Consider the following 50676-nt stretch of genomic DNA (forward strand, 5'->3'; position numbering starts at 1 on the left):
GCCCAACCGCGCCCTGCCCCCGCCGACACCACCTTCATGCGGGAGGTGAAGAGCTATGTGCTGCGCGCGGGCCGCATGGGCCCGGGCCAGGCTCGAGCCTTCGAACAGCACGGCCCCCGCTTCCTGCTGAACTACGCCCCCGGCGCGTTCGACGCGGCTGCAGCCTTCGGGCGCGCCGCGCCGCTCATCATGGAGATCGGCTTCGGCATGGGCGGCGCCACCGCCCACATCGCCGCCGTGCGCCCGCAGGACAACTTCCTCTGCTGCGAAGTGCACGAGCCCGGCGTGGGCGCCCTGCTCAAGCTCGTGGGTGAGCAAAGCCTGGAGAACATCCGCATCTTCCGCCACGACGCGGTGGAGGTGCTGGACCACATGCTGGGCGAAGCCAGCCTCGATGGCGTGCACATCTTCTTCCCCGATCCCTGGCACAAGAGCCGCCACCACAAGCGCCGCCTGATCCAGGGCCCGTTCGTGAACCGCCTCGCGCGCCACCTCAAGCCAGGCGGCTACCTGCACCTCGCCACCGACTGGGAACCCTACGCCCAGCAGATGCTGGAGGTGCTCCAGGCCGAGCCCCTGCTGAGCAACACCGCCGAAGCGGGTGGCGACGGCTTCGTGCCCAAGCCCGACTACCGGCCGCTCACCAAGTTCGAGAACCGCGGGCTCAAGCTCGGCCACGGCGTCTGGGACCTGGTGTTCCGCCGCGTCTGATCCGCAACGGGCCACCATGGGCCGTCCCCCGAAAAACCCGGCGATTCCCTCGCGGCAAGGTGTGTCCGCCAGCTGCATCGCCCTGCCCTACGACAAGGCCGCGCCCTGGCCGCTGCTGCTCGACTTCCTGGCCGAACGCCTGAGCGCCGTCAGCCGCGAGGCCTGGGCCCAACGGCTCGCGCGCGGCGAGGTGCTCGACGACGCGGGCCAGGCCCTGCCACCCGATGCGGCTTTCACGCCGGGGGTGCGGGTCTACTACTACCGCGAACTCGACCACGAACCCGTGGTGCCGTTCGAGGAAACCGTGCTGCACCTGGACGAGCACCTGCTGGTGGCGGACAAACCGCATTTCCTGCCGGTGACACCCGGTGGGCGCTACGTGCAGCAAAGCCTGCTGGTGCGGCTGAAGAACCGGCTGGGCATCGACACGCTGAGCCCCATCCACCGCATCGACCGCGAGACAGCGGGCCTGGTGGTGTTCAGCCTGCGCCCGCAGGACCGCGACGCCTACCAGTCGCTGTTCCGCGACCGCGCGGTGCACAAGGTGTACGAAGCGCTCGCCCCCTCCGGCGATGCGTCCCAGGCCTGGCCCGTGGTGCGGCGCAGCCGCATCGAGGAAGCGCACGACGCCTTCTTCCGCATGAACGAGGCCGAAGGCGAGCCCAACAGCGAGACGCGCATCGAGCGGCTGGAGGTGCGCGGCCCGTGGGCGCGCTACCGCCTGGAGCCCGTCACCGGCAAGCGGCACCAGCTGCGCGTGCACATGAACGCCCTGGGTCTACCGATCGTGGGCGATCAGTTCTACCCGAGCGTGCAGCGCGGGCCACACGAAGCCGAGGATTTCTCGAACCCGCTGCGCCTGCTGGCCCGGGCCATCGCCTTCACCGACCCCGTGACAGGCGAGGCACGGGCCTTTTCCAGCCAGCAATCGCTGAGCTGGCCCGAGCCGCAGGAAACGGTCAGGCCTTGATCTCGCGCGCCGTGATCTGGTACTTGAAGTCGTCCGGCGCGTAGGAATCCAGACGCTGGCCGCCGGTCTCGCCCACGGGGTACATGAAGAAGCCCAGCTGCGGGCCCTGTGCCTGCGGCAGCTTCACGTCGTGCGCCATGTTCCAGGCCATCCAGTTGCCCTCCCAGCCGCCGAACAGCGCGCGGTTCACCGGCGTGACCACCGGGTGCTGCGTGGTCTTGATCCACTCGGGCGTCTCCAGGCGCATGACCTTGGCCACATCGGCCGGGTCCATCGCCACCCAGCCGTGGCCGGCCAGGTGCACCTCGGCGCGGCAGTGCTGCGCGCCCTTGAGGCTGGCGGAATTGCCGCTGAGCTCCTTGTAGCCGAAGGCCGAGGGCGCCAGGCGGATGCCGTACACGTCGCGCGCCGGCAGGCCGGCCGAGCGGCACAGGCCGACGAAGATGGCGTTGAGGTCGGCGCACTTGCCGCCCAGGTTGCCGGTCTCCAGCATGGTCTTGATGTCGCCTTCGCCGCAGCCGCGCACCTTGGGCTCGCGGTAGGTGTTGGCCACCACCCAGTCGTAGATCTGGCGCGCCTTCTGCGCGTCGGTGCGCGCACCGCGCGTGGCCTTGAGCGCGGTCTCGCGCACGATGCCGTCGGTGGGCAGCAGGGCCGTGGGCTGGGTCCAGAAGCGCAGGCTGGCGGCGTCTTCGGTGCTGGCCGTTTTTTGCGAAAGATCGGCCGCGCGGTTGCGCGTCTGCACGCGGCTGGTGAGTTCCACGTAAGGCGTGCCACCACCTTCGGCGAACGTCACGTGCAGCATGCGGGCACCGTAGTGCCGCTCTTCGGTCAGCTGCGCGGTGCCGTTGGTGCGGAAGTCGCTGGTGAAGGACTTCTGCCAGTCGCTCTCGACCGAGGGCAGCGGCAACCAGACCTGGGAAGCGCCCCGGGGCAGCTCGATGTCCACCCGGGTGGTCACATCGAAGGTGCGCCAGGCGCCGGGCTGGGGGTTGAACTCGCGCGGTGGTGCCGGGTTGGCCTGGGCCAGGGCCCCTGTGGCATGGAACAGCGGTGATGCGGCGGCCACGGAGGTGGCGGCGCGCTGCAGGAAGCGGCGGCGATCGGGGGTCATGAAGGGCACTCCGGAAGGGGGGACAGGAATTATGGGACGGGGTCAGAGCACGAGCAAACGATCCACCCAGCCCAGCGCCTCGCGGCCGCTCCAGTCGACCTCGCCCCGCACGCGCTGGCGCGCGCGGCCCTGGCGATCGATCAGCACCGTGGTGGGAAACACCCGCACGCCCCAGGCGCGCGCGTGTTCACCCAGCGGGTCCAGCCACACCGGCAGGCTCAGCTGGGTCTGCTCCACGAAACGCAGGGCGCGTTGCGGCGGCTCCTTGAAGTTGAGCGCGATCACCGCCAGGCGGTCCTCGCCAATCAGCGGGGGCAGGTCCTGCAGCATGGGCATTTCGGTGCGGCAGGGCTCGCACCAGCTGGCCCAGAAGTTGAGCAGCACGGCGCGGCCTTTGAAATCGGCGAGCTTCACGGCCCGGCCTTGCAGGTCCAGGGTCGTCAGCGCCGGCGTGGGCGTGCCGCGCGGCCAGTCGCTCAGTTCGAAAGCCGGCTGTGCGCCGACCGCCACCGGCCCCAGGGCCACGGCCAGCCCGCTGGCCAGGATCTGCCGGCGGCTCAGCGTGCTCACACGCGTTCGGCCACCCAGCCCTGCACCGACTGCAGTGCCTTGGGCAGACCGCTCGCGTCGGTGCCGCCGGCCATGGCCATGTCGGGCTTGCCGCCGCCTTTGCCGCCCACCTGCTGGGCCACGAAGTTCACCAGCTCGCCGGCCTTGACCTTGCCCATGCTGTCGGCGGTCACACCGGCGGCCAGTTGCACCTTGGCGCCGTCCACGGCGGCCAGCACGATGGCGGCGGTCTTGAGCTTGTCCTTGAGCTTGTCCAGCGTGTCGCGCAGGGTCTTGGCGTCGGCGCCGTTGAGCACGGCAGCCAGCACCTTGATGCCCTTGACGTCCACCGCCTGCGCCACCAGCTCGTCGCCCTGGCTCGAAGCCAGCTTGCCCTTGAGCGCGGCCACTTCCTTCTCCAGTGCCTTGACCTGCTCCAGCGTCTGGCCGATGCGCGCGTTCAGCTCGACCGTGGGCGCCTTGAGCACGCCCGCCGCCTGCGCCACCGTGTCTTCCAGCGACTGCAGGTAGGCCAGCGCGTTCGTGCCGGTGATGGCTTCGATGCGGCGCACGCCCGCGGCCACGCCGCTTTCGCCCACCACCTTGAAGAGGCCGATGTCGCCGGTGCGCTGCACGTGCGTGCCGCCGCAGAGCTCGCGGCTGCTGCCGATGTCGAGCACGCGCACGGTCTCGCCGTACTTCTCGCCGAACAGCATCATGGCGCCGGTCTTCTGCGCCGACTCGATGTCCATCAGGCGCGCCTGCGTGGCGTGGTTGTCGAGGATCTCGGCGTTCACCTTGGCCTCGATCTGGCGGATCTGCGCGTCCGTGACGGGCGCGTTGTGCGCGAAGTCGAAGCGCGTGCGCTCGGCGTTCACCAGCGAGCCCTTCTGCTGCACGTGCTCACCCAGCACCTCGCGCAAGGCCTTGTGCATCAGGTGGGTGGCGCTGTGGTTGCGCACGGTGGCGGCGCGCAGCGCGGTGTTCACCTGGGCGTTCACATGGTCGCCCACGTTGAGCGTGCCCTGCTCCACGCTGCCGTGGTGGCCGAACACGTCGGCCTTGATCTTCTGCGTATCGCCCACGGCGAAACGCGCCGAGCCACTGGTGATGACGCCCTCGTCGCCGACCTGGCCACCGCTCTCGGCGTAGAACGGCGTGTTGTCCAGCACCACCACACCGGTCTGGCCGGCGTTCAGCGCGGCGACCGGCGTGCCTTCGAAGTAGAGCGCGACGATCTTGCCGGGCGCTTCCAGCTGTTCGTAGCCCACGAACTGGTTGCCCGCGCCGGTGTAGTCCAGCGCCTTGTCCATCTTGAACTTGCCGGCCGCGCGACCTGCGGCCTTCTGCTTTTCCATCGCGGCGTGGAAACCCGCCTCGTCCACCGACAGGCCGCGCTCGCGGCAGACGTCGGCCGACAGGTCGAGCGGGAAGCCGTAGGTGTCGTGCAGCTTGAAGGCCACGTCGCCCGGCAGCACCTTCTCGCCGCCGGCCAGCGCCGCGTCGAGGATTTCCATGCCGTTGGCCAGCGTTTCGTAGAAGCGCTCTTCCTCGGCCTTGAGCACCTCGGTGATGCGCTGCTCCTGGCGCGCCAGGTTCGGGTAGGCCGCGCCCATCAGCTTCACCAGGTCGGGCACCAGCTTGTGGAAGAACGGCGTCTTCTGGCCCAGCTTGTAGCCGTGGCGGATGGCGCGGCGCACGATGCGGCGCTGCACATAGCCCCGGCCTTCGTTGCTGGGGATCACGCCGTCGCTCACCAGGAAGGCGGTGGCGCGGATGTGGTCGGCGATCACCTTGAGCGAGGGGTTGTCCCGGTCGCTGATGTGCGTCTCGCGCGCGGCGGCCTTGATGAGCGCGTCGAAGATGTCGATCTCGTAGTTGCTGTGCACGTGCTGCAGGATCGCGGCCAGGCGCTCCAGGCCCATGCCGGTGTCCACGCAGGGGGCGGGCAGCGGCGTGACGGCGCCGGTCTCGTCCATGTTGAACTGCATGAACACGTTGTTCCAGATCTCGATGAAGCGGTCGCCGTCTTCATCGGGACTGCCCGGAGGGCCACCGGCGATGTGGTCACCGTGGTCGTAGAAGATCTCGCTGCACGGACCGCAAGGTCCGGTGTCGGCCATCATCCAGAAGTTGTCGGACTTGTAGCGGCCGCCCTTGTTGTCGCCGATGCGGATCACGCGCTCGGGCGGCAGGCCGATCTCTTTCGTCCAGATGTCGTAGGCCTCGTCGTCCTCTTCATACACCGTGGCCAGCAGGCGCTCCTTGGGCAACTGGTAGACCTCGGTCAGCAGCTCCCAGGCCCATTTCAGGCTCTCGCGCTTGAAGTAGTCGCCGAACGACCAGTTGCCCAGCATCTCGAAGAAGGTGTGGTGGCGCGCGGTGTAGCCCACGTTCTCCAGGTCGTTGTGCTTGCCGCCGGCGCGCAGGCAGGCCTGCACCGAGGCCGCGCGCACATAGGGGCGCTTGTCGGTGCCGAGGAACACGTCCTTGAACTGCACCATGCCGGAGTTGGTGAACATGAGCGTCGGGTCGTTGCCGGGCACCAGGGGGCTGGACGCGACCACGGTGTGGCCCTTGGAAGCGAAAAAGTCCAGGAAGCTCTTGCGGATGTCGGCAACGGAGGCGGGGCGGGTCATGTTGGCCTTGTGGGTGGTCGTCGTTGAATGCGGGGCAGCGCTCGCGCGCGCGGAACCCGCTATTTTCCAACATGCGGGCCGACCCCGGCGCGCGGGCGGCGAAATCGGGTGGATCGGCCCGCCGCGTCGCGGGCGGCACCGCCCCGGAAAAGACCGGGGGCTATGCTGGAACGCCTTTCGGCGGCACAATCGGCGGCGATTCATTTAACAAGTTAAATAAATCCCGATCACCCCTTCCCGCGCACCGCATCGACGGAGACAACACCCATGGACATGAAGACCTCCCCCCTGGCCCTGCTCAAGGACCCGAGCCTGCTCAAGACCGACGCCCTGATCAACGGCCAGTGGGTTGCCGGCAACCGCCGTTTCGACGTGCACGACCCGGCCACCGGCCACAAGCTGGCCGACGTGGCCAACCTGGGCCCCGCAGATGCCGAAGCCGCGATCGCCGCCGCCAACGCCGCCTGGCCGGCCTGGAAGGCCAAGACCGCCAAGGAACGCAGCCACATCCTGCGCAAGTGGTACGACCTGCTGATGGCGAACCAGGACGACCTGGGCACCCTCATGACCGCCGAACAGGGCAAGCCCCTGGCCGAGGCCAAAGGCGAGGTGGCCTATGGCGCGAGCTTCGTGGAATGGTTCGCCGAGGAAGCCAAGCGCATCAACGGCGAAACCCTGCCCACCTTCGACAACAACCGCCGCCTGATGGTGCTTAAGCAGCCCATCGGCGTGTGCGCGGCCATCACGCCCTGGAACTTCCCGCTCGCCATGATCACGCGCAAGGTGGCGCCCGCGCTGGCCGCCGGCTGCCCCGTGATCATCAAGCCGGCCGAGCTCACGCCGCTGACCGCGCTGGCCGCGGCCGAACTGGCCATCCGCGCCGGCATCCCGGCCGGGGTGTTCAACATCCTCACCGCCGACGCCGAACAGTCCATCGCCGTGGGCAAGGTGCTGTGCGCGAGCGACGTGGTGCGCCACATCAGCTTCACCGGCTCCACCGAGGTCGGCCGCATCCTCATGGCGCAGTGCGCGCCCACGGTCAAGAAGATGTCGCTCGAACTGGGTGGCAACGCGCCCTTCATCGTGTTCGACGACGCCGACATCGACAGCGCGGTGGAAGGCGCCTTCGCCAGCAAGTACCGCAACGCCGGCCAGACCTGCGTCTGCACCAACCGCTTCTACGTGCAGGCCGGCGTCTACGACGCCTTCGTGCAGAAATTCGCCGCCAAGGTGAAGACCGCCAAGGTCGGCAACGGCTTTGGGGAGGGCGTGAGCCAGGGCCCGCTGATCGAGGAAGCAGCCCTCGTGAAGGTGCAGCGCCATGTGGACGATGCCGTGGCCAAGGGTGGGCGCGTGGTGGCCGGTGGCCAGCGCCTCGCCAGCCTGGGCAGCGGCCAGTTCTTCGAACCCACCGTGGTGGCCGACGCGACGGCCGACATGCTGTGCGCGAAGGAGGAAACCTTCGGCCCCTTCGCGCCGGTGTTCAGGTTCCACACCGAGCAGGAAGCCATCGACGCGGCCAACGCCACCGAGTTCGGCCTGGCGAGCTACTTCTACAGCCGCGACGTCGGCCGCATCTTCCGCGTGAGCGAGGCGCTGGAGTACGGCATGGTCGGCATCAACGTCGGCATCCTGGCCACCGAACACGTGCCCTTCGGCGGCGTGAAGCAGTCCGGCCTGGGCCGAGAGGGCTCGCACCACGGCATGGACGACTACGTGGAAATCAAGTACCTCTGCGTCGGCGATATCCTCAAGTGATTCCCACCTGAGAGACCCCCACCCCATGCAGTTCGACTGGAGCCACCCCTACCCCACCATCCGCAGCCCGCTCATGGCGCGCAACGTGGTCGCCACCTCGCAGCCCCTGGCCGCGCAGGCCGGTCTGCGCATGCTGCTCAAGGGCGGCAACGCGGTGGACGCCGCGATCGCGGCCGCCGCCGCCCTCACCGTGGTGGAGCCCATCTCCAACGGCCTGGGCAGCGACAACTTCGCGATCGTCTGGGACGGTCAGCAACTGCACGGCATGAACTCCTCGGGCGTGGCGCCCGCGGGCTGGAGCAAGGCCTATTTCGAGAACAAGCACAACGGCCAGATCCCGCTGCGCGGCTTCGATGCCGTGACCGTGCCCGGCGCGGTGGCCGGCTGGGCCGCCTTGTCCGAGCGCTTCGGCGCCCTGCCCTTCGCCGACCTGATGGCGCCGGCCATCGAGCTGGCCGAAAGCGGCTTCGCGGTGGCGCCCGTCATCGCGCACAAATGGGCCCTGGCCGTGCCTCTGCTGCAGGACAAGCCCGGTTTCGCGCAGGCCTTCATGCCCCGTGGCCGTGCGCCGCTGCCCGGTGAGCGCTTCGGCTTCGCCGAGGCTGGCCGCGCGCTGCGCCGCATCGCCGAGACGCGCGGCGAAGCCTTCTACCGGGGCGAGATCGCCGCCGCCATCGATGCCTTCGCGCGCGAACACGGCGCGCAACTGCGCGCCAGCGACCTCGCCGCGCACGAGGTGCAGTGGGTCAAGCCCATCGAGATGGCGTTCGCCGGCCACACGGTGCACGAACTGCCGCCCAACGGCCAGGGCATCGCCGCGCTCATGGCGCTGGGCATGCTCGAACAGCTCGACATCGGCCGCTACGGGCCGGACAGCATCGAAGGCCAGCACCTGCAGATCGAGGCCGTCAAGCTCGCCTTCGCCGATACCTACCGCTGGGTCGCCGACGAGCGCTTCATGACCGAGGTGCGCGCCGCCGACCTGCTGGACCCGGGCTACCTGCGCGACCGCGCCAGGCTCATCGACCCGAAACGCGCCATTCACCCCGGCGCGGGCCACCCGCCGCGCGGTGGCACGGTCTACCTCACCGCCGCCGATGCGCAAGGCCGCATGGTCAGCCTGATCCAGTCCAACTACCTGGGTTTCGGCAGCGGCGTGGTCGTGCCCGGCTGGGGCATCAGCCTGCAGAACCGGGGCCACGGCTTCACGATGCAGGATGGCCACCCCAACCAGGTCGCACCGGGCAAGCGGCCCTTCCACACCATCATCCCGGGCTTCCTCACGCGGCAGGGCCAGGGTGTGATGAGCTTTGGCGTGATGGGCGCCAACATGCAGCCGCAAGGCCATGTGCAGACGCTGGTGCGCATGCTGGTGCACGGCCAGCAGCCCCAGGCCGCGTGCGACGCACCGCGCTGGAAATGGGGCAAAGGCCTGGACGTGGATTTCGAATCCACCATGGCGCCCGCGCTGCGCGACGGCCTCAAGGCGCTGGGCCACCGCTTCGAGCCGACCGCCGACACCTACCTCGACTTCGGCAGCGGCCAGTTCATCGCGCGCCTGAGCGACGACATGGCCGACGGCTACGTGGCCGCGAGCGATGCGCGGCGCGACGGGCAGGCGGTGGGGTTCTGAGCGTCGTCCTGCGGGGGCGCCACGCGTCAGTCGGCCTTGATGCCGTTGCGCTTGACCACGTCGGTCCACATCGCGAGCTCGCTGCGGCACAGCGCCGCCAGTTGCTCGGGTGCCCCCCCCACCGGCTCCGTGCCGGCCGTGAGGAGCTGCGTCTTCACCTCCGGCATGGCGAGCACCGCGGCGACTTCCCTGTTCAGCTTCGCCAGGATGGGCTTGGGTGTGCCCGCAGGCAGAAAGAGGCCGTACCAGAGTTCGCTGTGAACGCTGGAGAGGCCGGCCTCGGCAAACGTCGGCACATCGGGAATCTCGGCGAAGCGCGATTTGCCGGTTTGCGCCATCGCCTTGAGGTGGCCGCTCTTGATCAGGCGAACGGCGTTCTCCATCGGGGCGAGCACCACCGTGACGCTGTTCTGAACCACGTCCATGATGGCGCCGGGCACGCCCTTGCTCGGGACGTGCCGCATGCTGGTGCCCAGCACCTGTTGCAGCTGGGCGGTGTAGAGGTGCAGGGTCGAGGCCTGCCCCGCCGAAGCGTAGGTGGCGTTGTCGCCCTGCGCCTTCAGATAGCTCACCAACTCCTTCAGGTTGTTCGCCGGTGTCGCGGCGTTCACCACCAGCACCAGGTTCGAGCGGGCGATCTGGATGACCGGATCGAAGTTCTTGATCGGGTCGTAAGGCATCTTGCGCAGCACCGAGTTGATGATGTGCGTGGGTGGCGCCAGCATCATGGTGTAGCCGTCCGGCGCGGCGGCGGCGACCGCCGCGGTGCCGATCTGTCCGCTCGCACCGGGGCGGTTCTCGACGATGACCGGCTGCCCCAGGCGTTGCGACAGCCGCTCCGACACCATGCGGGCCAGGGTGTCCGTCACGGACCCCGGGCTGTAGGGCACGACCATCTTGAGGGTCTTGGCGGGATAGTTGCCCGCTGTCTCGGCCTGGGCCATCGCCCATGGGGTGGTGGCGGCGGCCAGCAGGCCGATGACCGCAGTGCGTCGGTCGAGTCGAGGGATGTTCATGGGGTTTGTCTCCTGGTTGTACCGTCCATCTGCCTGGGCTTGCGCGGGCGCCTAGCGCCATCCGTAAATCGACAAGGTGCTCTCTCCTCGTTGGAGCCGCTGGACGAACTCGGCTTCTTCGGCATCGCGTTGCGCCCCCGCGTCCAGGACCGCCCCGGCCATGTGGTGTGGGATGGCGACGACCCCGTCGCCATCACCGACGATCAGGTCGCCGGCGTTCACGACCACGTCGCCGATCAGAACCGGGTGATTGATCCAGCCGACGGCGCCGAAATCCTTGCCCGTCCCCCGAATGCAGAGACCGTGGCTGAACGTGGGCACGCCGATCTCCCGCAGCAGATCGCCATCGCGCACACAGCCGTCGATCACCAGGCCGGCCAGGCCTCGGGCCTTGGCCATCGTCGCCATGATCTCGCCCCAATAGCCATGCTCGTGGGCACCGCCCGTGAACACCACCATCACATCGCCGGGCTGGACCCGCTCGAGCGCGCGATGCAGCCAGAGGTTGTCCCCCGGCGGGGAATGCACGGTGAGGGCCGATCCCGCGCAGCGAAACCCGGGCGCGAGCGCCTGGATCTGGGAAGGCAGGGCACCGATCTTTCGCGCGGCCTCGTGCAGCGTGGCCGACGATGCGGCCTGCGCTCGCGCGAGGACGGGCGCCGGCAGCCGGACCGCGTCCCGCGTCGTGGTGGAAGGGTCGTGCCGCTGCATCACGATGCCCTCGTCTGCAACTGGTGGTACCCATGGGCCTTGCGCGCCTCGTCCAGGCGCATGCCACCCCGCACCGCCGCGCGCACGCGCGCCTCGGCCGAGTCGATGGCTTCGGCGGTGTCCAGGACCCGTGCCTCGTGCTCCTTCGGAATGATCACGACGCCATCCGCGTCGCCTTTCACGATGTCACCCGGGCTCACACGGGCATCGCCGACATTGACGGGAACGCCCGTGGCCTCGACCTGCACACGGTCCTTGCCGGTGCGCATCCAGTGATCCTTGGAGAAGACCGGGTAGTTCAGTTCCAGACAGAGCGCGACATCGCGGCAGATGCCGTCGATCACGGTCCCGGCGATGCCCCGCCGATGCGCAATCTCGGTCAGGATGTCGCCCCACACGGTGGCGTTGTCGCGGCCGCCGTTGTCCAGAACGATCACGCTGCCGGGAGGCACATCGTCGATGTAGTCTCCGACGGTGCCAGGTGGGCTGCCCGCCGGGCCGTACAGCAGGGTCCACGCCCGGCCGGCCATGCGAAAGGAAGGGTCTCGCGGCTTGACGCGATGGCACTGGCCAACGATGCCCAGCTTGTCGAGGGCGTCACTGAGGGCGGCCGTGTCCAGCCGGGCCGCGCGTTGCACATGGGGATCGTCGTTCATCGCTTGTTCTCCAGCATCTGTTCGTAGTGGCCATTCATCACCTGGCTGATCGGGGTTCCCCCCTGGAGGGCCTTGGCCATGCCGCCCTCGCGCCGCGCGATGGCTTCGGCGGTGTCGAGCACCTCCTCGATGCTTGCCGCCGCAATGACGACCACACCACTGCGATCGGCCACCACGTAGTCACCCGGCTGGACCGAGACATTCCCCAGCGCCACCGGCAGCTGAGTGCCCAGCTCGACGACGCGCGACCGGGCCGTCAGGCAGGTCAGGCTGCGGCTGAAGATGGGGAAACCGTAGGCGATGGCCTCGTCCACGTCCCGAAGTGGGCCATCGGCAATGACGCCCTCGACGCCGCGCACCTTGGCGCCCAGCGTGAGCAGCCCGCCCCAGCAGCCGGCCTCGACGCCGGAACGCTGCTCGACCACGATCACCTGGTCCGGCCCCGAGAGTTCGATGGCGGTGCAACCCAGATGCCGTGGCTCACCCGGGGGTGGCTGGCCTGGTCCGACCTTCATCGTGACAGCGACCCCGGCGATGCGCCCCTGGCCACTGCGCTGCGGGATGCCGGTGACGGCGCCCGCGCGCCCCAGCTTGTCGAGGGCGTCGGACAGTGCGCAGACGTCGATGCGCCGCAGGCGCGCCACGCATGCCTTCTGGGTGGTGCTCAGCGTGTTCATAGGCCTGCCGCCTCCCGGAAAGCCTGGCGGACCGACTCGGGCTGGCCATAGGCAAAGCGGAACCCTTCGTAGTGCTGCCGCCAGATGGGGTGCGCCAGAAGCACTTGCCTCGGAAGGCCCCGCAGCAGAAACTCGCGTTCCGCGATGGGCAGCTGAACCCGGACGTTTTTCGCCGGATCACGGATGACGCCTTTCGGATCCTCGCCCCGTTCAACCGCCGCGATGTCCTGCTCGAACCGCCGACGCAGCATCACGATGCCGCGGTCGCTGAGCCCGAGGGTCTCCTTCGTCCGGTCGGCGATGACCCCCTGGCCCACCCAGGCCACCATGTCCTGGTTGATCACGTGACTCGTCACCCAGCGCCCGGTGGCGTCGTCCTTGACCGGGCTGCGCCAGGTCGGCACCGAGGGCTGTGAATACGACTCGACCTCCTGCGGCAGGCGCGTGAAGATCCACGAGATGCTGAGCGTGTTCTCGTCGTCGATCGGCACCCGGTACTCGAAGTGGTCCCCGAGGAAGAACGCGTTGGGCCACAGGCACACCCGGCCGACGGTCCACATCGCATCGGCCTTCGTGGCCTCGCCGCGAATGCGCTTGTAGACCAGCCCGTGGTCGAACTCTTCGAAAGCGACTTCCTTGTGTTCCGCCGAGTAGGGACCGGTCTGCCCGCTCAGGCGGGTGCTCCAGTTGTTGTGCATCCATTCGAAGTGCACGGGATCGATGGAGTTCTCCTGGCACTGCAGCCAGTTGCAGGGCACGTCGGATACCACGATCTGGACGAAACCGTTCTCGAAGCTGAAAGGCTCCCAGTCGGGCAGCTCCGGTGCGGGAGCGGGCCCCAGGTAGGCCCACAGAAGCCCGGCCTTCTCCTTCACCGGATAGCCCTGGATGCAAATCCGCCCGCGTTTCGTGATGTCGGGGTTGACGGTGTCCTCGTACGGGCGGCTCACGCACTTGCCCGAGGCATTGAAGGCCCAGCCGTGGTAGCTGCAGCGGATGCCGTCGGCCTCGACGAAACCGTAGGACAGGTCGGCGCGGCGGTGGGCACAGGCCCGCTCGACCAGGCCATGGTTGCCGCTCAGGTCGCGGTAGAGGACGAGGTCCTCGCCCATCAGCCGCAGCGGCTTGATGGGGTTCTCATCGAGTTCCGAGGCGCCCGCGATCGGCATCCAGTGCCTTCGCAGCACCTCGCCCATGGGCGTTCCGCGGCCGACCTGCGTCAGCCTGCGGTTCTGTTCTTCATTCATTGCTTCTGTTTCCTTCTTTCACACTGACAAGGACCACGCCACGAAACCCATGCCGCTGCCGGTGCCGGCCGGCGTCCGGTAGCACGGCGTGTAGTCCCGCATGTCGATGCGCAGCCCCGCTTCGTTCATGGCCGCGGCCACGGCCATCCAGCTCTTGATCTCGCCGCTGTTCCCGTTGAACCAGCTCTCCGGAATCGACTGGAGCGATGCCGCATCGAATGGGCTCAGGGCCTGGAGGACTTTCTGATCCAGCGATTCGTCGACCACGAAGTGGCTCAGCCCCCCCGAGGCGATGAACACCACACGCGACGCATCGGGCAGATCGCGCACCGCCCGGGCCAATGCCGCGCCGAAGCCGAGCGCCCTCCCCGTTCTGACCTGGTTGGGGGCGACACCCACGTTGACAAAGACGGGCACGCTCGGCGGCGGCGCATCGTTCAGGATGCGCCGGTACACGAAACCGAACGCGTGGGGAATGCCGTGCTGTCCATCGGCGGTCGACGGCAGGCGGGCGGAGGTCGCCACATCGAAACCCGCGTCGCTCAGGCTCTCCACGATGCGCGTCGCCTGGGCCGCATGACCGGGGTACACCGCCCCCTCCGGTGGACAGTGCCCCACCTCCGCTTCGGCGATGCCGGGCGGCAGCTTGGCCAGCTGCGCCGGGGTCAGGGGAATGTTGGGAATCGACTCGCCGGTGTACACCAGCAACGCGGGTGACATGTCGTCATGGAAGACCTCCCTCTGGTCGTTGCCCACGACGATCACCCAGTCCGCCCTCATCGCCTTGAACTTGTCCGCCAGCTGGTCCAGTGACGACTGGCATTGCGCGTAGGCGCGCGCCTGATGCGCTGCCTGCACGGCCATGCCGAATCCCGGCGCTCGGGCGGCGAGCAGCTCATCGTAGTTGTGACGCCGGCCCTGATACCAGTGGTTCACATTCTTCTGATCGGCTCCCGCTCGCAGGTGCCAGATCGAAGGGGGCGTGCACAACAGGGGGCCATGGGAGACCGCAATGCCCCCAACGATGTTTGCCATGTCTGGTGTCTCCCGCAGAGGATCTACAGCTTGAAGACCTGCTTCGCGTTGCCACTGAAGATCGCCTGCTTCGCGTCTTCAGAGAGCCAGTCGAAACCCTCGATGAGCGGCTGGATGTCGTCCATCCAGCGCCCGGTCGCGGGGTCTTTCACCGTGCCGACGCCAGGGCGCTCGGCGCCGAAGATGCAGCGCTCAGGGCCGACGGTCTTGATCAGCAGGCGCAAGGCCTCTTCCGAATAGAGCACGGTGTCGAAGTAGAGGCGGCGCAGCGCATCGAGGAAGGGCTCGGGTGCCCGACCCGGGCGCAGCGATGGCGCATGGAAGCGCCCGACCTGATACGGCATCGCGCCACCGCCATGCGACACGACGATGCGCAGTCGCGGGAAATCCTTGAACACGCGCGAGTTGCACAGCGCCATGACAGCGATCGTCTCTTCGTTGATGAAGTGGACCGAGTAGCTGTTGCGCTCCGAACGAAAGCCCGCGGAGTGCAGGTAGGCGGGCACGTCGAGTTCGACCAGGCGCTCCCACAGCGGGTACCAGTATTCGCTGCCGAGATTCGGCACCGCCTGGGTGTCCAGCCCCTCGCTGGGATCGGTGTTCACCATCGCCGCCACCATGCCGAGCTCCTTGACGCAACGGTCCAGCTCCGGCAGGCAGTTCTGGATCGGCTCGCCCCAGGCCTGCGGCAGGCCACATACCCCCCGGAAGGTGCCCGGCACCAACCGGGCCTGCTGCCCGATCATGCTGTTCACCTCTTCCGTGTACCAGTGAACCAGCTTGGCCGGCCTTTCGCTGTGCATGCTCTGGTAGGGCCGGGGCGAGATCAGCTGCATGTCCGTGCCGAGCTCTTTCAACTGTTCCAGGTGGGACTTGGTGCCGAAGGTCGGCGTGTGGAGGACGGCCAGCATCTCGTCGTCACTCACCTTCGGCGATCCGCGTCCGTGGTTGCCGCGGTGCGACAGCAATCCGGCCTTCCACACATACAGCGAATCGGGCGCAGTCACGTGCGCGTGTGCATCAATGAGCATGTCTTTTTCCGTGGGCATTGCGGGCGATCGGGACCAACGCGGCACCTCGACCTCTGGCGCCGGACACCCCATGGGCATCTCTCGGCTTGGGTCGAACTGTAATCTGTATATCTGTAATATACATTAGGGTTTTCACGATGGTGCCGGCGCAGGCGCACCAAAGAGAACGGGCGCCCAAGGCGCCCGTTCTGGCAAAAAAAGAAGAAAAAGCGCCCGGCGCTAGGGGGCCGGGGCTTGAGCCGCCGGCTCGGCCGTGGCGGTCGGATCCGAGCCCAGGATGCGCATCCGGATGCCGGACTCGCGCTCGCGCATCAGCTCACCCGCGGCCACCGCATCCCCATTGACGATGGCCTGGAGCAGGCGGGCGTTGGACTGGATGATTCGGCGGGTGGCCGCCGCGGTCGTGTTGGCTTCGAGCAAGGGGCCGAGCACCGATCCGAAGGCCCGGTACTGGGCGATGAGGACGCGGTTCTTGGAGGCGTTGACGATGGCCTCGCGGAACCGCATGGACGCTTCCGTGAACGCGTGCGGGTCACCCGCGGCCGCCTCGGTGGCCTGCGCCGCCTCTTCCATCCGCGCGGCATCCTCCGGGGTCACGCGGCCCGCGGCCAGCTCGGCCGAGGCGATGCTCGTGATGCTCTGCGCTTCGAGCATCTCCGCCGCGGTCAAACCGATGAGATGGAGCTGAACGGCCAGCGAATCGACCAGGCGATCGGAGTTGCCCATGGCCACCCAGGCACCACCCCGGGAACCCATGCGGACCTCCACCACGCCCATGGCGATCAGCGAACGCAGCGCATCGCGCGCCGCGATCCGGCTCACGCCGAACTGCTGAGCCAGGGTGATTTCGCTGCCGATGAACTCGCCGGCCTTGAGCTTTCCCGAGAAGAGCGCATCGCGGATCTGCCGCACGATCGACCACGAGAGGCTTTCGGCTCGCGCGGCGGGCTCCCATTGGGGGGCGGTGTGGGCTGATGGCTCGTTCATGATGAAACCGCGCTGCCACAGGCGCCGCACGCGCAGCGATGGTGCCGGTGAAGGGGGAGTCGAGAGGTGGAGCGGGTGAAGGGAATCGAACCCTCGTATGAAGCTTGGGAAGCTGCCGTTCTACCATTGAACTACACCCGCAGCAGGCCGCCATTCTAGCGCCCCGGCCGGACCGGTCAGCCGGTCATCGACGCGCCCACGCCCATCAGGGCCAGCACGCCCAGCACCGCGAAGATCAGCGCGGCGATGATGTGCACGATCTTGATCGGCACGCGCCGCGTGATCGCCTCGCCGAAGAACACCACCGGCGCGTTGGCCAGCATCATGCCGAAGGTGGTGCCGATCACCACCGCGATCAGGGGTTCGTACTGCGCGCCCAGCGCCACGGTGGCGATCTGTGTCTTGTCGCCCATCTCGGCCAGGAAGAAGGCCCACAGCGTCGCGACGAACACGCCCATCTGCCGCTTGGGCACGGCGTCTTCGTCGTCCAGTTTGTCGGGAATCAGCATCCACCCCGCCATGGCGATGAAGGAGACCCCCAGCACCCAGCGCATCACGTTCGGGCCCACGGCGGCCATGATCCAGGCGCCGGCAGCGCCCGCGAGGGCGTGGTTGAGCAGGGTGGCCACCAGGATGCCCCAGACGATGGGCCAGGGGCGCTTGAAGCGGGCGGCGAGGACGAGGGACAACAACTGGGTCTTGTCGCCCATTTCGGCGAGGGCGACGATGCCCGTCGAGATCAGGAATGCTTCCAAGAGAATGCTCCGAGGGCCGGCAAAAGACAGAAGACCACACGGCATCCCCGGCCCATCCGGAGGCAGTGTGGTCAAAGGTCTTGCCAGGCTGGAAGCTGTCTGCGCCATGGCCGTGGGGGCCAAGTGTGTTGACGCGGACCTCTGCAGGGCGCAGAGCGGCTACTCCCCAATGACGGGTGCAGGCGGGAGTATACCCGCCAGGGGTATCAGACCAGCGTGACGCCGGTCTTGGACTGGATGAACTCGCGCGTGACGCCCGGGGCCATTTCCACCAGCTTGAGGCCTTGCGGCGTCACGTCCATCACGCCCAGGTCGGTGATGATGCGATCGACCACGCCCACGCCGGTCAGCGGCAGGGTGCAGGACGGAATGATCTTCAGGTCTTCGGTGCCATCCTTCTTCTTCGCGACGTGCTCCATCAGCACGATCACGCGCTTGACGCCGGCCACGAGGTCCATCGCGCCCCCCATGCCCTTGACCATCTTGCCCGGGATCATCCAGTTGGCCAGATCGCCCTTCTCGCTGACCTGCATCGCGCCCAGGATGGAGAGGTTGATCTTGCCCCCGCGGATCATCGCGAAGCTGTCGTGGCTGCCGAAGATGCTGGAGCCCGGGAGCGTGGTCACGGTCTGTTTGCCGGCGTTGATCAGGTCGGCGTCGACCTGGTCTTCGGTCGGGAACGGGCCGATGCCCAGCATGCCGTTCTCGCTCTGCAGCCAGACTTCCTTGGTGCCGGTGTGGTTGGCCACCAGCGTCGGGATGCCGATGCCGAGGTTCACGTAGAAACCGTCTTCGAGTTCTTGCGCCGCGCGCGCGGCCATTTGGTCTTGGGTCCAGGGCATGGTCAGGCTCCAGCTTTCTCGGTGATGGTGCGCTTCTCGATGCGCTTCTCGGGGTGGGCGTTGTGCACGATGCGGTGCACGTAGATGCCGGGCAGGTGGATCTGGTCCGGGTCGATCGCGCCGGTCTCGACGATTTCCTCCACCTCGACCACGCAGATCTTGCCGGCCATGGCCGCGGCGGGGTTGAAGTTGCGCGCGGTCAGGCGGAACTGCAGGTTGCCGGACTTGTCGGCGCGGTGCGCCTTCACCAAGGCCACGTCGGGCACCAGCGCGCGCTCCATCACGTAGGTCTCGCCGTCGAACTCGCGCAGCTCCTTGCCCTCGGCCACCAGGGTGCCCACACCGGTCTTGGTGAAGAAGGCCGGGATGCCCGCGCCGCCGGCACGCAGCTTCTCGGCCAGCGTGCCCTGCGGCGTGAATTCGAGTTGCAGTTCACCGGCCAGGTACTGGCGCTCGAACTCCTTGTTCTCACCGACGTAGCTCGAGATCATCTTGCTGATCTGGCGCGTCTCCAGCAGCTTGCCCAGGCCGAAGCCGTCCACGCCCGCGTTGTTGGAGATCACGGTGAGGTTCTTCGCGCCGCTGTCGCGCAGCGCATCGATCAGGGCCTCGGGAATGCCGCAAAGGCCGAAGCCTCCGACGGCAAGCAACTGGCCATCGGCCACGATGCCTTTGAGCGCGGCGTCCGCGTTCGGGAAAATCTTGTTCACGTCGGTGTCTCCTGGGTTGGACCGTGGAAGCCGCTACGATACTACGTAACCACATACGTAGTATTTCGTAAAGCCAAACCCGAAGCCTGATACGCCATGGAGATCGACTACCGCCTCGCCTTCGACCTCGCCCCCGTGGGCCTGGCCCTGTCCCGGCAGCGCATCATGGTCGACTGCAACCAGGTGCTGTGCGAGATGTTCGGCGCCACGCGCGAGCAGCTCGTGGGCCAGAGCTTCCAGATCCTCTATCCCAGCGCCGACGAGTACGAGCGCATCGGCGAGCGCATGGCGCCCCTGCTGGGCCGCAGCGGCACCTACTCGGACAACCGCATCATGAAGCGCGTGGGCGGGCAGTTGCAGGGCGAGACCTTCTGGTGCCACGTGACCGGCCGCGCGCTGAACCGCGACGCGCCGCACGCCGCCGGCATCTGGAGCTTCGAAGACCTCAGCTCCACGCGCACCGTGAAGGCCGAGCTGACACCGCGCGAGCGCGAGGTGGCGGCCTTTCTCATGGATGGCCTGACGAGCAAGCAGATCGGCAAGGCGCTGGACATCAGCCACCGCACGGTGGAGATCTACCGCGCGCGGCTGATGCGCAAGTACCAGGCCCACAGCACGCCGGACCTGATGCAGCGCCTGCTGGCGGGCTAAGCCCGATCCGGCGCCAGATCACTGTGGCTGGAAGCCGCTGTCCTGGATGATCTTCGCCCACACCTTGCCATAGGCCTGCTCGCGCGCGCCCAGCTGTTCGCCGGTCATGAAACCCACGGTGAGGCCCATGGCGGTGAGCTTCTCGCGCACGTCGGGCTGGGCGATCGCCTTCTGCACCGCCTGGGCAATGCGGTCCAGCGCGGCCTTGGGTGTGCCGGCCGGCGCGAACAGACCGTAGTACGGCACGTCCTCGAAACCCTTGAGGCCGAGTTCGGAGAAGGTGGGCACCTCGGGCATGGCGGCCTGGCGCTGCGAACCCATCACCGCCACCACGCGCAGCTTGCCGGCCTTGTGGTTTTCGATGAAGTCGGGAATGGAGGCCACGCCGGCGGGGATCTGGTTGCCCAGCATGTCCGACATCATGGGCGCGCTGCCCCGGTAGGGCGCGGCCACGAGGTCCAGGCCGTTCTGCTTGGCGATCACCTGCACCAGGAACTGTGGCACCGAGGCCGGCGCGGGAATGCCCACCGAGCCCTTGCCACCCGCCGCTTTCACGCCATCCACATAGGCCTTGAACGATTGCGCGGGCGTGCCGTTGGAGACGGCGAAGGCGTTGACGAAGGTCGCGAAGCCCGCCACCGGCACGAAGTCCTTGGCCGAGTCGTAGCCGGGGTTCCTGGTCACCATGGGCAGGATGGTGATGCTGTGGTCGTGGCTGAGGAACAGGGTGTGGCCGTCGGCCGGCGCGGCTTTCAGCGCCTGAGCGGCCAGCTGCCCGCCCGCGCCGGGCTTGTTGTCCACCACCACCGGGTTGCCCAGGTCCTGCTGCAGGCGCTCGCCCAGGATGCGGGCGATGGCGTCGGTGCCGCCGCCGGGCGGGAAGCCCACCAGGATGCGGGTGGTGGACTGCGCCTGGGCCAGGCCGAGGGAGCAGACCAGGCCCGCGGCCAACAGGGCGCGGCGGACCAGCGAGAGACGGTAAGCGGTCATGACGGAACTCCGTAGGGGATGGTGAAGAAACCCCCGATCGTAGCGCCGCATCGGCACTCAGGCCTTCTCGCCGTCCACCACGCTGGCCGCCGTGCGAAACGCCTCCACCGCCGCCGGCACGCCGCAGTACACGGCGGCGTGCAGCAGCACCTCCTGCAACTCGGCGGGCGTGGCGCCGTTGTTCAGCGCGCCGCGCACATGGCCCTTGAGCTCGTGCTGCTTGCCCAGCGCCGTGAGCATGGCCACGGTGATGAGGCTGCGGGTCTTCAGATCGAGCCCCTCGCGCTGCCACACGTCCCCCCAGGCCTTGCGGGTGATGTGTTGCTGCATCGGTTCGGTGAAGGCCGTCATGTCGCCGAAGGCCTTGTCCACGAAGGCGTCGCCCATGACCTGCCTGCGCGTGGCCAGGCCGCGCTCGAATTCGGAATCGGGATGAGATGGCATAGGTGCTCCATGGCAAGAAAAACAGGGTTCGTGTGAACGATAGCGCAGCGAACCGAACAAGCACCCCAATCCCCCGTTATTCGGGCCTCAAGAACATCAAGGCCCGGTCGATACTGCCCCGAGAGCAATTTCTATAGCAACAGCTCCATCATCCGCGCGGCCTGCTCGACAGACCGCAATCCATATCCATCGGCATCCCCCGGCATGCAATGTGTCCGGGCCGCACCGGCCCTCTCACGGTCTTCGAACCGAGGGCGACTGAAGAAGAAAACCAGACAACGCCATGAACCGCATCTACACCACCATCTGGAACCACGCCATCAACGCATGGACCGTTGTGAGCGAGGTCGCCAGCGCGCGCGGCAAGCGCGGCGCCTCCCGCGTGGCCGGCGCCCTGCTGCTCGCGCCCCTGGCCGCCGTGGCCGGCGGCCTGCCCACCGGCGGCACCGTCACCGCCGGCCAGGGCAGCCTGCAGCAGGCCGGCAACGTGCTCACCATCCAGCAGGCCAGCGACAAGCTCGCCATCGACTGGAACAGCTTCTCCATCGGCCAGGGCCACAGCGTCAACTTCGTGCAACCCGGCGCGGCCTCGGTCGCGCTCAACCGCGTGCTCGGACCCGACGTGTCGGTGATCCAGGGCGCGCTGAACGCCAATGGCCAGGTGTTCCTGGTCAACCCCAACGGCGTGCTCTTCTCGCCCACCGCGCAGGTGAACGTGGGCTCTCTGGTGGCCTCCACCCTGAACATCAGCACCGAAGACTTCCTCGCGGGCCGCTACCACTTCAGCGGTGACAGCGCCGCCGCCATCGTGAACCAGGGCCAGATCTCGGCCGCATCGGGTGGCCACGTCGCGCTGGTCGCGGCGCGCATCGTGAACGACGGCCAACTCTCGGCCGAACGCGGCAGCGTGGTGCTCGCCGCGGGCAGCACCGTGCGGCTCGACCTGGGCGGCCCGGTGCAGGTCGAGGTCGACGGCGGCGCGCTGGGCGCGCTGATCGACAACGGCGGCGCCATCCACGCCAACGGCGGCACCGTGCTCATGACCGCGCGCGCCATCGACAGCCTCACCGCCACCGTGATCAACAGCAGCGGCCTCATCGAGGCGCGCTCGCTCGGCGTCGGCGCCGACGGCGTGGTGAGCCTGGTCGCCGAACAGGGCGGCGTGCATGTCTCGGGCCGCATCGACGTCTCCGCGCCGCAAGGCCAGGCCGGCAAGGCCATCGTCACCGGCGACACGGCCACCATCGCCGACGGCGCGGTGATCGACGCCACCGGCGCCACCGGCGGCGGCCAGATCTATGTCGGCGGCAGTTGGCAAGGCAAGGACAACCGAATCAAACAGGCGCGCCACACCGTGGTGGCTTCGGGCGCCCTGCTCGACGCCTCCGCCACGCAGAACGGCCACGGCGGCACCGTGGTCGCCTGGTCCGACATCCACGCGGCCGGCGGCCGCACCGAGGTCGCGGGCGTGCTCAAGGCGCGCGGCGGCGCGCAAGGCGGCAACGGTGGCCGCATCGAAACCAGCGGCGCCACGCTCTCGGTGAGCCGCGCGGCCGATGCCGCCGCCCCCAAGGGCAACGGCGGCCTGTGGCTGATCGACCCCACCAACGTCACCATCGCCGCCGGCGCAGGCGCGATCGGCGGCACCAACGTGGGCCTCGACGACATCGAGACCGCGCTCGCGGGCGGCACCAACGTCAGCATCCAGGCCGACGACACCATCACCTGGACCAGCGACTACACCAACACCGGTGGCAGCGGCCGCTCGCTGATCCTCAGCGCGGACCAGCTGGTGCTGCAGGGCAACATCGGCTCCACCTCGGACCTGAGCTTCATCTTCAATGGCGACGTCAAGCTCGACGGCCACATCACCATCGCCAGCCAGGGCGGCGAGATCTACTTCGCCAAGTACGTGGACTCGGCCACCGCGGGCGCGGGCAACGCCAGCCGCCTCACGCTGACCAACACCGGTACGGGCAGCATCGTCTTCGGTGACCAGGTGGGTGGCACCAACCCGCTTGCTTCGTTGTACGTCACCACCGCCCCCACCGGCGCCACGCACATCAACGGCGGCATCGTGCGCACCTTCGGCGAGCAGGTGTACGACTCGCCCGTGGTGCTGGGCGCGGCCGAGTTCCTGAACGCCGGCTTCGAGAACGGCACCACCGGCTGGAGCATCCACGACCAGCGCGTCTACATGAACGGTGGCTCCACCGTGCGCGGCCACCTTACGCCGAACGACCCGAGCGGCCCCGCCACCTCCAGCGGCGAAAACGTCAGCTCCTCCGGCACCTTCACCTCCGGCGTCTCCAACAACGGTGCCAACCGCACCCAGGGCCTGCAACTCAGCAGCACCCAGCAGTGCGCCACCGGCTACTGCATCGTGCGCGGCGGCTACGTCACCAGCGACAGCACCATCGCCCTGGCCAAGGGCGACGTGGTCAGCTTCCAGTGGAACGCGGCCGGCAGCTCGGACGCCTACGACGTGTTCGGCTACCTGCTCAACGTGAAGACCGGCGAGACGCAGGTGATTCTCAACGCCACCGGCGCCAACGCCTGGTCCTCCACCGGCTGGCAGACGGCCAGCACGACCGTGGAGACCGCCGGCACCTACGCCTTCGTCTTCGTCTCGGGCAGCTGGGATGCCAGCGGCGGCCGGGCGCTGGGCGCGACGCTGACGCTGGACAACATTTCCACCACGTCCCTGTTCAATGGCAAGACGCTCGAAGGTAGCTCGCTGAGCTTCCTCCAGGGCATGAACGCGGCCGACAACAAGCTCACGCTCAAGGCCGACGAGGTGAACTTCGGCGGCACCGTCTCCGGCACCGGTCAGATCGGTTTCGAGGCCCTCAACCCCGGCCACGACATCCACGTCGGCGGTGGCGCGGGCACACCGGGCGACGGCGTGCTGAACGTCTCTTCCGCCACGCTGGCCTCGCTCGCCGACGGCTTCTCCTCCATCAACATCGGCGGCGCGACCATGCAGGGCAATATCGTGGTCGTGACCGACACCCGACTGCAGGACAGCGTCGCCCTCAACGCCGGCACCGGCCACATCCGGCTCGACGCCGTGCTGGGCTCCACCGACATGGTGACGCTGCAGACCGATGGCGGCACCGTGACCCAGGCCGGCAACGCCACCCTCGAAGCCAGCACGCTCGCCCTCGTCGGCAACGGCGGCCAGTTCACGCTGGGCAACGCGGGCAACACCGTGGGCACGCTGGTCACCGACACGCAGGACGTGCACTTCGTCAACAGCGGCGCGCTCGCCATCGGCAGCGCCACGCTGGCCGACGGCAGCACCCTCAACGGCATCCACAACACGGGTCTGGTGAACGTGAGCACCGTCAGCGGCGACATCGCGCTCGGCAAGAGCGTTCAGACCAGCAGCACCGCCAGCAACGCCATCGTGCTCAACGCCGGCGCCAGCCAGTCGGCCGGCCAGGCCACGGGCGGCAACGTGACGGTGGGCGCGGGCGCGACCGTGGGCACCGGCGCGGGCGGCCGCGCGGTGATCTACACCGGCAGCGTGGCCGGCAGCACCGGCGTGACCGGCGCCGTGGGCAGTGGCTCGGGCCGCTTCCGCTACAACAGCGACGAAAGCACCAGCAACTTCACCAAGGCCCTGGGCGACAGCGGCGTGCACGCGGTCTACCGCGAACAACCCGTGCTCACCGTGAGCACCAACGGTTCGACCAAGCTCGAAGCGGACAACTCCGGTGTCAACGGCTTCGATGGCGGTGGCGCCGAGGGCTACGACGTGCAAGGCCTGCTCAACGGCGACACCAAGGCCATGCTCGGCGATCCGCGCTACACCACCGACTCGGCCGGCCCGGGCAAGCACGCCATCCGGATCTCGCTGCTCAACGAGCTGGGCTACGCCGTGGTCAACAGCACGGAGAACGCCGAGGTCGAGGTGACCCTGCCCTTCAACCCGGCTTCGGTGACCGACAGCATCCAGCGCCCCAGCCTCACGGCCGTGCCGGCGCAGGTGCATGTGCCACAGGTCAGCGAGCCGGCATCCGCGCCCGATGCGACCGGCGGCCTGCAACTGGTGCAACTGGCGGCCGAGGGTGACTCCACCACGGGTGCCGGTACCCAGAGCGCCAGCGCAACGGATGCCGCACCGGAAGACTGCGCCGCCAGCGGCTGGACCGGCAGCGGTTGCGGCGCCTCGGCCCAGGTCCTCGTCAGGGGCAGCGGCCTGCGCCTGCCCAACGGCGGCCACTGACGCGCACACCACCGCGGCTCCTTTTTTTGATCGCTCCCGCCAGGGCCCAACGGCCCTGGCGCGGGCATCCACGAACGATTCACCTCCCATGCACAAGACCTTTCGCCTCTCGCCGCTCACGCTGGCCCTCTCCGCGCTCGCCCTGAGCAGCGCCTCTTCCGCCTTCGCCCAACAGGCCCCCGATGCCGGCCGCATCCTGCAAGACCTGCAACTGCCCCAGCAGGTGCTGCCCGAATCGCTGAACCTTCAGCTCGACGTGCCGCCGGCGGACAGCGCCGGCCGCGACGAAGGACCCGCGGTCGCGCTCAAGACCGTCCGCATCAACGGCGCCAGCCGCATCGAGACCGCGCGGTTGCAGGCCCTCATCGCGCCCGCCATCGGACGCAGCCACACCCTGGCCGGCCTGCGCGGCCTGGCGGACCAGATCACGCGCTTCTACCGCGAGCAGGGCTACCCCTTCGCCCGCGCCTACGTGCCTGCCCAGCGCATGGCCGACGGCGAACTCACCATCGAAGTCATCGAAGGCCGCTACGGCCAGGTGAACGCCACCTCGCAGGACGCCGACCTGGCCACCGAAGCCGGGCGTTTCCTCGGCGACCTGCGCAGCGGCGACGTGATCGCCATGGACGCACTCGAACGCTCGGTGCTCGTGCTGTCCGATCTGCCGGGCATCCGCGTGCGCCCGGTGGTGCGCCCCGGCCAGGCCGTGGGCACGGGCGACCTCGCCGTCGAGGTCGAACGCACCAAGGCCGTGGAAGGCCGCGTCTCCGTCGACAACCACGGCAACCGCTACTCGGGCCAGCACCGCGTGCTGGTCGAAGGCGCGTGGAACAACCCGTTCAGCTTCGGCGACCGCCTCAACGCAGCCGTGATGGCCACCGACGAAGACCTGTTCTTCGGCAACCTGGCCTACTCGCGCGCCCTGGGCACCAGCGGCCTGCGCGGCGACGTCGGCTACGCCGTCTCCGACTACAGCCTCGGTGGCGAGTTCAGCAGCCTGCAGGCCTCCGGCACGGCCCGCGTGGCCAGCCTCGGCGTGAGCTACCCGCTGGTGCGCAGCAACCGCGCGAACCTGCTGCTCACCGCGCAGGCACAACACAAGACCATGGTGGACGAATACCGCGCCACCGGCATGCGCAACGAAAAAACCAGCAACGTGCTGCCGGTCGCGGTGCAGTTCGACCTGCGAGACGCGCTGCTCGGCGGCGGCATCACCTACGGCACGCTGGGCTGGACGCACGGCAGCGTTTCGCTCAAGGGCGATGTGCAGCGCCTGCTCGACCGCCTCACCGCCAAGACCCACGGCTCGTTCAACAAGGTCAACCTCGACGTCACCCGCCTGCAGGCCCTGCCAGGCGGCTGGACGCTGTCGGCCCGCGTCGCGGCGCAATGGAGCGGCAAGAACCTGGACTCCTCCGAAGACTTCGTGCTCGGCGGCGCCAGCGGCGTGCGCGCCTACCCGCGCGGCGAAGGCGCGGGCGACGAAGGCGTGCTCGGCCAGGTGGAGCTGCGCTACGGCCAGGGCGCGGTCGTGCCCTACGCCTTCTGGGACGCCGGCCAGAGCACGCTCAACCGCCGGCCCTGGGCCGTGGGCGACAACCACCGCAGCCTCGCCGGCGGCGGCGTGGGCGTGCGCGCTCAGCACGGCAACTGGTCGGTGGACGGCACGCTGGCCTGGCGCCACGCCGGCGGCCCCTCGCAATCGGACAGCCAGCAGCGCAACCCGCGCGTCTGGGTGACCGGGGCCTACCGCTTCTGACCCTCGGCGGGGGGCGGTACGATGGCCAGACATTCCACCACGCCGGAGACCCGCATGAGCCGCTACCCCGCCCCCGACATCAACGACCTGCCCGAGGACATCAAGGCCAAGGTGCTCGAAGTGCAGGAAAAGGCGGGCTTCGTGCCCAACGTGTTCCTGGCCCTGGCGCGCCGGCCCGCCGAGTGGCGGGCCTTCTTCGCGTACCACGACGCGCTGATGCTCAAGGAAGAAGGTTCGCTCACCAAGGGCGACCGCGAAATGATCGTCACCACCACCAGCGCGGCCAACCAGTGCCTGTACTGCGTGGTGGCGCACGGCGCCATCCTGCGCATCCACGAGAAGAAACCACTGGTGGCCGATCAGGTCGCGGTGAACTACCGCAAGGCCGACATCACGCCGCGCCAGAAGGCCATGCTGGACTTCGCCATGAAGGTCTGCCAGCGCTCGCACGAAATCAACGACGACGACTTCGCCCCCCTGCACGCCCACGGCTTCTCCGACGAGGACATCTGGGACATCGCCGCCATCACCGCCTTCTTCGGCCTGTCCAACCGGCTGGCGAGCTTCAGCAACATGTTGCCCAACCCGGAGTTCTACCTGATGGGCCGCGTGCCCAAGGCCAAGCCGCCGAAGGACTGAACGGCACAGCCGCCAAATCAGACAAGGCTTACAGCACTTTTTGTCGGCGCGCGATTCAATCGATACCGCCACACAACAACACAAGGAGTGCTTCCATGCCGATCAAACCATCCGTCAAGCGAGCCTTCCTGCTCACCGCCGTCCTCGCCCTGGGCACAGGCGCGGCCTGCGCAGAAGACATCAAGGGACGCATCACGGCCGTCGACACCACCGCGAAGACCTTCACCGTCAACAGCGAAGTGATCTATGTGACCGACAAGACCGACTACGAAAACGACTACAAGCGCTTCGAGGATCTGCGCCAGGGCCACTATGTGGAAGTCGACATCGACCGCAGAGACGGCCGCCTGTACGCAGACGACGTCGAGTACAAGAAGGACGCTCGCGAGAACAAGCAGTAAGCCGCCGCGCCGGCTTCAGCCCCCGATGCGCAGCAGCTTGCCGCTGCCGCCATCGGTGAGCAGGTAAAGCCGGCCGTCGGGGCCCTGCCGCACATCGCGGATGCGCTCGTTGCGGTTCGCCAGCAGGCGCTCGCGCCCGACCACCCGCGTGCCATCGAGCTGCAGGCGCCACAGCGCCGTGCCGGCCAGTGCGCCCACGAACAGGCTGCGGTTCCAGTTCGTGGGAATGGTGCCGGTGAAGAAGGCCATGCCACTGGGCGCGATGGACGACTTCTGTCCGCCGGTCCAGGCGCTGCCGTCGATGGTCTCCCAGTACGCCACCGGTTGCTCCATGCCGGCCTTGGCCGTGCCCTCGCCCACCTGCTGCGTTGTGCCGTACTCCTGCCCATAGCTGATGATGGGCCAGCCGTAGTTGCGCCCCGCCTGCGTGAGGTTGACCTCGTCGCCACCCTGTGGGCCGTGTTCGCTGGTCCACAGCTCACCGGTCTCCGGGTGCAGCGCCGCGCCCTGCGGGTTGCGGTGGCCGTAGCTCCAGATACCGGCCTGCGCGCCCGCCAGCATGGGGTTGCCCGGTGCCGCCGCGCCCGAGGTGGTGATGCGCACCACCTTGCCGTTGCCGCGGCTCAGGTCCTGCGCGTACCCACGCTGGTCGTTGCTCTGCCGGTCGCCCAGCGTCACGAACAGGTGGCCCTGGCGGTCGAACACGAGGCGCGAACCGAAGTGCCCACTGCTCGCCACCTTGGGCAACTGCCGGTAGATCACCTGCAGGTTCACCAGCGCCATCGCGCCCGTGTCGAGCTCGGCCCGCGCCACGGCGGTGCCGTTGTTGTTCGCGTTGCCGCTGTCGGTTTCCGAGAAGCTGAAGTAGATGCGCCGGTTGCTGCCGAAGGCCGGGTCCAGCACCACGTCGAGCAGACCGCCCTGCCCGCCGGTGTCCAGCGCGGGCAGGCCGCTGATGAGGTTGAACGACTGCGCGTTCGCCGCGTACAGGCGCAGGCTGCCCGTGCGCCCCGTGATCAGCATGCGGCCATCGGGCAGGAAGGCCAGGCTCCAGGGACTGGGCAGGTTGGTCGCGAGTTCGGTGACCGCGACCGGCCCGGTCGTGGGCACGAAGCTGGGGTTGCCGGGCGCGGGCGAGCCATCGTCACCGTCACGACCACCACCGCCGCCGCACGACAACAGCAGACCCATCGATAGGGCCCCGCCGATGAGCGCAGAGAGGTGGCGCATGTCGGACATGCTAGGCACGCGCGCGCCGCCTGTGTGCAAGCATTTGTGTGTGCGCCAGCGCACACAGCGATCAGCTCAGATGCGCGCGCAGCCAGTCGGGAATCGGGGCCGACTTCTTCAGCGGGAAGTTCACCCACACGGTGGTCGCACCGCCGGCCGCGTACACGGTGTCGGGGTCGTCGCTGCGCGAGAGCGTGCACCAGCTCTCGAAGCTGCTGCGACCCACATCGCTCACGTACATGGTGGCGATCACATCGCCCGGGTATTCGAGCTGCCGGTAGAAGTTGCAGAAGGCGTTGGCGATCACCGGCCCTTCGCCGCCCGGATCGGGCGGGCAGCCGATGGAGTGCATCCAGTCGATGCGGATGATCTCCAGGTAGCGGAAATAGATCGTGTTGTTCACGTGGTTCATGCCGTCCATGTCGCCCCAGCGGATGGGGATGGTCATGCTGAACACGCGCTTCTTCTGTTCGGGGATGTCAAGTTTCATGGGGTTGGGGTGGTCGTCAGCGGTGCGCCTTGATCGACGCGAGGATGCCGAGCACGAACAGCACGCAGGCCGTCCATTGCAGGGCAGCGGGCCACTGGGCGCTCCAGGCGAAGGTGTAGATCAGGCCGAACACGGTCTCGCTCACGATGAGCTGGCCCGCCAGGCTCGGGCTCAGGCGGCGGCTGGCCATGTTCCAGAGCACCGAGGCGATCCAGGCCGAGCCGATGCCGGTGACCGCGCAGACGATCAGGAACATGCCGAAGCCCGGGCGCTGCACCAGGGTGTCCACCTCGGTCCCGGCCACGGCCCAGATGCCCAGCGCGCCCAGGCCCGCCGCCACGCCCAGCCAGTTGGCCCACACGGTGGAGTTCACTTCCGGGTGGCGGCTCAGCCAGCGCGCGTTCAGCAGACCGAACGCGGTCCACGAGGCCATGGCCAGCACGGCATAGAAGATGCCGAGCCAGAGGTTCGCACCGCCGCCCGCCTCGCCACCGCCATGCGCCGTCACCCGCATCATCAGCGCCAGGCCCGCCAGGGTCAGCAGCAGCCCCGGCACCAGCGCGCGCCAGCGCAGGCCCTGCGGCTTGCCCAGCAACATGATCCAGATCGGGATGGTGCCGATGATCAGCACCGGCAGCGCCGCGCCCGCCGCCTGGATGGCCAGCACCAGCAGCAGGTAGTAGCCGGTGTAACCCAGCAGGCTCAACCACAGCGCGGCGCCCGCCTGGCGCCAGGTCGGCAGGTGCGCCTCGCCGCGCAGCCCGGCCCACGCCAGCAGCAGCACCGACAACAGGCCGCAGGCCAGGAAACGGCCCACCGTGAGATCGATCGAGCTGAAGCCCGGCGTGAGCAGGGGCGCCAGAAAGGCCGTGCCCCAGAAAGCCCCCGCGCCCAGCCCCGCCAGAATGCCGGTCACCATGCCCGGCGGCCAGCCCGAAGGCCGGCCCAACACCGCTGCCGTCATCTAAGCCCCGAAACCGTCGTCGGCGGCAATGACCGCACCGTTCACGAAATGGCTCTCGCTCGAACACAGCATCACCAGCAGCGCGTCCAGGTCGGCGGGTGAACCGACGCGCTTGCGCGGCAGCATGTTGATGAGCTTCTGGCCCTGCTCGGTCTGCCAGTGGTGGTGGTTGAGCTCGGTGTCGATGTAGCCCGGGCAGATCGCGTTCACGTTGATGCCGAAGCGGCCCCACTCGATCGCCATCGCCTTGGTCATCTGCACCACGGCGGCCTTGCTCATGCAGTACACGCCGATCTGTGGCAGCACCTTGAGCCCGGCCATGGACGCGATGTTGACGATGCGCCCGCCCACGTAGGTGCCCGGCGCCGCGCCGTTGGCGCGCGCCAGCATGCGACGACCCACTTCCTGCGCCACGAAGAACGCGCCCTTGGTGTTGGTGTCGAAGACGAAGTCGTAGTCTTCCTCCGTCACGTCCTGCAGGCGCTGCGTGGTGCTCACGCCCGAGTTGTTGACCAGGATGTCGATCGCGCCGACCTCGGTCTCGGCGTGCGCCACCGCCGCCTTGATCGACGCCGTGTCGGTCACATCCATCGCCACCACGTGCGCGTCGCCGCCGGCGGCCTCGATGTGCGCGCGCAGCGCCATCAGGCGGTCGGTGCGGCGGCTGGCCAGCACCACGGCCGCGCCCGCCCGCGCCAGCGTCTTGGCGAACTGTTCACCAAGCCCGCCGGACGCCCCGGTGATCAGGGCCACGCGGCCCGACAAGTCCAGGCTGTATGCCATGAGAGAACCTCCTCTAAAGTGGTTGGATTCTGCGGCCATCCGAGCACCGCCCAGGCCGACGAGGCCCCATCCGACAGGATTGTGCGCCCTGGGCCACTAAAATCGGTCCCGACCACGACACCGGCATGACTCCATGCATTGCCGTCATGAAAATCCCCGGGCGCCCGCCCGACAGAGTGAGACCCTCGACATGACCCCCGAAGAAATCCTCAGCACCTACGGCCCGCGCGAAGCCATGGAGTACGACGTGGTCGTGGTCGGTGGCGGCCCCGGCGGCCTGGCCACGGCGATCCGGCTCAAGCAGATCGCCGCCGAAAAAGGCGGCGAGATCAACGTCTGCGTGCTCGAAAAAGGCTCGGAGCCCGGCGCGCACATCCTCAGCGGCGCGGTGATGGACCCCAAGGCCCTCAACGAGCTGCTGCCCAACTGGAAGGCCGACGGCGCGCCGCTCAACCAGCCTGTCACCGACGACAAGCTGCTCTGGCTGACCGAAAAAGGCGCCATCGACACGCCCAAGTTCCTGATCCCCAACAACTTCCACAACGAAGGCAACTACGTCGTCGGCCTGGGCAACGTGGTCAAGTGGATGGCCCAGCAGGCCGAGAACCTCGGCGTGGAGATCTTCCCCGGCTTCGCGGCCGCCGAGGTGCTGTACAACGACGACGGCTCCGTCAAGGGCGTGGCCACCGGCAACCTGGGCGTGGGCAAGGACGGCGAGCCGACCGACAACTTCCAGCTCGGCATGGAGCTGCACGCGAAGTACACCGTCTTCGCCGAAGGCTCGCGCGGTCACCTGGGCAAGCGCCTGATCGCCCAATTCCACCTCGACGAAGGCAAGGACCCGCAGGCCTACGCCATCGGCGTGAAGGAACTGTGGGAAATCGACCCCGCCAGGCACCAGCCCGGCCTGGTGATCCACACCGCCGGCTGGCCCATGAAGGACGACACCTACGGTGGTGGCTTCATGTACCACCTGGAAGACAACAAGGTCACGCTGGGCCTGGTCACCGGCCTGAACTACAGCAACCCCTGGCTCAGCCCGTTCGAGGAAATGCAGCGCTGGAAGACGCACCCGCGCATCCGCGCCTTCCTCGAAGGCGGCAAGCGCATCAGCTACGGCGCGCGCGCCATCACCACCGGTGGCCTCATGAGCCTGCCGCAGACCACCTTCCCCGGTGGCGCCCTGGTCGGTTGCGACGCGGGCTACCTCAACGGCGCGCGCATCAAGGGCAGCCACGCCGCCATCAAGAGCGGCATGCTCTGCGCCGAAGCCGCCTTCGAGGCCGTGCAGGCCGGCCGCCAGCACGACGAACTCAAGGCCTACCCGGTCGCCTTCGGCAAGAGCTGGCTGCGCGAAGAGCTGGACGCCTCGCGCAACTTCAAGTCCTGGTTCAAGTACGGCAACATCGTCGGCGGCCTCATGGTCGGCATCGAACACTGGCTGCTGCCCCGCCTGGGCTTCAAGGCCCCGCCGTGGTCGCTGCACCGCGAGAAGGCCGACCACCTCTACCTCAAGCCGGCCGCCGAGTGCGAGCAGATCGTCTACCCCAAGCCCGATGGCAAGCTCACCTTCGACCGCCTGGGCAGCGTCTTCGTCAGCAACACCAACCACGAAGAGCACCAGCCGGCCCACCTCACGCTGAAAGACGCCAGCGTGCCGGTGAGGATCAACCTCGCCAAGTACGCCGGCCCCGAAGCCCGCTACTGCCCGGCCGGCGTGTACGAGTTCGTGAAGAACCCCGACAACACCGACCGCCTGCAGATCAACGCGCAGAACTGCGTGCACTGCAAGACCTGCGACATCAAGGACCCGACGCAGAACATCGTCTGGGTCACGCCCGAAGGCGGCGGCGGTCCGAACTACGCCGGCATGTGAGCCAGCTCACTCCAGCTTGATGCCGCGGCTCTTGACCACGTCGCCCCAGCGCGCGGTCTCGGAAGCGATGAAATCGCGCAGCTGCGCCGGCGTGGCGATCTCGGGCGTGACGCCAAAACCCGCGAAGCGCTCGCGCACGCTTTCCTGCTGCAAGGCCGCGCGCAGTTGCGTGCCCAGGCGCTCCACCCCGGCCGCGGGCACATTGCGCGCCGCGAACAGCGCGGCCCAGCCGGTGATCACGAACTCGGGGCCCTGGGTGTTGAGGGTCTTCACACCGGGCAGCGAGGCCACCGGCTTGCTCGATGTCACGGCAATGGCGCGCAGGCGGCCGTCCTGGATCAACGGCAGCGCCACCGGCAGGTTCATCACACCCATCGAGATGGTCCCGGCCACCACGTCGGGGATCAGCTGCGCGTCGCCCTTGTAGGGCACCGCCAGCAGCTTCAGACCCAGTTTGCGGTTGAGCAGTTCGGTGGTCAGGTGCGAGAGCGTGCCCACGCCGCTGTTGCCCGCCGTGAGCTCGCCCCCCTTGCCACGCGCGACCAGATCGTCCAGCGACTTGAGCGGCGAATTGGCGGGCACAGCGAACACCAGAGGCTGCGAGGAGATCATGCCCACGGGCTGCAGGTCGCGCTGCACGTCGTAGCCCAGGTCGCTGCGCAGCGCGGGCAGGATGGTCATCGTCGTGCTGCCCATCAGCAGCATGTGGTCGTCGTTGCTGTGGGTCACCACCTGCGTGCCCGGGATGCCGCCGCCACCGGCGCGGTTCTCCACCACGAGCGGCTGGCCGATCTGCGGGCCGATGATCTCCGCCAGGATGCGCACCGAGCCGTTGCCCGCGCCGCCCGGCGCAAAAGGCACGATGACGGTCACGGGCTTGGTGGGCCAGCTCGCCTGCGCCCAGGCGCGGGCGGGCAGCACACCCGAGGCCACCATGGCGGCCGAGGCCGCGAGCAGCGTGCGGCGGTTGAATCGTTGGTTCATCACTTCATCTCCTGGTTGTGTTGTATCAGTCCGGCTGGCCCTGCCAGCGCGCGACAAACTCGCGCGCGCGTCGAGCGGCCTCGGCCGCAGATGTGCCCGGCGCATAGAGCGCCGAGCCGAGGCCTGCGCCGCTGGCACCCGCGGCCTTGAAGGCCGGCAGGTTCTCCAGGTTGACGCCGCCCACGCTGAACATCGGGGTGGCGCGCGGGAACACCGCGCGCCAGGCCTTGATGACTGCAGGACCGAGCAGCTCACCCGGGAACAGCTTGAGCGCGTCGGCACCTGCATCGAGCGCGTCGAAGCCCTCGCTGACCGTGCCCACGCCCGGCATCGAATAGAGGCCGTGCGCCCGGGTGCGCCGCACCACGGGCGCGTGGAAGTTGGGCGAGAGCACGAGTTGCGCGCCCGCCGCTGCGACGGCGTCGACATCCTGTTCGCGCAGCACGGTGCCCGCGCCGATCACCGCCTCGCCCGCGAGCGCCTGGACCAGCAGGCGGATGCTCTCCAGCGGCTCGGGCGAGTTGAGCGGCACTTCGATCACGCCGATGCCCGCGGCGTGCAGCGCACGGCCGACCGCCACCGCCTCGGGCGGTGTGATGCCGCGCAGGATGGCGACCAGCGGCCGGGCCGCGAGCGCCTGTGCCACCCGTTCGCTCGCGCTGCGCGCGCTCATGGCGCGCGCTCCAGCAGACCGGCCTGCCGCGCCACGCGCCACTGGCCGCGCGTGGTCGCACCGTCGGCGGCGCGCGTGCTCGCGATGCCCGCGAGCGCAAGCGCCTTCGCATAGCGTTCGCACAGGCCGTCGTCGCCCAGCAGCACCACCTCGAGCGGGCGCTCGGTGCGCGTGGCGCTCGCGATCTCGATGCCCATGAGGATGCCCGACAGATAGTCAGGCAGGCCCTCGGGCGCGATGCGGCCCATCAGGCCGGCGGTGCGCGCGGCAAAGATCACGTGGGTGGCGTTGTCGCTCTGCGCCAGGCCGAGCCGAACGCCGACCTCGAAGGCCTGCGGCGCGGCGTGGCCGAACGCCATGAGGCGGCCCAGGATGCCGTGCTGGGTCAGCAGGCCGTAGAGCTCGCCGGTCATGTAGGTGGAAAAGCGCGTGACCTGGCCGGCCTCGCCAAGCCAGGCCCACTTGGCGTGGGTGCCAGGCAGCACGCAGCAGCTGCCGGCGGCGAGGTCGGCGCCCCACATCTGCGTCTCTTCGCCGCGCATCACGTCGTCCTGGCCGTCGGCGTTGCGGCAGGTCAGGCCCGGCACGATGTACAGCGGCACCCCCGGCAGCACGTCCACACGCGTGAGGCGTGCGGCGGCCTCGCCGATGCCCGCAGGGCAGCCGAGGTAGTCGGCCTCTTTCCAGCCCTGGCGGCTGCCGATCATGCCGCTGGCGATCAGCGCGCCCGCGCGTTGATCGATCCAGTCGCCGCACAGCGACAGCAGGGCATCGGCGAAACGGCCGTCCTTCACGGCCATGACGCCGCCAGGCGCGGCGCGCGTCTCGATCGCTCCGCCGGCCGCATCGAGCAGGCTGGCGCGCAGGTTGGAGGTACCCCAGTCGATGGCGATGAGGGCGGAGGGGGAAGCGGTCATGAAATGGGGGCTTTCTTGCGCAGGAAGGACCAGAGCGTGGCATTGGGTTCGATGCCCAGCCCCGGCCCGTCGGGAACGATGAACGCGCCGCTTTCGCAGCGCATGGTGGTGTCGACGAACCGCAGGTTGCGATCGAACACCGAGTGCTGGTACTCGTGCATGGGCACGTTGGGCAGCGACGCCGAGGCGTGCAGGCTCGCGGCCTGGAAGATGCCCACGCCAATGCTCGCGTGCGGAATCACGCGCATGTGGAAAGCGTGCGCCATGCGGCCGATCTGCATGAACTGGCTCACGCCCGTGTGGCCCATCTCGGGCTGCACGATCGACATCGCGCGGCGCTCGAAGCGCGGCAGCGCCTCGTGCACCGAGCGCCACTCCTCGCCCAGCGCCACGGGCACGCGCACGGCGGCGGCCACACGCGCCTGGCCTTCGAGATCCTCGGCGGCGCACGGCGCCTCGACAAAGTACGGAGCGAAGGGTGCGAGCCGATCGATGAGCTGGATCGCCTCGCCCGCATCGAACTTCCAGTGCAGGTCGACCATCAGCTTCGCGCGCGGCCCCAGCGCCTCGCGCAGCGCGCGCATCTCATCGACGATGCCCTCGAACGACACCGCCGCCGCGTACTTGAAGGCGGTGAACCCGCGCGCCGCGAAATCGCGCGCCAGCGCCACCTTGTCGGCGAGTGTCCTGCCCGGCAGGCCTGAAGCGTAGGCCGGCACGCGCACCGTGCGCTGGCCGCCCAGCAGCTTGGCCACGGGCAGGCCGGCGAGCTTGCCGGCGAGGTCCCACAGCGCGATGTCGATGCCCGCGATGGCGTCGCCCCAGAAGCCGCCCGAGGCCCCACGCACGCGCATGAGGTCGTAGAGGTCCTCGTGGATGGCGGTCGCATCGCGCGGGTCGCGCCCGAGGATCACCGGCCCGAGCACGTCGTCGATCAGGGCCGTGACCGCCTCGGGCGCGACGATGCCGTAGGTCTCGCCCCAACCCCAGGTGCCATCCTCGGCCGTCACCATGATCAGCACCGACATGTCGGTGCTCGGGTAGATCGTGCGGTTGCCCTGGCGCACAAGGTAACCGCGCGCGTTGACCTGCTCGCCCTCACCCAGCGGGCCGAGGTAGGGCGTGTCGCGCGGCAACGAGACCACGAAGGTCTCGACCGCAGCGATGCGCGGCCCACTCATCCCGCGCGCCTCCGCAGCGGGTGCGTGGGCAACAACAGGTCCTGCAAGTCGCCCAGGAAGGCGTCCACGTCGGCCTTGTCCAGCGCGTCCAGGCGCGGGCCGGCCGCGCGCTGGTGCTCGCACGGCAGCAGGCCGCGGGCACTCAGCACGTACTTGGTGAGCGACCAGCGGAACACCGCCTGCACGTTGAGGATGGGCAGCATGCGCGTGAACAGTTCGCGCACACGCGCCGCGTCGCCCGCGCGGTGGGCCTTGAACAGCGCCACATGCACTTCGGCCAGCTCGATCGCCGGCATGGTGCCGGCCGCGCCGCGCCGCAGTTCGTCGGTGATGTAGCGCCCACCCGCGCCGCCGAACACCCCCACCAGGCTGGCGGGGCCGCGCTCGCGCAGCACCGTCAGGCGCTGGCCGCTGGGCAGGGTCTCTTCCTTCACGTAGCGGATCGCGTGAACGACGGCCGCCACTTCCACGATCGCCTCGGGGTCGAGGCCGGCCCCCACTGGCTGCGGCACGTTCTGCAGCACCAGCACCGCGCCCGGCACGGCCGCCGACACCTCGCGGAAGTACTCGACCTGGGTGGCCACCGTCGGGCGGTCCGGCGGCACCGCCACCATCAGCGCGGCCGCGCCCTGCGCGATCGCGGCCCGCGCCAGCTCGATCGTGGTGGCCGCCTGGGCGCTGGACACCCCCGCCACCACCGGCACCCGGCCCGCCACTTCCTCCAGCACGGCGGCAGTCAGCGACAGGCGCTCGGGCACGCTGAGCTGGCCAACTTCACTGGCCACGCCCGGGTAGGTGATGCCATCCACACCCGCTTCAAGCAGGTAGCGCACCAGGCCGCGCAGGGCCTGCGCGTCCGGTTGGCCGGCGGCGTCGAAAGGCGTGGGGAGAACGGGGTAGACCCCGGCAAGCGATGCAGGTGATGTCACGTCGTGAATCCAATTTGTTCCGTTGAATGGAACTTCAATTGTAGATCCCGCGATGTTTGACAAACAAGTTCCATTCATTGGTACTTACCCTGGGTTGACCTCCCCTAGAATTCCCGCACCCGCCATGTCAGAAACCGCTCATCCCGCCTCGACCTCCGCCACCACCGCCCCGGGCCTGGGGGTGCTGGAGAAAGCCATGGCCGTGCTCAATCTGGTGTCGGCGGCGCGCGCGCCCATGACGTTCACGCAACTGCAGCGCGCCTCGGCCCTGCCCAAAGCCACGCTGCACCGCATGCTGGGCACGCTGGTGCGCGAAGGCCTGCTGCGCCACGACAGCTACAACAAGACCTTCCTGCTCGGGTTCCGGTTGCTGGAACTGGCGCACGAGGTCTGGAGCGATTTCGATCTGCGCGTGGCGGCCCAGGACGAACTGGTGCGCCTGCGCAACGCGTTCGACGAAAGCGTGCAACTGGTGGTGCTCAGTGGCCAACAGATGGTGGTGGTGGCCAGCGAGGACGCTGGCCGCGAACCGCAGGTCGCCTCCAAGGTGGGCATGCGCCTGCCCCTGCACGCCAGCGCGGCCGGCAAGGCGATCGCGGCCTGCCTGGCGCCCGCGCAGCAGGCCCAGCTGTTGGCCGCCTCGCTGCTGGAGCGCTTCACCGAGCACACCATCGTGGACAACGAGGCGCTGCGGGCCGAGCTCGACCTCACCCGCGCACGCGGCTACGCGCTGGAAGTGGGTGAATACGACGCCGAGCGCGTGAGCGTGGCCGCGCCGGTGTTCGACTACGAGGGCCGCGCCATCGGGGCCGTGGCCGTGACGGCCAGCGCGGCGCAGCTGGATGCGCGGCGCGCGCACAGCCTGTCGGCCGAGCTGATCGGCGCGGCCCGCACCATCACGCACAGCGCGGCGGGCCAGCCGATGTCGCTGCTGGCGCACACCGAGCCCCCCGCGGCGCCCACGCCCGAGGTGCATGCCATCGGCGAGGCGCGGGCGCTGCTGGGCGAAGGCCCGGTCTGGTCGCCCCGCGACAACGCGCTGTACTGGGTGGACATCCTCGCGCCGGCCATCCACCAGCTCGACGCCGCCAGCGGGGTGCTGCGCGAAACACCGCTGGGCGCCATGGTGAGCATGGTCGTGCCCATGGCCTCCGGTGGCCTGCTGCTCGCCACGCCCTCGGGCCTGATGGCCATGGCGCCCGACTCGGGCCGCATGACCCTGTTCGCCCACCCCGAATCCGCCCGCCCGGGCAACCGATACAACGACGGCAAGTGCGACCGGCGCGGCCGGCTGTGGGTCAGCTCCATGGACATGGGCGCCATGGCCAACCGGGGCAACCTCTTTCGCGTCGATCCGGATGGCAGCTGGGAGAAGGTCGACAGCGGCTTCACCGTGCCCAACGGCCTGGGTTTCAGCCCCGACAACACGCGGATGTATTTCACCGACACCTTCCGCAAGACCATCTACGAATACGACTTCGACCTCGCGGCCGGCCGCATCGCGAACCGCCGCCCCCTCGTGGTCTTCGGCGCGGGCGAAGGCAAACCCGACGGCCTGACGGTGGATGCCGAGGGCTGCCTCTGGGTGGCCGTGTGGGACGGCTGGGAACTGGCGCGCTTCGGCCCCGACGGCCGCGAGCTGATGCGGGTGCGCCTGCCGGTGCCACGGCCCACCAGCTGCTGCTTTGGCGGCGCCGACCTCGGCACGCTCTATGTGACCAGCGCTTCGGTGCGGCTGGGCTCGCAGGCGCTGGCCAGCGCACCGCTGTCGGGCGCGATGTTTGCCCTGGAAGTGCCGGGCGTGCGCGGCCTGCCGGAAACCACGTTCGCCGGCTGAAACCGACCGCAGGCCGGTTACCTGCGCGGTGTTCACCGCGCCGTCACATGGGCTGTCCACAGTGCAGGCTCCGTGAACGACGCCGAGATGCCATGCTGAACAAGACCCAGAAGGGCCGCGCCGAGCTGCGACCCGGGCAACGCCAACTCGCGCAGCGCGAGCGCGCCCTGCTGCTGCTGGCCGATGGCCGCAAACCCGATGCCGAGCTGTTCGCCCTGTTCGAGGGCCAGGGCCCCACGCTCGCGGCCGACCTGATCTCGCGCGGCTACCTTGTGGACGAAGCACCACCGCCGCCCCGCACGCCGGCCAACACCCCGCCCACCGTCTCCGCCGACGCCTTTTCCGGCCCCCGCTCGCTCGCCAGCGCGCGCATGTTCCTGTTCGACCTGAGCGAGCGCATGTTCGCCCCGCGCGACAAGGCCATGGCCCAGCGCTACCGCGACGCCCTGCGCGAAGCGCGCGACGTGGGCGACATGCTGGCCGTCAGCCGGGCCATGATGGCCGACGTGGAGCGCCTGGCCGGCAGCGAACGCGCCGACGGCATCCGCGAGCGGCTGGCCCGCCTGCTGCCCGAATCGGCCCTGGAAACGCCCTGAAACACCGGCCCGCCGGACGCCGTGCGATACACTCGCCGGGTCAGGAGAGAAGCCGATCCGGTCCCCGGAGAAGGCTCGCCGAAGGCGCAGGCGGCACCGCACACCGGGTGCCCTGAACGCTCAGGCAAAAGGACTGGCAAACACGGGCCGCGAGGCCGGTGTACCCCCCTGGAGAGAGGCCGTTCCTCGAAGCGGCCCACCGAAGGAGCAAGCGCGGCATCGCCCGCGTGAATCTCTCAGGTAAAGCGGACAGTGGGGCAGCGCACGGATGAACCGTGTTTCGCCCCACCGGGGCCTGCCCCCTTGCCTGAAAGCCTCTGCCGTGCCCGCTGCCGCCGCCCCGCTTCTCCAGACCCCGCTGCACAAGCTCCACGTCGAACTGGGCGCCCGCATGGTGCCCTTCGCCGGCTACGACATGCCGGTGCAGTACCCCACCGGCCTCATGGCCGAACACCACCACACCCGCAAGGCCGCCGGCCTGTTCGACGTCTCGCACATGGGCCAGCTGCGCCTGGTCGGGCCCGACGCCCCCGCCGCCTTCGAGACGCTCATGCCGGTGGACGTGATCGACCTCGGCGTGGGCAAGCAGCGCTACGGCCTGCTGCTCAACGACGAGGGCGGCATCATCGACGACCTGATGTTCGTCAACCGCGGGCACGACCTCTTCGTCATCGTCAACGGCGCCTGCAAGGCTGGTGACATCGCGCACATCCAGGCGCGCATCGGCTCGCGCTGCGAAGTCATCCCCCTGCCCGACCGCGCCCTGCTCGCGCTGCAGGGCCCGCTGGCGGTGGACGTGCTGCAGCGCCTCGTGCCCGGCGTCGAAAAACTGATCTTCATGACCGGCTCGCCCTTCCCGTGGCACGGTGCCGACCTCTTCATCACCCGCAGCGGCTACACCGGCGAAGACGGCTTCGAAATCTCCTTGCCCGGCGACCGCGCCGACCAGTTCGTGCGCACCCTGCTGGCCCAGCCCGAAGTGATGCCCATCGGCCTGGGCGCGCGCAACTCGCTGCGCCTCGAAGCCGGCCTGTGCCTCTACGGCAACGACATCGACACCACCACCACCCCGGTGGAAGCCGGGCTCAACTGGGCCATGCAGAAAGTGCGCCGCACCGGCGGCGCGCGCGCGGGCGGCTTCCCCGGCGCGGCGCGCGTGCTCGCGCAGCTCGACGGCAGCGAACCGCTGACCCGCAAGCGCGTGGGCCTGATCGCCCAGGAATGGGTGCCCGTGCGCGAGAACGTCGAACTGCAGAACACCAGTGGCGAGGTGATCGGCAAGACCTCCAGCGGCCTCATCGGCCCCAGCGCCAACAAGCCCATCGCCATCGGCTACGTCACACCCGAACACGCCGCCCTGGGCACGCCCGTGGTGGCCATGGTGCGCGGCAAACCCGTGCCCATGGAAGTCAGCGCCATGCCCTTCGTGCCCAACCGATACTTCCGCGGCTGATCTCACTTTTTTCGTTTCTTTTTTCAGGAGCTTTTTCATGACCACCAAGTACACCGAAGACCACGAATGGATCACCGTTGACGGCGGCATCGCCACCGTCGGCATCACCGTGCACGCGCAGGACGCGCTGGGCGACGTGGTGTTCGTCGACCTGCCCGAAGTCGGCAAGAGCTTCGCGCAAAAGGAAGTGGCCGGCGTGGTCGAGTCCGTGAAGGCCGCGGCCGACGTGTACATGCCCGTCAGCGGCGAAGTCACCGAAGTCAACGAAGCCCTGCGCGCCGACCCGTCGCTGGCCAACACCGACCCGCTCAAGGCCGGCTGGTTCTTCAAGGTCAAGCTCTCCGACCCGGCCCAGGTCGACGCCCTGCTGGACGAGACCGCCTACAACACCTTCGCCAACGCCTGATCCGCCTCTTCTCCCGCCGGAGCCTTCCATGCTGATGCCCTCTGTCAAACCCCTCGGTGAACTCGAAAACCCGTCCGAATTCGTGGCGCGCCACATCGGCATCGGCCAGGCCGACGAGGCCCACATGCTCTCGGTCATCGGCGAGGCCTCGCGCCGCGCGCTGATCGACGGCATCGTGCCGCGCAGCATCGCGCGCAGCCAGGGCATGCAGCTGCCACCGGCCGTCACCGAGGCCGCGGCGCTGGCCGAGCTCAAGGCGCTGGCGCAGAAGAACAAGGTGTTCAAGAGCTTCATCGGCCAGGGTTACCACGGCACGCTCACGCCCGGCGTGATCCTGCGCAACGTGCTGGAGAACCCCGCCTGGTACACCGCCTACACGCCCTACCAGGCCGAGATCTCGCAAGGCCGCATGGAAGCCCTGGTCAACTTCCAGACCATGGTGAGCGACCTCACCGGCATGGCCATCGCCAACGCCTCCATGCTCGACGAAGCCACCGCCGCCGCCGAGGCCATGACCCTGGCCAAACGCTCGGTGAAGAGCAAGGGCAACACCTTCATCGTCTCGGGCGACGTGCACCCGCAGATCATCGAAGTGGTGCAGACCCGCGCCAAACCCCTGGGCCTCACGGTGAAGATCGCGATGTCGGGCGAGGAATGGGCCGCCATGCTGTCGGACGGCGACTACTTCGCCGCCTTCACCCAGTACCCCGCCTCCAGCGGCTGGCTGCACGACTGGACCAAGGACGCCGCCACCGTGCACGGCAAGCAGGCCGCCTTCATCGTCGCCGCCGACCTGCTCGCGCTCACCCTGCTCAAGCCCCCGGGCGAGATGGGCGCGGACATCGTGGTCGGCACCACGCAGCGCTTCGGCATGCCCATGGGCGCGGGCGGCCCGCACGCCGGCTACATGGCCTGCCGCGACGAATTCAAGCGCTCGCTGCCGGGCCGTCTGGTCGGCGTGAGCGTGGACGTGCACGGCCAGCCCGCCTACCGCCTCGCGCTGCAGACGCGCGAGCAGCACATCCGCCGCGAAAAAGCCACCAGCAACATCTGCACCGCGCAGGTGCTGCCCGCCGTGGTTGCCAGCATGTACGCCGTGTACCACGGCCCGCAGGGCTTGAAGCGCATCGCCAACCGCGTGGCCGCCTACACCGCCATCCTCGCCAGCGGCCTGGAGCAATTGGGCTACCGCGACACCCACCACGGCGAACAAGGTGTGTTCGACACCCTCGCCCTGCACACGAAAGACCAGACCGACGCCCTCATGGCCCGCGCCGTGGCCCAAGGCGCCAACCTGCGCAAGGCCTGGGGCGACTACCTCATCGTCTCGCTCGACGAAACCACCACCCGCGACGACATCGCCCTGCTCTGGAAAATCTTCGCCAAGGACGGCCAGGCCCTGCCCGTCTTCGACACCTTCGAAAAAGGCGTGGAGCCACTCATCCCCGCCGAACTGCGCCGCACCAGCGACTTCCTCACGCACCCGGTGTTCAACACCCACCACAGCGAAACCGGCATGCTGCGCTACATCCGCGCGCTGTCCGACAAGGACCTCGCGCTCGACCGCAGCATGATCCCGCTGGGCTCCTGCACCATGAAGCTCAACGCCACCAGCGAGATGATCCCCATCACCTGGCCGGAGTTCGCCAACATGCACCCCTTCGCCCCGGCCGACCAGCTGCAGGGCTACCAGCTGCTCGACGAACAGCTGCGCGCCTGGCTCTGCCAGGCCACCGGTTACGCCGGCATCAGCCTGCAGCCCAACGCCGGCTCGCAGGGCGAATACGCCGGCCTGCTGGTGATCCAGGCCTACCACGCCTCGCGCGGTGAAAGCCACCGCAGCATCTGCCTCATCCCCAGCAGCGCGCACGGCACCAACCCCGCCAGCGCGCAGATGGTGGGCATGCAGGTCGTCGTCACCAAGTGCGACGACAACGGCAACGTGGACATGGCCGACCTCCAGGCCAAGTGCGAACAGCACAGCGCCAACCTGGCCGCCGTGATGATCACCTACCCCAGCACCCACGGCGTGTTCGAGACCACCGTGAAGGAGCTCTGCGCGCTGGTGCACCAGCACGGCGGGCGCGTCTACGTGGACGGCGCCAACATGAACGCCCTGGTGGGCGTGGCCGCGCCGGGTGAATTCGGCGGCGACGTGAGCCACCTCAACCTGCACAAGACCTTCTGCATTCCTCATGGCGGCGGCGGCCCCGGCGTGGGCCCGGTCTGCGTGGTGGAAGACCTCGTGCCCTTCCTGCCCGGCCATGCGGCGGGTGGTCTGCCGGTCAACGGCGTGGGCGCCATCAGCGCCGCGCCGCTGGGCAACGCCGCCGTGCTGCCGATCAGCTGGATGTACATCCGCATGATGGGCGCGGAGGGTTTGCAGCATGCCACCGAAGCCGCCATCCTCGCGGCCAACTACATCAGCAAGCGCCTGGCGCCGCACTACCCCACGCTGTACGCGAGTGCCAACGGCCACGTGGCGCACGAATGCATCCTGGACCTGCGGCCTTTGAAGGACACCAGTGGCGTGATGGCCGAGGACGTGGCCAAGCGCCTGATGGACTACGGCTTCCACGCGCCCACGCTGTCGTTCCCGGTCGCCAACACGCTGATGGTGGAACCCACCGAAAGCGAGACGCTGGACGAGCTGGACCGTTTCATCGACGCGATGATCGCCATCCGCGACGAGATCCGTCAGGTGGAGAACGGCGTCTGGCCGCAGGACGACAACCCGCTCAAGAACGCGCCGCACACCGCGCCCAGCCTCATGAAGGCCGACTGGCCACACCCCTATGCGCGCGACGTGGGCGCCGCCAGCGCCTCCACCCGGGCCCACGCCAAATACTGGCCGCCCGTGGGCCGCGTGGACAACGTGTACGGGGACCGCAACCTGTTCTGCAGCTGCGTGCCCCTGTCTGACTACGCTTGATGAAGTCCTGATCCCTCGCCTGCTGGGTGGGCGAGGTCGGGCACACCAACGGTGGTGCGCCTGCGTTGTTTCGCAGGACGGTGGCGGCGTCCGAATGCGCAGGCCCCCATTCGCGGTTGCCACAGAGGCTGCGCGCCGGCCAAGGCGTTGACGAAGGGGTGGTGGCGGACCCGGGCAGCCGCCCGCGAGCAGGGCCGGAGCAGTCGGATCCCGCCACCGGCCTGCCGCGAGGTGCAGGCCGGAAGCGAACCCAACAAACCCCGCCAAAACGAAAAATAGGCCCCAAGCCTTAACATCGTCGCCACGCCCGGAAAAGCCATGACCACCCACGCCCCGCGCGTGCTGAGCCTCATCCCCCCGATGACCCAGCTCAACACGCCCTACCCCTCCACCGCCTACATCACCGGCTTCCTCCGCTCGCGCGGCGTCGACGCCGTGCAAGCCGACCTCGCCCTCGCGCTCGTCCTCAAACTCTTCACCCCCGCCGGCCTCGAAGCCGTGCGCGGCAAAGCACTCGCTCAGCCCGAAGCCGACCGCAGCGGCAGCGTGCACGCCTTCCTCGACCAATTCGACCGCTACCGCGGCACCATCGGCCCCGTCATCGCCTACCTGCAAGGCCGCGACTCCACCCTCGCCCACCGCATCGCCGCGCGCGAACTCCTGCCCGAAGGCCCCCGCTTCAGCGCGCTCGAGGTCTACGTGGACGCCGCCCTCAGCGAAGAAGGCGGCGACCCCCTGGCCTGGGCCTTCGGCGCCCTCGGGGTGCAAGACAAAGCCCGCCACATCGCCACCCTCTACCTCAACGACCTCGCCGACGTGCTGCGCGACGCCGTGGACGAACGCTTCGCCTTCGTGCGCTACGCCGAATCCCTCGCCAGCAGCCAGCCCAGCTTCGAGCCCATGGCCGCCGCGCTCGCCGCGCCCTTCACCCTGGTCGACGAGGTGCTGCACACCCTCACCCTCGCCACCCTGGCCCAGCACAAGCCCGACGTGGTGCTGCTCTCCGTGCCCTTCCCCGGCGCGCTCTACGCCGCGCTGCGCATCGCGCAGACCATCAAGGGCCAGAACCCGCACATCACCATCGCCCTGGGCGGCGGCTTCGTCAACACCGAACTGCGCGAACTCGCCGAGCCCCGCCTGTTCGACTTCGTCGACTACGTCACCCTCGACGCCGGCGAACGCCCCCTGCTCGCGCTGCTGGAATTCCTGGACCGCAAGCGCTCCCGGCAGCGCCTGGTGCGCACCTTCGTGCGCGAGACCAGCGAAGCCGGCACGGCCACGGTGAAGTACATCAACTTCGGCGAACCCGAGGTGGCCTTCGAAGACGTGGGCACCCCCACCTGGGACGGCCTGCCGCTCGACCGCTACCTGAGCCTGCTCGACATGCTCAACCCCATGCACCGGCTGTGGAGCGATGGGCGCTGGAACAAACTCACCGTGGCCCACGGCTGCTACTGGAAGAAGTGCAGCTTCTGCGACGTGAGCCTGGACTACATCAGCCGCTACGAAACCGCGTCCGCCACCACCCTGGCCGACCGCATCGAAGCCATCGTCAACGAAACCGGGCAGACCGGCTTCCACTTCGTGGACGAGGCCGCGCCGCCCAAGGCCCTGAAAGCCCTGGCCGACGAGCTGCTGCGCCGGCAACTGCCCGTCTCGTGGTGGGGCAACATCCGCTTCGAAAAAACCTTCAGCCCCGAACTCTGCCAACTGCTCGCCGACAGCGGCTGCATCGCCATGAGCGGTGGGCTCGAAGTGGCCAGCGACCGGCTGCTCACCCTCATGAAAAAGGGCGTGTCCGTCGAACAGGTCGCGCGCGTCACCAAGGGATTTTCAGACGCGGGCATCCTCGTGCACGCCTACCTCATGTACGGCTTTCCCACGCAGACCGTGCAGGACACCGTGGACTCGCTCGAGTACGTGCGCCAGCTGTTCGAGAACGGCTGCATCCAGAGCGGCTTCTTCCACCGCTTCTCGTGCACCGTGCACTCGCCCGTGGGGCTGGACCCGGCCGCGTATGGCATCGAACTGGTGCCCCTGCCCGAAGTGACCTTCGCCAAGAACGACATCGGCTTCATCGACCCCACCGGCGTGGACCACGACGCGCTGGGCATCGGCCTGCGCAAGGCGATCTACAACTACATGCACGGCATCGGGCTGGACGAAGACGTGCGCGCCTGGTTCAGCCACCTGCACGACCCGGTGCCCAGGACGCGGGTGAAGCGGCACTTCATCGAGCGGGCGCTGGACAAACGGGAAAGGGCTTGATCGCGGCGGTCGCCTTCGTGGCCTACCAGCGCAGCCAACGCCACCCGGCCAGCGCGCCCAACAACGCGCACGCCGCCATACCCAGCACGTACCAGACGGCGAGAAAGGGCGCCTGCATCTCGGGGCAATGCAGGGCATACACCGCGGCACCCACCGCGCCCGCCAGCCAACCCGCCGCGGCCCCCGTCAGCAAGGGGCGCGTGGGCGCCAGACCCCGCAGGGCCCAGAACAGCGCGACCCCCACCGGCAAGGCCGTGGCCATCACGTTGAACACGCAGTAGCGCCAGGTCTCGCCCAGCACCAGCGCCGCCCGCGTGCCGGGAGCCGCCTGCGCCAGCACCAGCATCGCCCAGGCCCACAACAACGCCACGGGCAGCCACAGCCCCCACGCCCAGCCGCGCACGCGCGCGCCCGGGTGGCCCAGCAGGAACACGACCACCAGGCCACTGACCGCCACGGCCAGCGGCATCGCCAGCTTGACCCCGAACGCCGGCGTGGCCCAGACCTCGCCCAGGTCGCTGCGCACGCCGTACATCAGGTGCACCCAGGCCAGCGCACACACCAGCCCCAGACCCAGCGCGAGCGCAAAACGGCGCTCACCCGCATGACGGGGCACGGGGGCAGCGCCGGTGGCCAGGAGGTTCATCAGATCGTCGGTTTTCATGCTTGTCCTTTCCATTGGCGCGCCAGCGCCTTGATGCCCCGGTGCACCCCCACTTTGACGGCGGACTCACTCATGCCCGTGAGCCGGGCCGCCTCGGCGACCGACAGGCCATCGAGCTTGGTGTGCTGGATGGGCAACCGCTGGTGATCCGGCAATTGCTCGAGCAAGCGGCCCAGGTCGCGCCGCGCCTCACCCGCCTCGCTGTCTGACTGCGCAAACACGTCCAGCTCATCGTCCAGGGGATCGTTGAACGCCTCGTGGCGGGCGCGCCGTCGCCACAGATCCACCAGCTTGTAGCGGGCCAGTGCATGCACCCACGCCGTCAGCGGCTCGCCCCGGCGGTAGGTCTGGCGCTGGGCGTGCACGGCCATCAAGGTCTCCTGCACCAGGTCCTCCACCTCGTCCGGCAGCTGCTGCAGGCGGCGCCGGAAATAGCCGCGCAGCAACGCCGCCAGGCGCTGCAGGAAACGGTGGTAGGCGGCGCCATCGCCGTCCAGCCCCGCCACAAAGAGTCCGTGCAATTCGTGTTCTGTCGCGGTCACGTCAGCTATTCGTGTCATGGCGCGAAAAGGTTACAGACAGGCCGAAATAAAAAAGCCGATCGATTCTGCGGCGGGCCTGTAACCAACGCAGCGGCGACGACGAAATAGCCATCGGTACGCACCAACTGGTTGGCGCGGCCCTACACCCAGGAGCCTTTCATGAACACCTCGCAACTGACCCTCACCCTGGCCGCGCTGGCCGCCCTCACCACCGGCGCCGCGCTCGCGCAGTCCAACATGCCCGACACCAAGAACGCCGCCAGCGCCAAGGAACGCTGCTATGGCGTGGCGATGGCCGGCAAGAACGATTGCGCGGCCGGCCCCGGCACCACGTGTGCGGGCACCTCCAAGATGGACTACCAGGGGAACGCCTGGAAGTATGTGCCTGCCGGCACCTGCGTGGGCATCAAGACGCCCACCGGCATGGGGGCGCTGCAACCCGTCAAGGGCTGAACACCCCATGGACCTGAGCGCCGGTCTCGGCCTCAAGCCCGAGCACGTCGATGCCGCCTGCGGCACGCGCGCAGCGGGCCTGTGGTTCGAAGTGCATGCCGAAAACCACCTGGTGGACGGCGGCCCGCGCCTGGCATGGCTGGAGGCCGTGCGCGCGCACCACCCGGTGGCGCTGCACGGCGTCTCGCTCTCGCTGGCTGGCCACGAGCCGCCCGACAGCGGCCACCTGTCGCGGCTGGCGGCACTGGTGCGCCGGCTGCAGCCGGCGCTGGTGTCCGAACACCTCGCCTGGAGCAGGCTGGGAGGCCACTACGCGCCCGACCTGCTGCCCTTCGTGCGCACCCACGAAGCGCTGCGCCAGACGGCCGCGAACATCGAGCGGGTGCAGGACGCCCTGCAGCGCCGCATCGCGATCGAGAACCCATCGCACTACCTGCACCTGCAAGGCCACGACTGGGACGAGCCCGAATTCCTGCTGGAGCTGGTGCGCCGCACCGGCTGTGGCTTGCTGGTGGACGTGAACAACCTCTTCGTTTCGGCGCACAACATCGGCACCGACCCGCTGGACGCGCTGGACCGCCTGCCGGCCGACGCCGTGATGGAAATCCACCTTGCCGGCCACCACGAAGACCCGGCGCTCGGCGCAGGCCTGCTCATCGACGGCCACGACGCGCCCGTGGTCGAACCGGTGTGGCGGCTCCATGAACACCTCATCGAACGCATCGGCCCCAGGCCCACGCTGATCGAGCGCGACGGCAACCTGCCCGCCTTCGACGTGCTGATGGCCGAGCGCGACCGCGCCCATGCCCAACTGAGCCGGTTCGGCGAGGTGATGGCATGAACCACGCCGACTTTCAGACCGCGTTCTGGCACGACCTGTGGTCGAGCGATGACACCGCCTCGTCCGCCCTGAGCCGCCAGCCCGGCTTCATGGTCTACCGCAACACCGTGCTCAAAGCCTGTGTGGACAGCCTGCTCGCGCTCCACCCCGCCGTGCGCCGGCTGACCGGCGACGACTGGCTGGCCGCCGTGGCGCTGGCGCACGCGCGCGAACACCCGCCGCGGGCCGGTTGCCTCGCGAGCTACGGCGAAGGCTTTCCGCAGCACCTGGCGCGCGCGCTCCCCGCAGGCGAATGGCCCTGGCTGCCCGAGGTGGCGCGGCTCGACGCGTTGTGGAACCAGTGCCACACGGCCGCCGACGCGCCCACGCTGCCGCCTGCGGCACTGACGGCGCTGGACGCCACCACCCTGCCCCGCAGCGTGCTCGTGCCCCACCCCGCCGCGCGCTGGCACCCTTGCACCGAATGGCCCGCCCTCAGCCTCTGGCGCGCCGCACGCGAAG

Annotated in this window: 46 protein-coding genes, 1 tRNA gene and 3 riboswitches; of the genes, 19 read left to right on the forward strand and 28 right to left on the reverse strand. The window is 68.8% G+C overall.

Annotation, left to right across the window (positions count from 1 at the left end; translation table 11 throughout):
• On the forward strand, positions 1-711 hold a 711-nt coding region (gene trmB, locus AC3WPZ_RS13775; RefSeq protein ID WP_492440082.1), incomplete at its 5' end, for a tRNA (guanosine(46)-N7)-methyltransferase TrmB.
• Between the two features lie 16 nt (positions 712-727).
• Entirely contained in the window at positions 728-1681 is a 954-nt protein-coding gene (locus AC3WPZ_RS13780) for a pseudouridine synthase (RefSeq protein ID WP_492440084.1), read from the forward strand.
• Here AC3WPZ_RS13780 and AC3WPZ_RS13785 read toward each other — a convergent pair.
• Genes AC3WPZ_RS13785 through alaS form a run of 3 tightly spaced genes read right to left on the reverse strand, consistent with a single transcriptional unit; the run spans position 1671 to position 5983 of the window.
• Positions 1671-2795: a transglutaminase-like domain-containing protein gene (locus AC3WPZ_RS13785; RefSeq protein WP_444686272.1), complete on the reverse strand. Its 1125-nt coding sequence runs from the start codon at positions 2793-2795 to the stop codon at positions 1671-1673. The genes AC3WPZ_RS13780 and AC3WPZ_RS13785 overlap by 11 nt on opposite strands.
• 42 nt (positions 2796-2837) lie before the next feature.
• Positions 2838-3365 (reverse strand): TlpA family protein disulfide reductase, encoded by a 528-nt coding sequence (locus AC3WPZ_RS13790; protein WP_492440087.1) that lies wholly within the window; start codon positions 3363-3365, stop codon positions 2838-2840.
• The gene (gene alaS, locus AC3WPZ_RS13795) at positions 3362-5983 is read right to left on the reverse strand and encodes an alanine--tRNA ligase (protein ID WP_492440089.1); all 2622 of its coding nucleotides are present in this window, start codon (positions 5981-5983) and stop codon (positions 3362-3364) included. Before alaS ends, AC3WPZ_RS13790 begins: the two co-directional genes overlap by 4 nt.
• A 267-nt stretch (positions 5984-6250) precedes the next feature.
• Here alaS and AC3WPZ_RS13800 point away from each other — a divergent pair, with 267 nt between their 5' ends.
• Together AC3WPZ_RS13800 and AC3WPZ_RS13805 are read left to right on the forward strand one after the other, a co-directional pair.
• Positions 6251-7741 carry an NAD-dependent succinate-semialdehyde dehydrogenase gene (locus tag AC3WPZ_RS13800; RefSeq protein WP_492440091.1) on the forward strand — a complete coding sequence of 497 codons (1491 nt, stop codon included), beginning with the start codon at positions 6251-6253 and terminating at the stop codon, positions 7739-7741.
• Positions 7742-7766: 25 nt separating this feature from the next.
• Positions 7767-9374 carry a gamma-glutamyltransferase family protein gene (locus AC3WPZ_RS13805; protein ID WP_444686268.1) on the forward strand — a complete coding sequence of 536 codons (1608 nt, stop codon included), beginning with the start codon at positions 7767-7769 and terminating at the stop codon, positions 9372-9374.
• A 26-nt stretch (positions 9375-9400) separates the two neighbouring features.
• On the opposite strand, the gene AC3WPZ_RS13810 is transcribed toward AC3WPZ_RS13805, so the two are convergent.
• From AC3WPZ_RS13810 to AC3WPZ_RS13865, 12 genes are all read right to left on the reverse strand, one after another.
• On the reverse strand, positions 9401-10390 hold the full coding sequence (locus AC3WPZ_RS13810) for a Bug family tripartite tricarboxylate transporter substrate binding protein (RefSeq protein WP_492440093.1): 990 nt from the start codon (positions 10388-10390) through the stop codon (positions 9401-9403).
• A gap of 51 nt (positions 10391-10441) precedes the next feature.
• Positions 10442-11101, reverse strand: a complete 660-nt coding sequence (locus AC3WPZ_RS13815; RefSeq protein WP_492440095.1) for a 4-carboxy-4-hydroxy-2-oxoadipate aldolase/oxaloacetate decarboxylase — start codon at positions 11099-11101, stop codon at positions 10442-10444.
• Positions 11101-11757 (reverse strand): RraA family protein, encoded by a 657-nt coding sequence (locus tag AC3WPZ_RS13820; protein ID WP_382158927.1) that lies wholly within the window; start codon positions 11755-11757, stop codon positions 11101-11103. The genes AC3WPZ_RS13815 and AC3WPZ_RS13820 overlap by 1 nt, the downstream gene beginning before the upstream one ends.
• On the reverse strand, positions 11754-12434 hold the full coding sequence (locus AC3WPZ_RS13825; RefSeq protein ID WP_492440097.1) for an RraA family protein: 681 nt from the start codon (positions 12432-12434) through the stop codon (positions 11754-11756). The genes AC3WPZ_RS13820 and AC3WPZ_RS13825 overlap by 4 nt, the downstream gene beginning before the upstream one ends.
• Positions 12431-13681, reverse strand: coding sequence for a Rieske 2Fe-2S domain-containing protein (locus AC3WPZ_RS13830; RefSeq protein ID WP_382326958.1), 1251 nt, complete (start codon positions 13679-13681; stop codon positions 12431-12433). The genes AC3WPZ_RS13825 and AC3WPZ_RS13830 overlap by 4 nt, the downstream gene beginning before the upstream one ends.
• Before the next feature lie 18 nt (positions 13682-13699).
• On the reverse strand, positions 13700-14716 hold the full coding sequence (locus AC3WPZ_RS13835) for a DODA-type extradiol aromatic ring-opening family dioxygenase (RefSeq protein ID WP_492440099.1): 1017 nt from the start codon (positions 14714-14716) through the stop codon (positions 13700-13702).
• Between the two features lie 23 nt (positions 14717-14739).
• Complete coding sequence (locus tag AC3WPZ_RS13840) at positions 14740-15747, reverse strand: amidohydrolase family protein (RefSeq protein ID WP_291121599.1); 1008 nt, start codon at positions 15745-15747, stop codon at positions 14740-14742.
• Positions 15748-15966: 219 nt separating this feature from the next.
• Entirely contained in the window at positions 15967-16734 is a 768-nt protein-coding gene (locus AC3WPZ_RS13845) for a FadR/GntR family transcriptional regulator (RefSeq protein ID WP_444686263.1), read from the reverse strand.
• Positions 16735-16801: 67 nt separating this feature from the next.
• A tRNA-Gly gene (locus AC3WPZ_RS13850) sits at positions 16802-16875 on the reverse strand.
• A 35-nt stretch (positions 16876-16910) separates the two neighbouring features.
• Complete coding sequence (locus AC3WPZ_RS13855) at positions 16911-17489, reverse strand: TMEM165/GDT1 family protein (RefSeq protein ID WP_382158938.1); 579 nt, start codon at positions 17487-17489, stop codon at positions 16911-16913.
• A gap of 6 nt (positions 17490-17495) precedes the next feature.
• A riboswitch (yybP-ykoY riboswitch) is annotated at positions 17496-17669 on the reverse strand.
• A gap of 26 nt (positions 17670-17695) precedes the next feature.
• The gene (locus AC3WPZ_RS13860) at positions 17696-18331 is read right to left on the reverse strand and encodes a 3-oxoacid CoA-transferase subunit B (RefSeq protein WP_382158940.1); all 636 of its coding nucleotides are present in this window, start codon (positions 18329-18331) and stop codon (positions 17696-17698) included.
• 2 nt (positions 18332-18333) lie between these two features.
• Complete coding sequence (locus tag AC3WPZ_RS13865; RefSeq protein ID WP_382324046.1) at positions 18334-19041, reverse strand: CoA transferase subunit A; 708 nt, start codon at positions 19039-19041, stop codon at positions 18334-18336.
• Positions 19042-19137: 96 nt separating this feature from the next.
• On the opposite strand from AC3WPZ_RS13865, the gene AC3WPZ_RS13870 reads away from it, so the two are divergent.
• Positions 19138-19692 (forward strand): LuxR C-terminal-related transcriptional regulator, encoded by a 555-nt coding sequence (locus AC3WPZ_RS13870; protein ID WP_382158943.1) that lies wholly within the window; start codon positions 19138-19140, stop codon positions 19690-19692.
• 18 nt (positions 19693-19710) lie between these two features.
• On the opposite strand, the gene AC3WPZ_RS13875 is transcribed toward AC3WPZ_RS13870, so the two are convergent.
• Together AC3WPZ_RS13875 and pcaC are read right to left on the reverse strand one after the other, a co-directional pair.
• The gene (locus AC3WPZ_RS13875; RefSeq protein ID WP_492440102.1) at positions 19711-20682 is read right to left on the reverse strand and encodes a Bug family tripartite tricarboxylate transporter substrate binding protein; all 972 of its coding nucleotides are present in this window, start codon (positions 20680-20682) and stop codon (positions 19711-19713) included.
• 57 nt (positions 20683-20739) lie between these two features.
• Positions 20740-21126: a 4-carboxymuconolactone decarboxylase gene (gene pcaC / locus AC3WPZ_RS13880; RefSeq protein ID WP_492432378.1), complete on the reverse strand. Its 387-nt coding sequence runs from the start codon at positions 21124-21126 to the stop codon at positions 20740-20742.
• A gap of 283 nt (positions 21127-21409) precedes the next feature.
• On the opposite strand from pcaC, the gene AC3WPZ_RS13885 reads away from it, so the two are divergent.
• From AC3WPZ_RS13885 to AC3WPZ_RS13900, 4 genes are all read left to right on the forward strand, one after another.
• Positions 21410-25357, forward strand: coding sequence for a two-partner secretion domain-containing protein (locus tag AC3WPZ_RS13885; RefSeq protein WP_492440104.1), 3948 nt, complete (start codon positions 21410-21412; stop codon positions 25355-25357).
• A gap of 88 nt (positions 25358-25445) precedes the next feature.
• Positions 25446-27116, forward strand: a complete 1671-nt coding sequence (locus AC3WPZ_RS13890; protein ID WP_492432382.1) for a ShlB/FhaC/HecB family hemolysin secretion/activation protein — start codon at positions 25446-25448, stop codon at positions 27114-27116.
• 54 nt (positions 27117-27170) lie between these two features.
• Positions 27171-27755, forward strand: coding sequence for a peroxidase-related enzyme (locus AC3WPZ_RS13895; RefSeq protein ID WP_291115254.1), 585 nt, complete (start codon positions 27171-27173; stop codon positions 27753-27755).
• A gap of 95 nt (positions 27756-27850) precedes the next feature.
• On the forward strand, positions 27851-28156 hold the full coding sequence (locus AC3WPZ_RS13900) for a DUF5666 domain-containing protein (RefSeq protein ID WP_291115256.1): 306 nt from the start codon (positions 27851-27853) through the stop codon (positions 28154-28156).
• Positions 28157-28171: 15 nt separating this feature from the next.
• On the opposite strand, the gene AC3WPZ_RS13905 is transcribed toward AC3WPZ_RS13900, so the two are convergent.
• From AC3WPZ_RS13905 to AC3WPZ_RS13920, 4 genes are all read right to left on the reverse strand, one after another.
• On the reverse strand, positions 28172-29386 hold the full coding sequence (locus AC3WPZ_RS13905) for a PQQ-dependent sugar dehydrogenase (protein WP_492440106.1): 1215 nt from the start codon (positions 29384-29386) through the stop codon (positions 28172-28174).
• A gap of 70 nt (positions 29387-29456) precedes the next feature.
• A complete protein-coding gene (locus tag AC3WPZ_RS13910) occupies positions 29457-29876 on the reverse strand; it encodes an acyl-CoA thioesterase (protein WP_382158955.1) in 420 nt (139 codons plus the stop codon).
• Positions 29877-29892: 16 nt separating this feature from the next.
• A complete protein-coding gene (locus AC3WPZ_RS13915; protein WP_382158957.1) occupies positions 29893-30840 on the reverse strand; it encodes a DMT family transporter in 948 nt (315 codons plus the stop codon).
• Positions 30841-31623, reverse strand: a complete 783-nt coding sequence (locus tag AC3WPZ_RS13920; RefSeq protein WP_382158959.1) for an SDR family oxidoreductase — start codon at positions 31621-31623, stop codon at positions 30841-30843.
• A gap of 190 nt (positions 31624-31813) precedes the next feature.
• On the opposite strand from AC3WPZ_RS13920, the gene AC3WPZ_RS13925 reads away from it, so the two are divergent.
• Positions 31814-33499 (forward strand): electron transfer flavoprotein-ubiquinone oxidoreductase, encoded by a 1686-nt coding sequence (locus tag AC3WPZ_RS13925; RefSeq protein ID WP_492432388.1) that lies wholly within the window; start codon positions 31814-31816, stop codon positions 33497-33499.
• Positions 33500-33505: 6 nt separating this feature from the next.
• Here the strand turns inward: AC3WPZ_RS13925 and AC3WPZ_RS13930 are convergent, their stop codons facing one another.
• Genes AC3WPZ_RS13930 through AC3WPZ_RS13950 form a run of 5 tightly spaced genes read right to left on the reverse strand, consistent with a single transcriptional unit; the run spans position 33506 to position 38183 of the window.
• Complete coding sequence (locus AC3WPZ_RS13930; protein WP_492440108.1) at positions 33506-34483, reverse strand: Bug family tripartite tricarboxylate transporter substrate binding protein; 978 nt, start codon at positions 34481-34483, stop codon at positions 33506-33508.
• Positions 34484-34508: 25 nt separating this feature from the next.
• Positions 34509-35156, reverse strand: coding sequence for a 2-dehydro-3-deoxy-6-phosphogalactonate aldolase (locus tag AC3WPZ_RS13935; protein WP_492440110.1), 648 nt, complete (start codon positions 35154-35156; stop codon positions 34509-34511).
• Positions 35153-36073 (reverse strand): 2-dehydro-3-deoxygalactonokinase, encoded by a 921-nt coding sequence (locus AC3WPZ_RS13940; protein WP_492440112.1) that lies wholly within the window; start codon positions 36071-36073, stop codon positions 35153-35155. The genes AC3WPZ_RS13935 and AC3WPZ_RS13940 overlap by 4 nt, the downstream gene beginning before the upstream one ends.
• Positions 36070-37254, reverse strand: a complete 1185-nt coding sequence (locus tag AC3WPZ_RS13945; RefSeq protein ID WP_492440114.1) for a mandelate racemase/muconate lactonizing enzyme family protein — start codon at positions 37252-37254, stop codon at positions 36070-36072. The genes AC3WPZ_RS13940 and AC3WPZ_RS13945 overlap by 4 nt, the downstream gene beginning before the upstream one ends.
• A complete protein-coding gene (locus tag AC3WPZ_RS13950; RefSeq protein ID WP_492440116.1) occupies positions 37251-38183 on the reverse strand; it encodes a dihydrodipicolinate synthase family protein in 933 nt (310 codons plus the stop codon). Before AC3WPZ_RS13950 ends, AC3WPZ_RS13945 begins: the two co-directional genes overlap by 4 nt.
• A 124-nt stretch (positions 38184-38307) precedes the next feature.
• Here AC3WPZ_RS13950 and AC3WPZ_RS13955 point away from each other — a divergent pair, with 124 nt between their 5' ends.
• The 6 genes from AC3WPZ_RS13955 (at position 38308) to AC3WPZ_RS13980 (ending at position 47675) form a co-directional block, all read left to right on the forward strand.
• Positions 38308-40020 carry an SMP-30/gluconolactonase/LRE family protein gene (locus AC3WPZ_RS13955; RefSeq protein WP_492440118.1) on the forward strand — a complete coding sequence of 571 codons (1713 nt, stop codon included), beginning with the start codon at positions 38308-38310 and terminating at the stop codon, positions 40018-40020.
• Positions 40021-40112: 92 nt separating this feature from the next.
• Positions 40113-40616 (forward strand): hypothetical protein, encoded by a 504-nt coding sequence (locus tag AC3WPZ_RS13960; RefSeq protein WP_382158963.1) that lies wholly within the window; start codon positions 40113-40115, stop codon positions 40614-40616.
• Positions 40617-40647: 31 nt separating this feature from the next.
• Positions 40648-40762: riboswitch (glycine riboswitch) on the forward strand.
• Positions 40763-40774: 12 nt separating this feature from the next.
• A riboswitch (glycine riboswitch) is annotated at positions 40775-40879 on the forward strand.
• 5 nt (positions 40880-40884) lie between these two features.
• Positions 40885-42069, forward strand: a complete 1185-nt coding sequence (gcvT, locus tag AC3WPZ_RS13965) for a glycine cleavage system aminomethyltransferase GcvT (RefSeq protein WP_492440120.1) — start codon at positions 40885-40887, stop codon at positions 42067-42069.
• 37 nt (positions 42070-42106) lie between these two features.
• Positions 42107-42475: a glycine cleavage system protein GcvH gene (gcvH, locus tag AC3WPZ_RS13970; protein ID WP_382158966.1), complete on the forward strand. Its 369-nt coding sequence runs from the start codon at positions 42107-42109 to the stop codon at positions 42473-42475.
• A gap of 28 nt (positions 42476-42503) precedes the next feature.
• Positions 42504-45407 (forward strand): aminomethyl-transferring glycine dehydrogenase, encoded by a 2904-nt coding sequence (gene gcvP, locus AC3WPZ_RS13975; protein ID WP_492440122.1) that lies wholly within the window; start codon positions 42504-42506, stop codon positions 45405-45407.
• Positions 45408-45725: 318 nt separating this feature from the next.
• The gene (locus tag AC3WPZ_RS13980) at positions 45726-47675 is read left to right on the forward strand and encodes a B12-binding domain-containing radical SAM protein (protein ID WP_492440124.1); all 1950 of its coding nucleotides are present in this window, start codon (positions 45726-45728) and stop codon (positions 47673-47675) included.
• A gap of 22 nt (positions 47676-47697) precedes the next feature.
• On the opposite strand, the gene AC3WPZ_RS13985 is transcribed toward AC3WPZ_RS13980, so the two are convergent.
• Both AC3WPZ_RS13985 and AC3WPZ_RS13990 read right to left on the reverse strand, forming a co-directional pair.
• Complete coding sequence (locus AC3WPZ_RS13985) at positions 47698-48339, reverse strand: NrsF family protein (RefSeq protein ID WP_492440126.1); 642 nt, start codon at positions 48337-48339, stop codon at positions 47698-47700.
• Complete coding sequence (locus AC3WPZ_RS13990; RefSeq protein WP_492440128.1) at positions 48336-48899, reverse strand: sigma-70 family RNA polymerase sigma factor; 564 nt, start codon at positions 48897-48899, stop codon at positions 48336-48338. The genes AC3WPZ_RS13985 and AC3WPZ_RS13990 overlap by 4 nt, the downstream gene beginning before the upstream one ends.
• A 141-nt stretch (positions 48900-49040) precedes the next feature.
• On the opposite strand from AC3WPZ_RS13990, the gene AC3WPZ_RS13995 reads away from it, so the two are divergent.
• From AC3WPZ_RS13995 to AC3WPZ_RS14005, 3 genes are all read left to right on the forward strand, one after another.
• On the forward strand, positions 49041-49334 hold the full coding sequence (locus AC3WPZ_RS13995; protein ID WP_492440130.1) for a BufA1 family periplasmic bufferin-type metallophore: 294 nt from the start codon (positions 49041-49043) through the stop codon (positions 49332-49334).
• Positions 49335-49341: 7 nt separating this feature from the next.
• On the forward strand, positions 49342-50175 hold the full coding sequence (bufB, locus tag AC3WPZ_RS14000) for an MNIO family bufferin maturase (RefSeq protein WP_492440132.1): 834 nt from the start codon (positions 49342-49344) through the stop codon (positions 50173-50175).
• Positions 50172-50676: HvfC/BufC family peptide modification chaperone (locus AC3WPZ_RS14005; RefSeq protein WP_492440134.1), on the forward strand; the 505-nt coding region annotated here is incomplete at its 3' end. The genes bufB and AC3WPZ_RS14005, both read left to right, overlap by 4 nt.

This window comes from Hydrogenophaga sp. FW305-3-2-15-A-LB1 (assembly GCF_058787875.1).

Excerpts from the sequence above, each read along its gene's own strand:
- alaS (WP_492440089.1), bottom strand. The coding sequence starts at position 5,983 with ATGACCCGCCCCGCCTCCGTTGCCGACATCCGCAAGAGCTTCCTGGAC.
- AC3WPZ_RS13890 (WP_492432382.1), top strand. The coding sequence starts at position 25,446 with ATGCACAAGACCTTTCGCCTCTCGCCGCTCACGCTGGCCCTCTCCGCG.
- AC3WPZ_RS13825 (WP_492440097.1), bottom strand. The coding sequence starts at position 12,434 with ATGAACACGCTGAGCACCACCCAGAAGGCATGCGTGGCGCGCCTGCGG.
- AC3WPZ_RS13780 (WP_492440084.1), top strand. The coding sequence starts at position 728 with ATGGGCCGTCCCCCGAAAAACCCGGCGATTCCCTCGCGGCAAGGTGTG.
- AC3WPZ_RS13830 (WP_382326958.1), bottom strand. The coding sequence starts at position 13,681 with ATGAATGAAGAACAGAACCGCAGGCTGACGCAGGTCGGCCGCGGAACG.
- AC3WPZ_RS13945 (WP_492440114.1), bottom strand. The coding sequence starts at position 37,254 with ATGAGTGGGCCGCGCATCGCTGCGGTCGAGACCTTCGTGGTCTCGTTG.
- AC3WPZ_RS13870 (WP_382158943.1), top strand. The coding sequence starts at position 19,138 with ATGGAGATCGACTACCGCCTCGCCTTCGACCTCGCCCCCGTGGGCCTG.
- pcaC (WP_492432378.1), bottom strand. The coding sequence starts at position 21,126 with ATGCCATCTCATCCCGATTCCGAATTCGAGCGCGGCCTGGCCACGCGC.
- AC3WPZ_RS13895 (WP_291115254.1), top strand. The coding sequence starts at position 27,171 with ATGAGCCGCTACCCCGCCCCCGACATCAACGACCTGCCCGAGGACATC.
- gcvP (WP_492440122.1), top strand. The coding sequence starts at position 42,504 with ATGCTGATGCCCTCTGTCAAACCCCTCGGTGAACTCGAAAACCCGTCC.
- AC3WPZ_RS13910 (WP_382158955.1), bottom strand. The coding sequence starts at position 29,876 with ATGAAACTTGACATCCCCGAACAGAAGAAGCGCGTGTTCAGCATGACC.
- AC3WPZ_RS13820 (WP_382158927.1), bottom strand. The coding sequence starts at position 11,757 with ATGAACGACGATCCCCATGTGCAACGCGCGGCCCGGCTGGACACGGCC.
- AC3WPZ_RS13805 (WP_444686268.1), top strand. The coding sequence starts at position 7,767 with ATGCAGTTCGACTGGAGCCACCCCTACCCCACCATCCGCAGCCCGCTC.
- AC3WPZ_RS13800 (WP_492440091.1), top strand. The coding sequence starts at position 6,251 with ATGGACATGAAGACCTCCCCCCTGGCCCTGCTCAAGGACCCGAGCCTG.
- AC3WPZ_RS13810 (WP_492440093.1), bottom strand. The coding sequence starts at position 10,390 with ATGAACATCCCTCGACTCGACCGACGCACTGCGGTCATCGGCCTGCTG.
- AC3WPZ_RS13955 (WP_492440118.1), top strand. The coding sequence starts at position 38,308 with ATGTCAGAAACCGCTCATCCCGCCTCGACCTCCGCCACCACCGCCCCG.
- AC3WPZ_RS13905 (WP_492440106.1), bottom strand. The coding sequence starts at position 29,386 with ATGCGCCACCTCTCTGCGCTCATCGGCGGGGCCCTATCGATGGGTCTG.
- AC3WPZ_RS13900 (WP_291115256.1), top strand. The coding sequence starts at position 27,851 with ATGCCGATCAAACCATCCGTCAAGCGAGCCTTCCTGCTCACCGCCGTC.
- AC3WPZ_RS13835 (WP_492440099.1), bottom strand. The coding sequence starts at position 14,716 with ATGGCAAACATCGTTGGGGGCATTGCGGTCTCCCATGGCCCCCTGTTG.
- AC3WPZ_RS13860 (WP_382158940.1), bottom strand. The coding sequence starts at position 18,331 with ATGCCCTGGACCCAAGACCAAATGGCCGCGCGCGCGGCGCAAGAACTC.
- AC3WPZ_RS13930 (WP_492440108.1), bottom strand. The coding sequence starts at position 34,483 with ATGAACCAACGATTCAACCGCCGCACGCTGCTCGCGGCCTCGGCCGCC.
- AC3WPZ_RS13960 (WP_382158963.1), top strand. The coding sequence starts at position 40,113 with ATGCTGAACAAGACCCAGAAGGGCCGCGCCGAGCTGCGACCCGGGCAA.
- AC3WPZ_RS13785 (WP_444686272.1), bottom strand. The coding sequence starts at position 2,795 with ATGACCCCCGATCGCCGCCGCTTCCTGCAGCGCGCCGCCACCTCCGTG.
- AC3WPZ_RS13980 (WP_492440124.1), top strand. The coding sequence starts at position 45,726 with ATGACCACCCACGCCCCGCGCGTGCTGAGCCTCATCCCCCCGATGACC.
- AC3WPZ_RS13915 (WP_382158957.1), bottom strand. The coding sequence starts at position 30,840 with ATGACGGCAGCGGTGTTGGGCCGGCCTTCGGGCTGGCCGCCGGGCATG.
- gcvT (WP_492440120.1), top strand. The coding sequence starts at position 40,885 with ATGAACCGTGTTTCGCCCCACCGGGGCCTGCCCCCTTGCCTGAAAGCC.
- AC3WPZ_RS13875 (WP_492440102.1), bottom strand. The coding sequence starts at position 20,682 with ATGACCGCTTACCGTCTCTCGCTGGTCCGCCGCGCCCTGTTGGCCGCG.
- AC3WPZ_RS13920 (WP_382158959.1), bottom strand. The coding sequence starts at position 31,623 with ATGGCATACAGCCTGGACTTGTCGGGCCGCGTGGCCCTGATCACCGGG.
- AC3WPZ_RS13995 (WP_492440130.1), top strand. The coding sequence starts at position 49,041 with ATGAACACCTCGCAACTGACCCTCACCCTGGCCGCGCTGGCCGCCCTC.
- AC3WPZ_RS13845 (WP_444686263.1), bottom strand. The coding sequence starts at position 16,734 with ATGAACGAGCCATCAGCCCACACCGCCCCCCAATGGGAGCCCGCCGCG.
- AC3WPZ_RS13985 (WP_492440126.1), bottom strand. The coding sequence starts at position 48,339 with ATGAAAACCGACGATCTGATGAACCTCCTGGCCACCGGCGCTGCCCCC.
- AC3WPZ_RS13940 (WP_492440112.1), bottom strand. The coding sequence starts at position 36,073 with ATGACCGCTTCCCCCTCCGCCCTCATCGCCATCGACTGGGGTACCTCC.
- AC3WPZ_RS13815 (WP_492440095.1), bottom strand. The coding sequence starts at position 11,101 with ATGCAGCGGCACGACCCTTCCACCACGACGCGGGACGCGGTCCGGCTG.
- AC3WPZ_RS13925 (WP_492432388.1), top strand. The coding sequence starts at position 31,814 with ATGACCCCCGAAGAAATCCTCAGCACCTACGGCCCGCGCGAAGCCATG.
- AC3WPZ_RS13840 (WP_291121599.1), bottom strand. The coding sequence starts at position 15,747 with ATGCTCATTGATGCACACGCGCACGTGACTGCGCCCGATTCGCTGTAT.
- AC3WPZ_RS13990 (WP_492440128.1), bottom strand. The coding sequence starts at position 48,899 with ATGACACGAATAGCTGACGTGACCGCGACAGAACACGAATTGCACGGA.
- gcvH (WP_382158966.1), top strand. The coding sequence starts at position 42,107 with ATGACCACCAAGTACACCGAAGACCACGAATGGATCACCGTTGACGGC.
- AC3WPZ_RS13885 (WP_492440104.1), top strand. The coding sequence starts at position 21,410 with ATGAACCGCATCTACACCACCATCTGGAACCACGCCATCAACGCATGG.
- bufB (WP_492440132.1), top strand. The coding sequence starts at position 49,342 with ATGGACCTGAGCGCCGGTCTCGGCCTCAAGCCCGAGCACGTCGATGCC.
- AC3WPZ_RS13935 (WP_492440110.1), bottom strand. The coding sequence starts at position 35,156 with ATGAGCGCGCGCAGCGCGAGCGAACGGGTGGCACAGGCGCTCGCGGCC.